The 57,671-nt window shown below is 38.1% G+C and carries 58 protein-coding genes and 1 pseudogene (1 of these 59 only partly in view); 29 read left to right on the plus strand and 30 right to left on the minus strand.

Going from position 1 to position 57,671, the window contains the following annotated elements; translation table 11 throughout:
- Nucleotides 1–71: 71 nt before the first annotated feature.
- The gene (locus F981_RS02755) at nucleotides 72–1,556 is read right to left on the minus strand and encodes an FAD-binding oxidoreductase (RefSeq protein ID WP_004718176.1); all 1,485 of its coding nucleotides are present in this window, start codon (nucleotides 1,554–1,556) and stop codon (nucleotides 72–74) included.
- 153 nt (nucleotides 1,557–1,709) lie between these two features.
- Between F981_RS02755 and F981_RS02760 the strand changes: the two genes are divergently transcribed.
- From F981_RS02760 to F981_RS02790, 8 genes and pseudogenes are all read left to right on the plus strand, one after another.
- Nucleotides 1,710–2,228 carry a 3'-5' exonuclease family protein gene (locus tag F981_RS02760; protein WP_004718178.1) on the plus strand — a complete coding sequence of 173 codons (519 nt, stop codon included), beginning with the start codon at nucleotides 1,710–1,712 and terminating at the stop codon, nucleotides 2,226–2,228.
- Nucleotides 2,229–2,468: 240 nt separating this feature from the next.
- Complete coding sequence (locus tag F981_RS23175) at nucleotides 2,469–2,861, plus strand: hypothetical protein (protein ID WP_004718180.1); 393 nt, start codon at nucleotides 2,469–2,471, stop codon at nucleotides 2,859–2,861.
- A 106-nt stretch (nucleotides 2,862–2,967) separates the two neighbouring features.
- Nucleotides 2,968–3,945 (plus strand): glycine--tRNA ligase subunit alpha, encoded by a 978-nt coding sequence (gene glyQ / locus F981_RS02770; protein ID WP_004718182.1) that lies wholly within the window; start codon nucleotides 2,968–2,970, stop codon nucleotides 3,943–3,945.
- Nucleotides 3,945–6,014, plus strand: a complete 2,070-nt coding sequence (gene glyS / locus F981_RS02775) for a glycine--tRNA ligase subunit beta (RefSeq protein ID WP_004718183.1) — start codon at nucleotides 3,945–3,947, stop codon at nucleotides 6,012–6,014. The genes glyQ and glyS overlap by 1 nt, the downstream gene beginning before the upstream one ends.
- Before the next feature lie 2 nt (nucleotides 6,015–6,016).
- Nucleotides 6,017–6,610, plus strand: coding sequence for a DUF6036 family nucleotidyltransferase (locus F981_RS02780; protein ID WP_004718185.1), 594 nt, complete (start codon nucleotides 6,017–6,019; stop codon nucleotides 6,608–6,610).
- Nucleotides 6,611–6,615: 5 nt separating this feature from the next.
- A complete protein-coding gene (locus F981_RS02785) occupies nucleotides 6,616–7,005 on the plus strand; it encodes a hypothetical protein (RefSeq protein ID WP_004718187.1) in 390 nt (129 codons plus the stop codon).
- A 59-nt stretch (nucleotides 7,006–7,064) separates the two neighbouring features.
- Nucleotides 7,065–7,157: pseudogene (locus tag F981_RS24410) on the plus strand (hypothetical protein); the annotation flags it as partial.
- Between the two features lie 171 nt (nucleotides 7,158–7,328).
- Nucleotides 7,329–7,712 (plus strand): hypothetical protein, encoded by a 384-nt coding sequence (locus F981_RS02790; protein ID WP_004718189.1) that lies wholly within the window; start codon nucleotides 7,329–7,331, stop codon nucleotides 7,710–7,712.
- 53 nt (nucleotides 7,713–7,765) lie between these two features.
- Here the strand turns inward: F981_RS02790 and F981_RS02795 are convergent, their stop codons facing one another.
- Nucleotides 7,766–8,158: a hypothetical protein gene (locus tag F981_RS02795; RefSeq protein ID WP_035371775.1), complete on the minus strand. Its 393-nt coding sequence runs from the start codon at nucleotides 8,156–8,158 to the stop codon at nucleotides 7,766–7,768.
- A gap of 313 nt (nucleotides 8,159–8,471) precedes the next feature.
- Between F981_RS02795 and F981_RS02800 the strand changes: the two genes are divergently transcribed.
- Nucleotides 8,472–9,185 carry a hypothetical protein gene (locus F981_RS02800; RefSeq protein WP_004718193.1) on the plus strand — a complete coding sequence of 238 codons (714 nt, stop codon included), beginning with the start codon at nucleotides 8,472–8,474 and terminating at the stop codon, nucleotides 9,183–9,185.
- A gap of 205 nt (nucleotides 9,186–9,390) precedes the next feature.
- Complete coding sequence (locus F981_RS02805) at nucleotides 9,391–10,038, plus strand: hypothetical protein (protein WP_004718194.1); 648 nt, start codon at nucleotides 9,391–9,393, stop codon at nucleotides 10,036–10,038.
- A 139-nt stretch (nucleotides 10,039–10,177) separates the two neighbouring features.
- Here F981_RS02805 and F981_RS02810 read toward each other — a convergent pair whose 3' ends face one another.
- The gene (locus F981_RS02810; protein WP_004718196.1) at nucleotides 10,178–11,134 is read right to left on the minus strand and encodes a 2-hydroxyacid dehydrogenase; all 957 of its coding nucleotides are present in this window, start codon (nucleotides 11,132–11,134) and stop codon (nucleotides 10,178–10,180) included.
- A 33-nt stretch (nucleotides 11,135–11,167) separates the two neighbouring features.
- Nucleotides 11,168–11,866 (minus strand): TetR/AcrR family transcriptional regulator, encoded by a 699-nt coding sequence (locus F981_RS02815; protein ID WP_004718199.1) that lies wholly within the window; start codon nucleotides 11,864–11,866, stop codon nucleotides 11,168–11,170.
- 82 nt (nucleotides 11,867–11,948) lie between these two features.
- On the opposite strand from F981_RS02815, the gene F981_RS24140 reads away from it, so the two are divergent.
- From F981_RS24140 to F981_RS02825, 3 genes are all read left to right on the plus strand, one after another.
- Nucleotides 11,949–12,560 (plus strand): fatty acid desaturase, encoded by a 612-nt coding sequence (locus F981_RS24140; protein WP_004718201.1) that lies wholly within the window; start codon nucleotides 11,949–11,951, stop codon nucleotides 12,558–12,560.
- The gene (locus F981_RS24145; protein WP_004718202.1) at nucleotides 12,502–13,050 is read left to right on the plus strand and encodes a fatty acid desaturase; all 549 of its coding nucleotides are present in this window, start codon (nucleotides 12,502–12,504) and stop codon (nucleotides 13,048–13,050) included. Before F981_RS24140 ends, F981_RS24145 begins: the two co-directional genes overlap by 59 nt.
- Before the next feature lie 127 nt (nucleotides 13,051–13,177).
- The gene (locus F981_RS02825) at nucleotides 13,178–13,621 is read left to right on the plus strand and encodes a hypothetical protein (RefSeq protein WP_004718204.1); all 444 of its coding nucleotides are present in this window, start codon (nucleotides 13,178–13,180) and stop codon (nucleotides 13,619–13,621) included.
- Between the two features lie 77 nt (nucleotides 13,622–13,698).
- On the opposite strand, the gene F981_RS02830 is transcribed toward F981_RS02825, so the two are convergent.
- On the minus strand, nucleotides 13,699–14,988 hold the full coding sequence (locus F981_RS02830) for a hypothetical protein (RefSeq protein ID WP_004718207.1): 1,290 nt from the start codon (nucleotides 14,986–14,988) through the stop codon (nucleotides 13,699–13,701).
- 89 nt (nucleotides 14,989–15,077) lie between these two features.
- On the opposite strand from F981_RS02830, the gene F981_RS02835 reads away from it, so the two are divergent.
- Both F981_RS02835 and F981_RS02840 read left to right on the plus strand, forming a co-directional pair.
- Nucleotides 15,078–15,854: a class I SAM-dependent methyltransferase gene (locus tag F981_RS02835; RefSeq protein WP_004718209.1), complete on the plus strand. Its 777-nt coding sequence runs from the start codon at nucleotides 15,078–15,080 to the stop codon at nucleotides 15,852–15,854.
- A 29-nt stretch (nucleotides 15,855–15,883) separates the two neighbouring features.
- The gene (locus F981_RS02840) at nucleotides 15,884–16,441 is read left to right on the plus strand and encodes a hypothetical protein (RefSeq protein ID WP_004718211.1); all 558 of its coding nucleotides are present in this window, start codon (nucleotides 15,884–15,886) and stop codon (nucleotides 16,439–16,441) included.
- Nucleotides 16,442–16,535: 94 nt separating this feature from the next.
- Here F981_RS02840 and F981_RS02845 read toward each other — a convergent pair whose 3' ends face one another.
- Together F981_RS02845 and F981_RS02850 are read right to left on the minus strand one after the other, a co-directional pair.
- Nucleotides 16,536–16,943, minus strand: coding sequence for a protease inhibitor I42 family protein (locus F981_RS02845; RefSeq protein ID WP_004718213.1), 408 nt, complete (start codon nucleotides 16,941–16,943; stop codon nucleotides 16,536–16,538).
- 79 nt (nucleotides 16,944–17,022) lie between these two features.
- Nucleotides 17,023–17,613 (minus strand): hypothetical protein, encoded by a 591-nt coding sequence (locus F981_RS02850; RefSeq protein ID WP_004718214.1) that lies wholly within the window; start codon nucleotides 17,611–17,613, stop codon nucleotides 17,023–17,025.
- A gap of 183 nt (nucleotides 17,614–17,796) precedes the next feature.
- Here F981_RS02850 and F981_RS02855 point away from each other — a divergent pair, with 183 nt between their 5' ends.
- Nucleotides 17,797–18,420: a class I SAM-dependent methyltransferase gene (locus F981_RS02855; protein ID WP_004718217.1), complete on the plus strand. Its 624-nt coding sequence runs from the start codon at nucleotides 17,797–17,799 to the stop codon at nucleotides 18,418–18,420.
- Between the two features lie 212 nt (nucleotides 18,421–18,632).
- Here F981_RS02855 and F981_RS02860 read toward each other — a convergent pair whose 3' ends face one another.
- Nucleotides 18,633–19,100, minus strand: coding sequence for a Holliday junction resolvase-like protein (locus F981_RS02860; RefSeq protein WP_004718219.1), 468 nt, complete (start codon nucleotides 19,098–19,100; stop codon nucleotides 18,633–18,635).
- Nucleotides 19,101–19,229: 129 nt separating this feature from the next.
- Between F981_RS02860 and F981_RS02865 the strand changes: the two genes are divergently transcribed.
- The 3 genes from F981_RS02865 to sodC all read left to right on the plus strand — a co-directional run bounded on the left by F981_RS02865 (nucleotide 19,230) and on the right by sodC (nucleotide 21,935).
- On the plus strand, nucleotides 19,230–19,874 hold the full coding sequence (locus F981_RS02865) for a ParA family protein (RefSeq protein WP_004718222.1): 645 nt from the start codon (nucleotides 19,230–19,232) through the stop codon (nucleotides 19,872–19,874).
- A gap of 100 nt (nucleotides 19,875–19,974) precedes the next feature.
- Nucleotides 19,975–21,093 carry an AI-2E family transporter gene (locus F981_RS02870; RefSeq protein ID WP_004718224.1) on the plus strand — a complete coding sequence of 373 codons (1,119 nt, stop codon included), beginning with the start codon at nucleotides 19,975–19,977 and terminating at the stop codon, nucleotides 21,091–21,093.
- Nucleotides 21,094–21,380: 287 nt separating this feature from the next.
- Nucleotides 21,381–21,935, plus strand: coding sequence for a superoxide dismutase family protein (sodC, locus tag F981_RS02875; RefSeq protein WP_004718225.1), 555 nt, complete (start codon nucleotides 21,381–21,383; stop codon nucleotides 21,933–21,935).
- 111 nt (nucleotides 21,936–22,046) lie between these two features.
- Here the strand turns inward: sodC and F981_RS02880 are convergent, their stop codons facing one another.
- A complete protein-coding gene (locus F981_RS02880) occupies nucleotides 22,047–23,270 on the minus strand; it encodes a DUF2252 family protein (RefSeq protein ID WP_004718227.1) in 1,224 nt (407 codons plus the stop codon).
- A gap of 184 nt (nucleotides 23,271–23,454) precedes the next feature.
- Between F981_RS02880 and yccS the strand changes: the two genes are divergently transcribed.
- The 3 genes from yccS to F981_RS02895 all read left to right on the plus strand — a co-directional run bounded on the left by yccS (nucleotide 23,455) and on the right by F981_RS02895 (nucleotide 26,640).
- Nucleotides 23,455–25,605 (plus strand): YccS family putative transporter, encoded by a 2,151-nt coding sequence (yccS, locus tag F981_RS02885; RefSeq protein ID WP_004718229.1) that lies wholly within the window; start codon nucleotides 23,455–23,457, stop codon nucleotides 25,603–25,605.
- Nucleotides 25,606–25,635: 30 nt separating this feature from the next.
- On the plus strand, nucleotides 25,636–26,190 hold the full coding sequence (locus F981_RS02890) for a hypothetical protein (protein WP_004718230.1): 555 nt from the start codon (nucleotides 25,636–25,638) through the stop codon (nucleotides 26,188–26,190).
- Nucleotides 26,191–26,352: 162 nt separating this feature from the next.
- Nucleotides 26,353–26,640: a DUF3817 domain-containing protein gene (locus F981_RS02895; protein ID WP_004718232.1), complete on the plus strand. Its 288-nt coding sequence runs from the start codon at nucleotides 26,353–26,355 to the stop codon at nucleotides 26,638–26,640.
- Between the two features lie 62 nt (nucleotides 26,641–26,702).
- On the opposite strand, the gene craA is transcribed toward F981_RS02895, so the two are convergent.
- Nucleotides 26,703–27,944, minus strand: coding sequence for a chloramphenicol efflux MFS transporter CraA (gene craA / locus F981_RS02900; protein WP_004718235.1), 1,242 nt, complete (start codon nucleotides 27,942–27,944; stop codon nucleotides 26,703–26,705).
- A gap of 344 nt (nucleotides 27,945–28,288) precedes the next feature.
- Here craA and F981_RS02905 point away from each other — a divergent pair, with 344 nt between their 5' ends.
- Nucleotides 28,289–28,681: a hypothetical protein gene (locus F981_RS02905; RefSeq protein WP_004718237.1), complete on the plus strand. Its 393-nt coding sequence runs from the start codon at nucleotides 28,289–28,291 to the stop codon at nucleotides 28,679–28,681.
- 34 nt (nucleotides 28,682–28,715) lie between these two features.
- Here the strand turns inward: F981_RS02905 and F981_RS02910 are convergent, their stop codons facing one another.
- The 5 genes from F981_RS02910 to F981_RS02930 all read right to left on the minus strand — a co-directional run bounded on the left by F981_RS02910 (nucleotide 28,716) and on the right by F981_RS02930 (nucleotide 33,952).
- Nucleotides 28,716–29,597: a pirin family protein gene (locus F981_RS02910; RefSeq protein ID WP_016539282.1), complete on the minus strand. Its 882-nt coding sequence runs from the start codon at nucleotides 29,595–29,597 to the stop codon at nucleotides 28,716–28,718.
- 31 nt (nucleotides 29,598–29,628) lie between these two features.
- On the minus strand, nucleotides 29,629–30,393 hold the full coding sequence (locus F981_RS02915) for a nucleotidyltransferase domain-containing protein (protein ID WP_004718241.1): 765 nt from the start codon (nucleotides 30,391–30,393) through the stop codon (nucleotides 29,629–29,631).
- A gap of 732 nt (nucleotides 30,394–31,125) precedes the next feature.
- Entirely contained in the window at nucleotides 31,126–31,497 is a 372-nt protein-coding gene (locus tag F981_RS02920; protein ID WP_004718243.1) for a hypothetical protein, read from the minus strand.
- A 77-nt stretch (nucleotides 31,498–31,574) separates the two neighbouring features.
- Nucleotides 31,575–32,390 carry a DMP19 family protein gene (locus tag F981_RS02925; protein WP_004718246.1) on the minus strand — a complete coding sequence of 272 codons (816 nt, stop codon included), beginning with the start codon at nucleotides 32,388–32,390 and terminating at the stop codon, nucleotides 31,575–31,577.
- Nucleotides 32,391–32,542: 152 nt separating this feature from the next.
- A complete protein-coding gene (locus tag F981_RS02930) occupies nucleotides 32,543–33,952 on the minus strand; it encodes an FAD-binding oxidoreductase (RefSeq protein WP_004718247.1) in 1,410 nt (469 codons plus the stop codon).
- Nucleotides 33,953–34,324: 372 nt separating this feature from the next.
- Here F981_RS02930 and serA point away from each other — a divergent pair, with 372 nt between their 5' ends.
- Together serA and F981_RS02940 are read left to right on the plus strand one after the other, a co-directional pair.
- Nucleotides 34,325–35,557, plus strand: coding sequence for a phosphoglycerate dehydrogenase (serA, locus tag F981_RS02935; protein ID WP_004718250.1), 1,233 nt, complete (start codon nucleotides 34,325–34,327; stop codon nucleotides 35,555–35,557).
- A 274-nt stretch (nucleotides 35,558–35,831) separates the two neighbouring features.
- Complete coding sequence (locus tag F981_RS02940) at nucleotides 35,832–36,704, plus strand: EamA family transporter (protein WP_004718253.1); 873 nt, start codon at nucleotides 35,832–35,834, stop codon at nucleotides 36,702–36,704.
- Nucleotides 36,705–36,744: 40 nt separating this feature from the next.
- On the opposite strand, the gene F981_RS02945 is transcribed toward F981_RS02940, so the two are convergent.
- From F981_RS02945 to F981_RS02955, 3 genes are all read right to left on the minus strand, one after another.
- The gene (locus F981_RS02945; RefSeq protein ID WP_004718256.1) at nucleotides 36,745–38,781 is read right to left on the minus strand and encodes a PKD domain-containing protein; all 2,037 of its coding nucleotides are present in this window, start codon (nucleotides 38,779–38,781) and stop codon (nucleotides 36,745–36,747) included.
- A gap of 399 nt (nucleotides 38,782–39,180) precedes the next feature.
- A complete protein-coding gene (locus F981_RS02950; protein ID WP_004718259.1) occupies nucleotides 39,181–39,900 on the minus strand; it encodes a metallophosphoesterase in 720 nt (239 codons plus the stop codon).
- A gap of 14 nt (nucleotides 39,901–39,914) precedes the next feature.
- Nucleotides 39,915–41,351, minus strand: a complete 1,437-nt coding sequence (locus F981_RS02955) for a tetratricopeptide repeat protein (RefSeq protein ID WP_004718261.1) — start codon at nucleotides 41,349–41,351, stop codon at nucleotides 39,915–39,917.
- Nucleotides 41,352–41,521: 170 nt separating this feature from the next.
- On the opposite strand from F981_RS02955, the gene F981_RS02960 reads away from it, so the two are divergent.
- A complete protein-coding gene (locus tag F981_RS02960; RefSeq protein WP_004718263.1) occupies nucleotides 41,522–42,391 on the plus strand; it encodes an EamA family transporter in 870 nt (289 codons plus the stop codon).
- A gap of 233 nt (nucleotides 42,392–42,624) precedes the next feature.
- On the opposite strand, the gene F981_RS02965 is transcribed toward F981_RS02960, so the two are convergent.
- From F981_RS02965 to truB, 3 genes are all read right to left on the minus strand, one after another.
- Nucleotides 42,625–43,086: a hemerythrin domain-containing protein gene (locus F981_RS02965; RefSeq protein WP_004718265.1), complete on the minus strand. Its 462-nt coding sequence runs from the start codon at nucleotides 43,084–43,086 to the stop codon at nucleotides 42,625–42,627.
- Nucleotides 43,087–43,250: 164 nt separating this feature from the next.
- Nucleotides 43,251–44,018, minus strand: coding sequence for a sulfite exporter TauE/SafE family protein (locus F981_RS02970; RefSeq protein WP_004718268.1), 768 nt, complete (start codon nucleotides 44,016–44,018; stop codon nucleotides 43,251–43,253).
- Nucleotides 44,019–44,149: 131 nt separating this feature from the next.
- Nucleotides 44,150–45,055 carry a tRNA pseudouridine(55) synthase TruB gene (truB, locus tag F981_RS02975; protein WP_004718269.1) on the minus strand — a complete coding sequence of 302 codons (906 nt, stop codon included), beginning with the start codon at nucleotides 45,053–45,055 and terminating at the stop codon, nucleotides 44,150–44,152.
- Between the two features lie 138 nt (nucleotides 45,056–45,193).
- On the opposite strand from truB, the gene F981_RS02980 reads away from it, so the two are divergent.
- The 3 genes from F981_RS02980 to F981_RS02990 all read left to right on the plus strand — a co-directional run bounded on the left by F981_RS02980 (nucleotide 45,194) and on the right by F981_RS02990 (nucleotide 48,825).
- The gene (locus F981_RS02980) at nucleotides 45,194–46,228 is read left to right on the plus strand and encodes a lipase secretion chaperone (protein ID WP_004718272.1); all 1,035 of its coding nucleotides are present in this window, start codon (nucleotides 45,194–45,196) and stop codon (nucleotides 46,226–46,228) included.
- Between the two features lie 389 nt (nucleotides 46,229–46,617).
- On the plus strand, nucleotides 46,618–47,592 hold the full coding sequence (locus F981_RS02985) for an esterase/lipase family protein (RefSeq protein ID WP_004718274.1): 975 nt from the start codon (nucleotides 46,618–46,620) through the stop codon (nucleotides 47,590–47,592).
- Between the two features lie 264 nt (nucleotides 47,593–47,856).
- Complete coding sequence (locus F981_RS02990) at nucleotides 47,857–48,825, plus strand: lipase family alpha/beta hydrolase (RefSeq protein WP_004718275.1); 969 nt, start codon at nucleotides 47,857–47,859, stop codon at nucleotides 48,823–48,825.
- A gap of 63 nt (nucleotides 48,826–48,888) precedes the next feature.
- Here the strand turns inward: F981_RS02990 and rplS are convergent, their stop codons facing one another.
- The 9 genes from rplS to F981_RS03035 all read right to left on the minus strand — a co-directional run.
- Nucleotides 48,889–49,260, minus strand: a complete 372-nt coding sequence (gene rplS, locus F981_RS02995; protein WP_004718278.1) for a 50S ribosomal protein L19 — start codon at nucleotides 49,258–49,260, stop codon at nucleotides 48,889–48,891.
- A 272-nt stretch (nucleotides 49,261–49,532) separates the two neighbouring features.
- Nucleotides 49,533–50,273: a tRNA (guanosine(37)-N1)-methyltransferase TrmD gene (trmD, locus tag F981_RS03000; RefSeq protein WP_004718279.1), complete on the minus strand. Its 741-nt coding sequence runs from the start codon at nucleotides 50,271–50,273 to the stop codon at nucleotides 49,533–49,535.
- 42 nt (nucleotides 50,274–50,315) lie between these two features.
- Complete coding sequence (gene rimM, locus F981_RS03005; protein WP_004718282.1) at nucleotides 50,316–50,864, minus strand: ribosome maturation factor RimM; 549 nt, start codon at nucleotides 50,862–50,864, stop codon at nucleotides 50,316–50,318.
- A gap of 27 nt (nucleotides 50,865–50,891) precedes the next feature.
- Nucleotides 50,892–51,149 carry a 30S ribosomal protein S16 gene (gene rpsP, locus F981_RS03010; protein WP_004718284.1) on the minus strand — a complete coding sequence of 86 codons (258 nt, stop codon included), beginning with the start codon at nucleotides 51,147–51,149 and terminating at the stop codon, nucleotides 50,892–50,894.
- 145 nt (nucleotides 51,150–51,294) lie between these two features.
- A complete protein-coding gene (locus F981_RS03015; protein WP_004718285.1) occupies nucleotides 51,295–51,741 on the minus strand; it encodes a type IV pilin protein in 447 nt (148 codons plus the stop codon).
- Complete coding sequence (locus F981_RS03020) at nucleotides 51,735–52,208, minus strand: prepilin-type N-terminal cleavage/methylation domain-containing protein (protein WP_004718286.1); 474 nt, start codon at nucleotides 52,206–52,208, stop codon at nucleotides 51,735–51,737. Before F981_RS03020 ends, F981_RS03015 begins: the two co-directional genes overlap by 7 nt.
- A gap of 10 nt (nucleotides 52,209–52,218) precedes the next feature.
- Nucleotides 52,219–55,983: a pilus assembly protein gene (locus tag F981_RS03025; RefSeq protein WP_004718288.1), complete on the minus strand. Its 3,765-nt coding sequence runs from the start codon at nucleotides 55,981–55,983 to the stop codon at nucleotides 52,219–52,221.
- 17 nt (nucleotides 55,984–56,000) lie between these two features.
- Nucleotides 56,001–56,771, minus strand: a complete 771-nt coding sequence (locus tag F981_RS03030; RefSeq protein WP_004718290.1) for a pilus assembly PilX family protein — start codon at nucleotides 56,769–56,771, stop codon at nucleotides 56,001–56,003.
- Nucleotides 56,772–57,671, minus strand: partial view of a PilW family protein gene (locus F981_RS03035; RefSeq protein WP_004718292.1) — the 3' portion only. The gene runs 72 nt beyond the window's last position; only the last 900 of its 972 coding nucleotides appear in the window; its start codon lies beyond the right edge, outside the window; the stop codon is at nucleotides 56,772–56,774. It lies immediately after the preceding gene.

Consider the following 57,671-nt stretch of genomic DNA (forward strand, 5'->3'; position numbering starts at 1 on the left):
TTTTTATGCAATTTCTGTATTTGCAGGGTGCTGTTATTGGGTTTTGTTAAAAGTATTCTCCAGACCATCATTCACGACTCACGATAATATAGATAAAACTGATTACTAAAAATCTCCTCTGGATCATATTTTTTCTTCAAACTAAAAAAGGCGTCCGTTTGCGGATAGGCTAAACGCATCTTGTCGCGACTCACATGTAAACGATAAGGCAAATAAAATGTGCCTTGGTTTTTAAGTGTAATATCAACCAATTGCTGAGTCAGTTGTTGCATATCCTGCTCTTGTTGTGCGGTCTTCTTTTGATTAAACAGAAACACCAAGCCAAAAACATCCTCTCGGGCATAATTCATAAATGCATCATGATCATGTTCAACTTCACGAATCGTGATATTGAGTAGATCCACTTTTTTCGTTTTTAAAACAGGCTTGAGATCTTGAATAAACTGAGCCAAGTACTGCTTTGGAATAAAATATTCATGCAATAGATCGGTTGAATGGATATCTTTATTTTCAATCAAGGCGGCATCCTCACTGAGAATTTCATTGCGACTAAACGTCGCATAAGGTGATACTGAATTCAGGCTACTTTCTAGATCCCAACGTAGCCGTTTACCATATTCACTATCGACAGAACCACGAAACACAATCCGCTTAGTCTCAGCGTTTTTACTTTGTTGTTGTGACAAGGCTAAGGGTTTTTTATCGATTTTTTCAAAATAGTTTAAGGTTGCCTGCTGTAAAAAATGCTTATCTGAAATACGTAAACGACCATAAGCAAATTGTACATCTGGATTATTGCTGACAATCTTTTGGTACGCGTTTACATAGTCTTCAGGTAATACTGAAATTGATTGAAATGTTAAAGCAACATTATCTACAACTTTTAATTTTACATCGAGAATAATGCCAAATAATCCATAGCCACCAATCACCAATTTAAACAGTTCAGGATGTTCTGTACGGCTACATTTTACAATCTCTCCCTGTGCATTCATCAAGGTAAATGACTCAACACTGGATGAGATCGGGGGTGAATTCTTTTGCCAACCATGCCCATTGACACTGATCGAACCGCCAATCGAGAAATTACTAAAAGATTGCATCACTGCAATTGATTTACCATAGCGGTCTAAATACTGAAGGGCCTCTTCCCATGTTGCACCCGAGCCAATCGTGAGAATATTGCTCTTCTCATCAAAGCTCATATGGTTATAGGGCAGCATATTCAGTGCAATACCATCAGGGTAAATAGTATGCCCACCCATACTGTGCTTAGCCCCCGCAATCGAGACTTTTAGATGATGTTCAGCTGCATATTTAAGTAAAGTTTTAAGTTGTTGTTGAATCGCTTCGGGTGTACTTTCTACATCGACAATTTTATGCACTTTTGTCAAATTAAGATGACTGGCATCATCCCGATAACCTGTAGGAATATGCTCAATTCCCTGTTGCTCATTGATTTTTGTTTTAAAAAGATGAATTGCAGGAATAGAAATAACTGCCAATAGAATAAGGAGAAGGCTTAGCCAAAGTTTGTTTTTCTGTATTTTTTGCATAAGGGATGATTTAAAAATGTTTTAAATTTATTCAATAATTTATAAGCTATAAATATTAAAAAAGCAAAATACCGATAAAGTTTGTCAGCGATCAGAATCATCATTTATAATGACTTCCACCATAAAAACAATATCTTAAAATAAGGAGAATATATGGCTTATATTATGGTGGACATCGAAGCAGATGGTCCAATTCCCGGTGATTACTCAATGATTGCGCTAGGTGCAGTGTTGGTCGAAGATCATTTACATCAACAATTCTACGGTTTACTTAAACCAATTTCCGAGAATTATATCCCTCAAGCTCTCGCAGTTTCAGGCTTTAGTCGTGAAGATACCCTAAGCTTTAACAATCCTGAGCATGTTATGAAAGACTTTGCCAAGTGGGTGAGCAAAGTCAGTAATGATCGCCCTATTTTTATTAGCGATAATAATGGTTTTGACTGGATGTTTGTCTGTTGTTACTTTCATCATTTTACTGGCAGTAATCCCTTTGGATTTAGTTCACAAAATTTAGGCAGTTTTTATAAAGGACTGGTCAAAGATAGCTTTCAAAGTTTTAAGCATTTACGTAAAACAGCACATACCCATAACCCTGTTGACGATGCCAAAGGCAATGCTGAGGCTTTATTGGCAATGAAAAAGGATTATGGATTGAAGATTAAGTTTTGATTGATCTTTTCTAATTTTGCTACAGCCCAATAATGATCTTGTGCATTTTATCATCCTCTAAATTCGCCCCTATGATTTCTAAATAATTCATTTACTTAACATTGAATGAATCGTTGTGACATCGTCATGATGAACTTCCGACATTCAACTTTTGAAGTGCCCTCTACCTTTACAAAGTTCATGAATATAAATTTTTTATGTTAATATCAAACATATAATTTAACTTATTTAATTTTACCAATGAACAAAATAATCCATTTCATCATTTTAACTTCTTCTTTTTTCCTTGCTGCATGCAGTACATCAAATGAACCTGTAATTTTAGAAACAAAGCAAATTGCAATGACGGGCGAACCATCAAGCACACTTGAACTTACGCTGATTAAAAAAGATAAAATCTGCATCTTAAAAGCAAAAACCACTTCTAAAAATATACCAACAATAGAAAAAGATTGGGCTTTTTTTAGGGATGATCTCATTTTAATATCTGAAAATTCAAGCTCGGAACCCGTAATCAATAGTGATGCTCCAGATGCAAAAATTGAAGAGTACATTGAGGAAATGAAAATAAGAAAAGAGGCCAAAGAAATAAAAAGCTTTATCTCAAAAGAAAATCTGAAAAAATGTACATAAGTTGATCTGCGATAAGAATCAATATTTATAGACTAACCTTTGCCACACCTCCCCAAAATCCTTATACTTAGAACCAATTTTTTCTAATACTTATAGTGGATGCTGCATGAGTCGCGCCATATCGCATATTGATACATTCCAAGGCTTAATTCTTGCCTTACAAAACTACTGGGCTGAACAAGGTTGTGTGGTGTTACAACCTTACGATATGGAAATGGGCGCAGGGACATTTCACACTGCAACATTCTTACGTGCGCTTGGGCCAGAAACATGGAACGCAGCATACGTTCAACCCTCACGTCGTCCTAAAGACGGTCGTTATGGTGAAAACCCAAACCGTTTACAACACTACTATCAATTCCAAGTGGTGCTTAAACCGAACCCTGACAATATCCAACAACTGTATCTAGACTCTTTAGAAGCGATTGGTATTGACACGCTTACACATGACATTCGTTTTGTAGAAGACAACTGGGAATCTCCAACATTGGGCGCTTGGGGCTTAGGTTGGGAAGTGTGGTTAAACGGTATGGAAGTGACTCAGTTTACTTACTTCCAACAAGTCGGTGGGGTTGAATGCTACCCAGTCACAGGTGAAATCACTTACGGTCTTGAACGTCTGGCAATGTACTTGCAAGGTGTCGATTCAGTTTATGATTTGGTTTGGACCAAAGGTCAATTTGGTACAGTCACCTACGGTGATGTGTTCCATCAAAATGAAGTAGAGCAATCAACTTATAACTTTGAATATGCCAACGTTGAAAAAATGTTTGAACTCTTCGATTTTTATGAAGCTGAAGCAACCCGTTTAATGGAAGCGGAACTCCCACTTCCAGCATATGAGCAAGTCATCAAAGCATCACACAGCTTTAACTTACTCGATGCACGTGGTGCTATTTCTGTCACTGAGCGTCAACGTTATATTTTACGTGTGCGTACTTTGGCACGCTCTATTGCACAAAGCTATGTGGCTGCTCGTGCCAAACTCGGTTTCCCAATGGCTGAACCGCATTTACGTGACGAAGTGCTTGCACAGTTAAAGGCACAAGTTGAAGCAGAAGCAAAAGCTGAGGAGAATAAATAATGTCTAAACATACAGTTTTATTCGAACTTGGCTGTGAAGAATTACCGCCTAAAAGCTTAAAGACCTTACGTGATGCATTACAAGCTGAAACGGTTAAAGGTTTAAAAGACGCAGGTTTGGCATTTGATTCAATTGAAGCTTATGCAGCACCACGTCGTTTGGCATTAAAAATTGTCAATGTTGATGGTGCACAAGCAGACACTCAAAAGCGTTTTGATGGTCCTGCCCTACAAGCTGCTTATGATGCAGAAGGCAAACCAACCAAAGCCTTAGAAGGCTTTATGCGTGGTCAAGGCATTACTGCGGATCAAGTATCAACTTTCCAAGCAGGTAAAGTTGAAAAAGTTTGTTATTTAAAAGATGTGAAAGGTCAAAGTCTTGACGCTTTACTTCCACAAATTTTACAAACAGCATTGGATAATTTACCCATCGCAAAACGTATGCGCTCTGCGGCAAGCCGTACTGAATTTGTTCGTCCAGTGAAATGGGTCGTCTTGTTAAAAGACAATGATGTGATTGATGCAACGATTCAGGATCATAAAGCGGGCAATCTGACCTATGGTCACCGTTTCCATGCCCCTGAAGCGATTTCATTAACAAACTCAGATGATTATTTGCCGAAATTAAAAGCAGCACATGTCGTAGCTTCTTTTGAAGAGCGTCAAGCAATCATTGACCAACAAGTTAAAGCTTTGGCTGATGAAGTCAATGCGATTGCCATCGTTCCTGCTGACCTACGTGATGAAGTGACTGCATTGGTTGAATGGCCTGTTGCGCTACGTGCAAGCTTTGAAGAACGTTTCCTTGCTGTACCTCAAGAAGCTTTGATTACCACGATGCAAGACAACCAGAAGTATTTCTGTTTGGTCAATGCAGCACATAAATTACAGCCTTATTTCATTACTGTTTCCAATATTGAGTCTAAAGATCCAACTCAAATCATTGAAGGCAATGAAAAAGTTGTACGTCCTCGTTTGTCTGATGCAGAGTTTTTCTTCTTACAAGATCAAAAGCAACCACTTGCTTCTCGTAAAGAAAAATTAGCCAATATGGTCTTCCAAGCACAATTGGGCACACTTTGGAACAAGTCTGAACGTATTGCAAAATTGGCTGTGGCGTTATCTGCAATCACAGGTGCAAATTCTGTAGATGCTGAAAAAGCTGCACTGCTTGCAAAATGTGACTTAACTTCAGAGTTAGTTGGAGAATTCCCTGAACTTCAAGGGATCGCGGGAACTTATTACGCACGTATTGAAGGCGAAAACGACGAAGTTGCTGAAGCTTTAGGTGAACAATATTTACCTAAGTTCGCTGGTGATGTTCTACCAAAAACAAAAACAGGTACAACCATTGCCCTTGCTGATCGTTTAGATACCCTCACAGGTATTTTCGGGATTGGTCAAGCACCGACAGGTTCGAAAGATCCATTTGCTTTACGTCGTTCTGCGATTGGTATCTTACGTTTGGTGACTGAAAATAATCTTGATGTTTCGATTGAAGAACTGATCAATCTTGCTTTGGCTGCTTATGGCGATGTATTGAAAGATCATGCGAAGACTTTAGCCGATGCTGTCGCATTCCTTGAAGGTCGTTACCGTGCTAAGTACGAAGACCAAGGTGTTGCCGTTGATGTGATTCAGGCTGTTCAAGCACTTTCTCCAAAATCTCCACTTGATTTTGATAAGCGTGTGACGGCGGTAAATCATTTCCGTGACTTGCCAGAAGCTGCTGCTTTGGCTGCTGCCAATAAGCGTGTTGCCAATATCTTGGCAAAAGAAGCTGTACCTACAGGTGAGATTGTTGAAGCTAAATTGCTTGAAGATGCTGAAAAGGCGCTATATACCGAAATTCAAAATATCAAACCTGCAGTTCAACCACTTTTGGACGCGAAAGACTACACCACTGCGCTTTCTAAGTTGGCTGCGCTTCGTGCACCGATTGATGCATTCTTTGAGAATGTGATGGTCATGGCAGATGATGCAGAACTCAAAGCAAACCGTTTACGTTTACTTGCACAGTTACGTGACTTGTTTACAAGCGTTGCAGATATTTCGGTGTTACAGCACTAAGTATGACGATCTATAGTAATTCTCCAATTACTATCGCTATTCTCAAGCTCTTTCAAGAGCTTGAGAATTACATATCCAAAAATCATAAGAATCTACCTAATGGCGCTGTAAAAGCATTTATTTTTGGTGGTTGTGCATTTCATATTCATACCAATGCTCGTGGTAGCAATGATATAGATGCTGAAATTCAGGCAATCCAGCAATTAAAGAAACACGATATAGTTTTGTTTTTAGAAAATAATGACGTTGAATATTTAGATGATAATAATCTTGAAACTAATTTAGAGTTTGATCGTAGTTTTAACACCAGCCTTGCATCTGTCGACCCTGACTATCCTGAAAGAGCGATTCCTTTAGTTGCCAATAGCATTGTTGAAGTTTATTTAGTATCCGGTTTAGATTTAGCCATTTCAAAACTTGCTCGTTTATCTGATAGAGATATCGAAGACATCAAAAAATTATACCTTAATGGTAAGTTTTCTCTTGAAGCGTTTAAAAAATCAGCGAATAATGCTGAAATGTACTATGCGACTCCTGAACAATTACACTCGAATATTCAATATATCGTGTCAATCCTTTCGGAGTTAAGAGGTTAACTCATATGATGAATCAGGTAGAGTTTGAACATGCTTTGAATACGTTGTTAAAACAACCATTATCATCGGCAACATTTAGTGAAGTGAAACCAGTTGCTGAAGCTTTACTCTATTCAGAGCTTTTACCTTCTATAACAAATAATCTAAGTACACTTGAAACACGCCGTTTAGTTTTCTTACTTGAAAAATTTAGACGCTATTCGTGTTCTAGCGTGTCTCGTAGACAACAGTTAAAGTCTTTTTCAAATGATTTGTCTTTACAGACCACTCATCTTGACTCAAGCCACTTGGTTGATCCTTTAGCGCAAAGATTTGGTTTAGATGAAGATTTAAATCATTTAAAATCACAATTACTCACACTTCAAACACGCCATTATCATCAAGAGCATGGGTAAAAATCATTTGTTCTGTTGTCTTTTACGTTAGGCGACGAATACGTTCTTTGAGAATCAGGGATTCAGAGTTGGGAGCAAACCGTTTACGTTTACTTGCACAGTTACGTGACTTGTTTACAAGTGTTGCGGATATTTCGGTGTTACAGCACTAAGTAGAAACATAAATTATAACCCGCTTTCGAGCGGGTTTATTTTTAGTTTTTGCTTTCCAAAACGCATAAATAAATGAAAACATAACAATAAAAATTAACAATCTAAAACTAAATATTCCCAATACATTGTATAGACTCAATTGATCAAGTTAAGTTTAAGATCAAAAGCATATGAATTCTAAAATATTATTATCTGTACCTTTAATCGCGATCGCCCTCACCGCCTGCTCAACTACACCCACCAATCAAAACACTCCAACTGTTTTAGAACAACATAAAAACATCTCTGCTGAACCAAGCACAAAACATAACCTTGCCAAACTCATCAAACAAACAGACAACTGTGTCATCGAATTTACTGGCAACTTTGAAACGGGCAAAGCCACAGAACATTGGATTTTTAAAGGTGATCAGCTCATCTCTGCATTTTCAAATGTAGATGCTGAAGTCGAAAATAAACAAACCGTTTTTGACCCAAAAGATGCTGAAAATCTTAAAAACTTCAACTCACTTAAAAACAACTTTAAAGCATCAAATCTGGAAAAATGTAATTAATCTCAGCACTTCACTTTGATACGTCGTCGAAGCTAAAAGGGCTAAATGCAAAATTATTTCGCTCTTTTAGCCACATAAATCACGGGATAAATCCAAACAAGGACGCCAATGAGTCCAATCGCAGCAAATATGAAACTATTTGGGAGGTAATGATTAAACCAATAATAAATTGGATTTAAACCCAATTTAAACGAATTCATCATTGCGTAGAGTATCGCAATCATCAGCACATGAGGCAAAATCAAATGCCCAATAGATAGCTGATATTTCTTAAAATATTTTGCAAAATAAAAGCTTGGAATCAAATAAATTAAAAATACCACGCCCATAATGACCCAACCCATTATTTGATGGCTGGAAGACAGTTCATCTCCACAGCCGCAGGCAAAACTGGGTTTTAAACTCAATATAAAGGTGAGAAATATCAAGATTATTATATTTTTCATTATGATGATTAAACCAACAATTTAACCCAAAGCTTATGTCGTTTTTGTTTTAATAACAAGCTGGAAATTCTTACAGAAAATGCTTTTATCATCATTCTCATATTCTTATAAGCATCAGAATTTAAAAAGTAAAAACGCTCAATTCTCCCAAAAACATCTGGCCGTAACATTCATTCACAATTCTTACACTATTGTTAAAACTCTGTAGATAAGCTGTTGCTGTTTTATCTCAAAGGCTATTTTTATACATATTTCACATTATTATAGGCAACACTCAAACTTGAACTCATTCAGGTACAGGATAAAACTAATTATGAAAATGCTTAAAACAACAGTGATCGCCACAGCACTTCTTGCCAGCTCTCCTCTTTTTGCCAATACAGATGTAAGTGCAAATGCTTCTGCTGAAGTCGGAACCAATGGAGGTATTCTTAGCAACATTGGTCAAGGTATCCATAACACAGCAGATAAAGTAGGTAATGGTCTCGAAAAAGGTGTTGATAAAACCCGTGAAGTGTCTAAAGACGCTTGGGATGGCACTAAGAATACTGCTGCTAAAGTAGGCACAGGTCTCGAAAAAGGTGTCGATAAAACCCGTGATGTATCTAAAGATGCGTGGGATGGCACTAAAAATGTAGCTGATAAAGTCGGGACTGGTGTGGAAAAAGGTGTCGATAAGACCCGTGATGTATCTAAAGATGCATGGGACGGCACTAAACATGCTGCTGATAAAGTTGGGACTGGTGTGGAAACAGGCATAGACAAAGGTAAAGTTGCGACGAAAGGTGCGTGGGAAAATACCAAAAAACTAAGTTCTGAAGCGGGTCACAACACCAAAGAAGCAGCTGTTAAAGTAAAAGACAAAACCAAATCAGCGACAAGTAAAACTTGGCAGAAAACCAAGGATTTAGTTAAACCTAAACCAGCAAATACAGGTGCAAAAGTAAATTCACAAACCCATGTGAAAACACCAGTAGGTAGCACTAAAGTCGCCGTATCTACAGACGCTAAAGTTGCTACAAAATAATTTAGATTTAATGCCCATTAAAAAAAGCTCACTTAGGTGAGCTTTTCTTATACATCTACTAGTAATTTGGTATGCAATGTATACATATGTTTTCTTGCTGTAGGATTTTTCTTTCCATTTTACTTTTTATCTAAATAAAACAGTATGATAATCCCAATTAGCACTGAGCGAATCGCTACAATCATCATAAAGGGATCAAAACATCATGAAGATGATCAAAAGTCTATGTGTGATCACTGCAATACTTGCAACACCATCACTCTATGCGCAAACCAATACTCAAAATCAGCCATATGGTGATAATCCAAATATTTTTAAAGTGTTGGCACATAAGACCGGTGAAGCTGTACAGAATACCGCTGAAAAAGTAGGTGATGCGACCGAAAAAGGGATTCAAAAAATTAAACCGTCTTTGGATGAAACCATTGAAAATACCAAAAAATATACCACTGAAAAAGCCACTGAGGCTCGTGATAGTACTCGCCAAGGCATAGATACTGCGGTAAAAAAAGTTGAGCAAACCAAAGATCGAGTGATGGGTAAAACCAATTTAAATGTTCCGATTGAACAAGGCAGCTTAAGTCAATCTTCGACCACACCCAATACGACGAATACTGTAACTGCTGCAACTACAGCAAACGTTCAAAATACGCCGATCACCACACAACCTGTTCAACCCGCAGTTCAAAATCAATTACCCAACAATGGGCAAGAAGAACCTGAAATTAAAAAACAGTCATTACCAATCGAAAACCAAGAGCGTGATGTCAACACCAATAACACAGGTTCAAAAGATACCAACTCAAGCAATACGCAAAGTTCAACAGATGATGAGGTTGGTGTACCAAGATAAGCAGCTAAACACACTTAATCCGTCGATCTCCACACCTTGCGCTACCTATGCTCAAGGTGATAGCAGTAAAACGAATATAGCTATTTAACGGTGTTTTTTTAATTGCGCCTTTTTTCATTGTGCTTTTTCACTCGGCTCTTTAGCCATTCACCTGACGAATCACTTTCCCCTGCTTAAATGCCTCAACATTTTCAAGCATTTGATTCACAATACGTTGACGTGCATCTACACTACCCCACGCACTATGCGGTGTGATAATCAGGTTTGGAATATCTTGTGCAAGTAAAACATTACCTTGTGTCGGTGGTTCAACAGAAAGCACATCTGTTGCCGCACCTGCAATTTTGCCTTGTCTTAATGCATCGGCCAAAGCCTGTTCATTAACGATACCACCGCGGGCACAATTGATTAAAAATGCAGATTTTTTCATCTTATCAAAGGCTTGGCTATCAATTAAATCACGTGTTTCATCTGTTAGAGGACAATGCAGAGAAAGAAAATCGACTTGCGCAAGCAATTCGGCAAAAGGTATTCGATCCTTATGCGTTGGTCGATTGGGTAATGATGCGACCAAAATTTTCATCCCAAAAGCTTCTGCCAACTTGGCAACCGCTTGACCAAGCTCACCATAACCAATGATGCCAAGAGTTTTCCCAGATAATTCAACAATTGGAAAATCCAGTAAGCAGAAAATTGGCGATTTGTTCCATTCGCCTTGTTTAACTGCATGCTCATATTTGAGTAAAGATGTTGCTAATGCCAACATTAACGTCAGTGTATGCTGTGCAACTGCAGATGTGCCATAGCCCTGACAATTACACACCACAATACCTTTTGATCGTGCAAAATCTAAATCAATATTGTTGGTCCCCGTGGCCGAAATCAAAATTAATTTTAAATTTTTACATTGCTCCATCGCCTCAGCATTCACAATCACTTTGTTGCTGATCACCACGTCTACATGTTGAATGCGTGCTAGAACTTGCTCTGCTGTGGTCGATGGATAAAGTATTAAGTCATCAAAAGCTGCTTTTAGCTGACTAAAATCTAAATCCTGTTTATCTAAAGATTCATAATCTAAAAATACAGCTTTCATTGCTTTTCCTTAATGATAGAGAGCCAATTTTACTTACGAAGCAGATGCTTCTGAAAAACCAAAAGAATTATTCTTTAAAGCCAATAAGTATGCATTGGTCATACGGTACGCCTCTTGAATGATGGCTTCAGAAATATAGCTTTCGTTGTAATAACCATGCTTCATACAAGTAAAAACCAATTCCATCAAAATCGTCAATGTATCAGGCTCCTGTGGTACATACTCATCCACTTTAATCATTTCCAATGCTTTTCGGACACCATGACTGACTTTTTTTAATTCTATTTGGTATTCCAGATAAGCTTGTCGGGTAAAAGGTCCACTTAAAATCAACAAGCTCGCCGTTTCAGATTCATTAAAATATTTGGCTGTGGTACGAATCATACTCTCTGAGAGTAACTGTCCGTATACTTCTATGGGTGCATTTGGGTTTTCCATCAACACTCGAACAGCAGCTTGTCCGAGTTGTTTGACTAAATCGTTTAAATGCGTCAGTGCAATATGACGAAAAATATCGTATTTCGTCGGAAAGAACTGATAAATACTGGTCCGTGGAACACCAGATGCATTGGCAATTTCAGGAATCGAAATCTTTTCAATTCCAATGGATAACAGTAACTCTTGCGTGGTTGCCAGCATCTTATCCATTCTTTTTTGGGAACGTTCTTGTTTTGGTTGGCTCACCTTTTTCGTCATTTTTTTTAAAACTGACGTTGACGTTATTTTAATCATCAGATAATCTCTCATAAAACCCAACAAATGTTGGTTTTAAAAACTTCCTTGTAGTACTACAAAAATATAGAGGAAACCGGAGATGAATTTACCCCTTTCCGATGTACAAATGTCCATACAAAGCAAAACTAAACTTTTTGCTGATCCAGAAGATGAACAACGTAGCCACCGAATTCGTAAAACAATTTTGGAAGCTGGAAATCAATTACGCGAACGTCATCCTTGGCTGGTTCAGCACCAAGACCAAATTGGCCTAGCCATCCTTGTAACAGCTGTAACAGGGATTATTTTCAATATAACACAATACACTCGTGGGAAAATGCCTTGGTATGTGGCAATTCCGCTTTCTGCATTTTGGATGTCGCTCTTACATGAACTAGAGCATGATCTTATTCACCAAATGTATTACCGTAAAAATAAAAAAATCAATGATGCCATGTTGGCAGCCGTTTACGCCTTTCGCCCAAGTACCGTGAACCCATGGATACGTCGCGAGGTACATCTACATCATCACAAATCATCGGGTACCAAAACAGATTTAGAAGAACGCGGTATTAACAATGGTGATCAATGGGGCTTAAAACGTTTGCTGATGACTGGTGACAATATGTTGGCGATCTATACGCCCCATCACCATGATGAAAACCACCAAGCGTTTTATTCATGCTCAAAAGCATTTATCCCAAGCAGATAAACTCAAATTAAAAGCAAAACTTTCTGCGAGTTATGCACCCTTTGGACATATTCATTATGCCTTATGGCATGGTTTCTTATTGATCAATGCTGCCAAATTGGCAATGAAAGCCACAGGCATAGCACAACCTAAAAATAGCTTATGGAGACTTGCAGACAAAACCACAAAGTTTTATGCCGTAAGCATTGCAGCACCAAATTTTTTACGCACTTTAAGCCTGCATTTTACCAGTTCCAATATGCATTATTATGGCGATGTTGAAGATGGCAATATCGTTCAACAGTGTCAGGTCTGGACAGATTGGCGAATGAAACCTTTACAAGCCTTTTGTTTTAACTTTGCTGGTACACATACCATTCACCATTTTGTTGTACGTGATCCATTTTATATTCGTCAAGCCATTGCCCAAGACTGCTATCCAGTGATGCAAGAAAATGGGGTTCGTTTTAATGACTTTGGGACGTTTAAACGAGCGAATCGTAGATTCTAAAATTTATAATTTTTTATTTATAACTTTTGAGTTAATGGAGGCCTCTGGTATGGGGTCTTGTTTTATATTTTAAAACACCTGATTACGCCTTATAGTGAGTTAAACAATCAGCTAAAAAGACCGCACAATGAATAGGACAGCTTATCCGTCACTTATGCTCGCTCTGCTTTGTTTTGGCTTATATTCACCAGCCTATGCAAAAGCATATGTTTTACAATCGATTAATAACTTGGATGAAGCAGAGTTTAGAAGTTCTGAGGGAAATGAATTCAAACTGATTAAATTAAATCGAGGTTGTCGTATTCAAGCTCGATATTATTTGGAGATGGAAAATCGTGTGTTTAATTATACCTTCCTTCATCAACCACCCATGAAGCAAAAACTACTCCATGCCACGCAAAAAACCTTCCGTTATCACTATAGAGACGGTGAAGAAGGTTCTCTGGCAGCAGTGACTGATGTTTATCAACATTCTAGCGAAGTCTATAAAGTCAGTGATTTAGACGTTCAAAATGAATTTAAAAAATATACAGCTTTATTTCCAATCACCTATTTAAAGCAATGTAACTAAAGCTGTATCTATCTATTTAAATGGCTCAAATGTCAAATCGTTAGACACCAAATGGTGTTTCAGCTCAACCGCTGACTTTAAGCAACCTTAAAGTGGCAAAAGTCATTTAAGCTTTCATCATCAAAACTCACCAAACCTTGAATATCACAACTCATATAAAAGTTTTTATAGGTCAATACATAAAAGTCAGTGGTTTTTTTAATCACAATTGGATTCATATCCAAAGATAACGCTTCATCTTGCTTAAATAATTTGGTTACACGGCGATCATTCATACAGATCAAATAGGTCTGCTTTTTGATCTCGACTTGTGCCAAACCATTGTTTTCAACATGCAATGGAATAATGTATTTCCCATTCACATCAATTACTTGTTGATCATAGCTTTCTAGCTTTTGTGTAATCACGTTAAATACTAAAATATTGCCAAAACTGTCTTGTAGCTGCGTTTTATCTTCAAAAGCAAAATTGACTTGAATACCCAGTTTCTGCAAATCTTGCTCATCCACTCGCTTATTGGTCAATAAAATACGCGTAATGGTCTGCTTTAAACTGGCATCAAAGAAAGTACTATCCAGTTGGATATCTGTACCTTTTAGAATTTTACCCAAAGCTTCGTTATGTGTCCCCAATAAGTGAGCAATCACGCTTCGATAATAAAATTTGCTGTTTTTCTTTACTTCACGAATCTGCTTATAAAAATAAGTTTGATCGTATTCACGTTCAATAAAATCATGTAGTAACGCAGAGTTGGCTAAAACAGCAATCGCATCATGACCAGTATACGGTAAATGTAGCGTATGCAATTGAGGGATCAATGGCTTAATTTTTAAATAATGTTCTTTATCATTTTCAAAATAAGGATCATAAACAATGATATATTCACAGTCTGCAACGATGTCTTGTGCCTGAATACGCATATCCGCATTTAATTCCGCATCGTAGAAATCTGTATAACGCTTGTCCTCAACCTCTAAAGGGTCGATAGAATATTGCGGAACCATGGCAACAACACGATTCATTTTTAAAGCTTTGGCATATTTGATTGCCGCATAGCCACCCATCGAACCGCCATAACCCACGATATTTTTAAATTGTTTTAAAATGGGATCTAAGCGCTCTAACAATGCAGCCATGCTTGAGGCAGGAAACCAAGACTTCTGTTTTGGCATAATCCCGACCACGGCATAGTTATATTTCATCAAAGACTTTTCAGCATTGATGGAAAGTCCTTTGGCTCTAGAAATCAAGTCACCAAATGACAGGACTAAAGTGTCAGAATCGCCTTGTAAATAGATTGCTCTAATATGATCATCTTCAAAAATTATTTGCTTATCCATTCGCACACCGAGCACTAGCTCTATCATTAGCTGAAATTAAATAAATAGGCGCTTGCCTATTGATTGCTTCAAGTGTCATATTTTATAGAGTCTAGTCAGATAAAAAAGCGCAAAATATGACACATTCCCTACATCCTGCTGCTCAAAAAGGCTTCAGTACTGCTGCTGAACTTTATCAACAAGTCAGACCCAATTATCCACAAGACGTGGTCAAATGGTTAAAAGAAGATTTAGCTCTAGGCCCAGATTCAAGCGTTGTTGACTTAGGTGCAGGTACTGGAAAATTTCTCCCTTACGTCAAACAAGCAACGCCCAATATTATTGCTGTCGAGCCCGTCACAGAAATGTTGGAACAATTGAAAATAGTACATCCTGATGTACAAACGCTTCAAGCAAAGAGTGATCAAATTCCGTTAGAATCCGAAAGTATTGATGCTGTTTTGTGCGCCCAGTCATTTCACTGGTTTGCCAATATTGAAACCTTGAATGAAATTCACCACATTTTAAAACCTGAGGGTCATCTTGGTTTGGTCTGGAACCAGCGCGATGAGACGATAGACTGGGTTAAAGCATTGGCAGATCTGCTCGCGACGATCGAAGGAGACACACCACGTTACCATAGTGGGCAATGGAAATTGGCGTTTGAAAATCAATTTTTATTCCAACTTGAAACAGCCAAAGTCTTTTCACAAGTACAAACTGGAACCGTGGAAAACGTGGTCAGTAAGCGCTTATTATCCACCAGTTTTATTGCAGCAATGTCTGAAGAAGAGCAATTCAAACTAAAACACAAATTCGAACATATTGTCTTGGAATATACGGGTAAACATGCGCAAGATGAAATAGACTTCCCTTATGTCACCTATGTTTATAACTTTAGGAAACTGCGCTAATCGAAACGCTTTAATGAGGAATGTTTATCATGAATTTAATACTTCGCCCTTTACTCCTTTCAGGTTTACTTACATCCGTCGTTTTCATGGCAGCATGTTCTCCTAAAGATAGTCCACAGCAAAACAATTCATCTGAACCTAAAGATGCCTCTCAAGAGATCATGGATCAATTGAAAACCAAACCGATTAAAAGCTTTCCAAGTACACCAGACGATGCTCACGATATTGCATTACTTGAAGAATATGATCAGAAATTTACCGAAAATAATAATGCTTTAGAAGCTGACCTTAAAAAACGTGCAGCTGAAGATACGCTGACCTACGAAATTGATCAGCAACTCAAACGTGATAGCATTGAATCTGCGTTGAATATGCTTAAACAACTGGATCTAAAAACTGAACAAGGTCGCTATATTCAAGGTTTAATTTATCAATTTTGGGAGAATCAAGCCAAAATCTATGACGAGAATAAACTGTCTAAAGATGGTCAATCTAAAAACTCAGCTGATGATGTAAAAGGTATGGGGGGGATGTTCACAGCCAAAGATCAACTTGATCACTGGAAACAATTGACCGATAAAAAATAAAAAACTAATGCTTTAATCTTCTCTTGTACTAGATCAAATGGCACAAGAGAAGAAACGCTAATCATGTTTGAACCAGTACAATTAAATTGAAATCCTAAGAAACCCGAATACGACAACGCCATTGTTGATCTGGTTGTTTTGAAGATTCCCATGAACGAACATGCACCAATTCAATATAATCTTGTCCTGGTTTTTCAGCTTTAAAACGGAAAGTCTTGGTGCCACCGACACCCACTGCTCCCTCTTCATTATCATTTTGCAAATAGGTTTCTTCTGTTTTAAATATTTTAAGTGGTTGTAATAACTGCCATTGATAACCTGTGCTTGGATTTTCAGGTGCATTGAATACAAGCACTTCACCCACTTTCATATCCATCAAAGTTGGGCACTTTTGTTTCAATGTATACTCATGTGTTTTACCTTCCACTGTAGGACTTGAACTTTGACAAGCGACTAAGCCCAAACTGCAAACCAACAAAGTAAAACCCACTAAACCTTTCATTTATCACACTCTTTATGATTCAAACTGGCTAAAATTATAGCAAACCTTATCATCTTCTCTGATGCGGCTCAATTTGAATTTAGATATTTTGCTTTTCCAACCACTGAATAGAATTCACCCGAATCAGTTTACACGCCCCATCACCGACACCATTCCAATCCAAAGCAGATTTCCACACCAAATCTTTATCATTCACTTGAACCAAATCACCAGTTAAACGAACTAAATCACCACGCTTTACCTGTTTGATTTGTTGAGCAATTTCAGGATTAGCAGGAATAATATGCATATTACTGACCAATTGAGTTGCCAATTGAGCAGGAATTGGTGGTCGAGCCATTTTCCAATTTAAGAAACGATCATATTGATTGATCGAAATCTGGCGGGCAATTTCAGGCTCAGTAAATAAACCACGAGTTACTGCATAATCAATTGGAGAAAATTTTGCTTGCTCATCATCCTTATATTCTTTTGAACCGAGGATCCGAAACTCCCCATGAAAAGGTTCCAAAACAGAAATCTTCTGATGTTGATCGATTGGTGCTAAACCATTGGCAATATTAAATGCTGGATTGGCTTTTGAAACTTTAGAAGAATCAGTGGATTGAAAAGCATAGACCTGAAAAGCACTCAGTGCCATCAACGCTGCACAGACTAACTTTTTACTCATATCATGCTCCTCAAACCACACTTAAAAATTGTACAAAATCTATAATCCTAGTATTAATATAAAAACTTAAAATAAAAATCGAGTTTCGGTAACAAAATACAGAGATTTCGTCCTATTTTTGTCTTATATTCAAAGCAGGCTTTGGTTAGAATTTAGCTTATATCCATATAATTGCATACAATGATGATTTATAAATTTTACCAACAACGTATTTTCCCGCATTTGCTTAATCAGGTGATGCAAACACCAAGCATGATGGATGGACGTGCAGAATTACTTGGAAAAGTTCGAGGTGAAGTCTTAGAAATTGGTTTTGGCACAGGTTTAAACCTGCCATTTTACCAAGAGGTTGATCAAGTTTATGCGCTTGAGCCAAACCGAGATGTCTATCAACTTGCTCAAAAACGGGTATTTGATGCACCTTTTCATGTACAACACATTCAAGCCAGCGCAGAAAAGCTGCCTTTTGCAGATCATTCAGTCGAAAATATCGTCAGTACATGGACCATGTGTAGCATTGCCAATTTAGACAAAGCCATTCAAGAAATTTATCGCGTTTTAAAACCTCAAGGGACACTGCATCTAATTGAACACGTTCAATATCATGACAATAACACCTTAAAAAAACTGCAAGATCTTTTAACACCTATACAAAAAGTTATTGCTGATGGATGTCACTTAAACCGTAATATCGAACTTGAACTTTTAAACGCCAATTTTAAGTTTTCTGAAAAATATTATTTTGATGCTGAGGATCTGCCAAAAATTGGACGACGTATGTTTATGGCCAGAGCACACAAGCTTTAAGCTTGCGCCATTGAATAGATAAATTTAATAGAAAATTTGATAGAGAAATTTTAACCTCACTCAATCCCTGTTAAAAACAAGATCGTTTCACCTTTCACCCACAATTTAAAAACAGTGTCCTTTTCACTTGATCTAAAGCAAAGTCGAAAAGGACCTTGGTTTTTGATTTAGGCTAAAAATCTACACACTCGATGCAACAACACTTCAACCTTCTAATCTTCAAAATCAATCCGAATCGTTTCAAAGCGGACTCGTCCGTCTTGAATTGCTTGGGCAATCGCTTGTTGCCCTTTGGTCAAACGTGCCCCACCACTCTTAATATCAATCAACACCACTTCAATATCTTCAGCCAAACCTTCACCATCTCGAAAATCGGTATAGCCATCAAACACCACATAATCAATAGGATCACCTAAAAACTTGGCATCACTGGGTAAATAACGAAACTCAGGCATGATTGGTGCAAGTTGTTCCGCCATTTTGCCTTTCAGCACAGCACGACTGGTATTTACACTACGCTTTTGTGCGCTTGCTAAAGCCTGCTGATGCTCTAATTCCAACTCAGCAATATACTGCTCATACTCTGCTTTGATTTTGCCATTACGCGTACTTGATAACACGATTGTGGTTAAAACGATGCCAATACATGCACCAATTAACATCGCCATCCAGATGGACATGCTTTTTCCTTTAACTCGATATCTTGCACAATGTAAACAACTACTAAAGTTTTGTCATGTATAACCTATATGCTAAAAATTAATGCTAAAGTAAGGTGAAGGTTAGCTTACAGACTTAATTGATCAATCATGAAAACAATACTTGTTGCAAATTTAAAAGGCGGTTGTGGGAAAACGATTACGGCAATAACATTAGCGACGGCGCTTGCACAAAAAGGCTATAAAGTGGCCTTGGCTGATGCAGATGGACAAAAATCTGCACTGCAATGGTTAAAGCAACGTCCTGACACTGCAGCAACAATTCAAAGTCTGGATTGGCGTCATGAAAAATCAATTGGAGATGCACCTAAAAACTTAGATTATTTAGTGATTGATGCACCAGGTGCTTTAACTGGTGAACATGCTGAGCAATTGATTAGTGAATGCCATGCTGTAGTCACTCCGTTACAACCCTCTTTTTTTGATATCGACAGTACTCGACGTTTCCTTAAACACATCCAAGACATTAAAAAAATTCGTAAAGGTAAAGTTTCTGTATATCTGGTTGCCAATCGAATGAAAGCCAACAGCTCAAGCTCGAAAGATATTCAGCAATTCTTTGATAAAATCGAACAAAAACCTGTTGCATGGATATCTGAACGTACTGCCTATAGCCAATTGGCGATGCAAGGTCTAAATGTTTTTGATAAAACCCAAAAGAACTTTTTAACCATTCAAGAACAATGGCAACCCTTACTTGATGCTTTAATAGACGATCCAAGCGATTGGTTCTAAAACCAATTCAATAAAGATCAAATAAATTGTGCTTAAAATTTGCCACACTTTATTTTTCAGTTAATATTGAGTCAATCACTCACAATTTTTAGAGTAATTAGTGCAAGAATTCACTTCGAACTTACAACGTATCTTATTGTTTGGATTATTGTTCATCCTTATTTTTTTGGGTTACGATATTCTCAAATACTTCATTGTACCTGTGTTATGGGCATGTATTATCGCCTATATGACTTGGCCAATGTACAAACGCATCTTAAGAATGTTTGGTTCGAATCGACCAACCCTCAGTGCATCACTCATGATTACACTGGTGGTTTTGGTGGTTGGAATTCCACTGACTTTTGCTATTTTTATTTTACAACATGAAGGACGAAATCTTTATTTCGACCTACAACGCCAATTATCTTCAGGTCATTTGACTGTTCCAGACTTTATCCGTGAACTCCCCATTATTGGAAAAGAAGTCAGCCGTACCGTACGTGAAATTAATGCCGATCCTACCAGCCTTTCGCAAACCATTGGTCTGTGGATTCAAGGCCATATGAACTATGGTAAATTCGTCCTGAACGAAATTACCAAGAATTTGGTTAAGCTGGGTTTTGCAATCATGTCTTTATTCTTCTTCTATCGAGATGGTCAAACCATTTTGGAACAAGTCAGTAAAGCCTTACAAATGTTAATTGGCCCACGTATTCACCATTATCTTGACACCATTTCTGAAACAACCCGTGCTGTGGTTTATGGTGTTGGTTTAACTGCGGTTGCTCAAGCATTTCTTGCTGGTGTGAGTTATTTTGTTGCCGGTGTTCCAAATCCAATGGTACTCACCATTGTGACTTTCTTGATGGCACTGATTCCATTCGGCCCTCCTGTTGCTTATGGTGCAGTTTCATTATGGCTGTTTTCACAAGGTCAAACCATGGAAGCAATTGGTGTAATGGCTTGGGGTGTTTGTATTGTTAGTACTGCTGATAATGTGATTCGACCTTTGGTTATTTCAGGTGCAACCAAGATTCCGTTCTTGTTGATCATGTTTGGTGTACTTGGTGGATTAGCAAGTTTTGGACTGGTTGGACTGTTTATTGGCCCTGTCATTCTTGCAATTCTCTTGGCCATTTGGCGTGAGTGGTTACATGAAACCACTGAGCCAGAAATCCTAATGCCAGATGCCACGATGGCCTATGACATTGATGATGATCAGCCTACAAAACCTTAGCCCAATTCAGGCAAGTGACAATTAAAATTTCAATATTTGAAATCGTATATTCGCGAATAAGCTTTAATTGGCGAATATACCTTGTCTAACGATCTATATATCGCAGATATTCTGCGTAATTATTTTGCTGATTATTTTGTTTATTTATTTTTAGTCAGCATAATCAATGCCAATCAAATTTACTGTTAAATAAATTCATACAATCAGACATTTAATTCACATTGTTTATCAGGCCGTGCTTTGTTTGAATAGTGACTAATCATAATCAAATACTTTGGATGCGTTCGATGACATCTACTTTCTTTAAAACGTCTATACTTTGTACATGTATCGCACTTTTTACAGCGGCATGTAGTACAACAACGGTCAAACCTAAGCTTAAAACACCATTACAAACAGTGGATATGCATGCGGTCTCTGCACAAGGCATTGGTGCAAAAATTGGTACAGTAAGCTTGCAAGATTCTCCAAATGGTTTAACCATCAACACCCAACTTAGCCAATTACCTTCTGGTTATCATGGTTTCCATATTCATGAAAAAGGCTCATGTGCCCCTGCTGAAAAAGACGGAAAAATGGGCGCAGCTTTAGCTGCGGGTGGTCATTTCAATCCACAAAAAACTGGTCATGGCACTCCGAATGATGGGCATATGGGCGATTTACCTGTACTCAATGTAGATTCAAATGGTAATGCCAAAACAACCTTAATTGCACCACGTCTAAAACTGGCCGATATTCAAGGCTTAGCTATTATGATTCATGCGGGTGGCGATAATTATTCAGACCATCCAAAACCACTGGGTGGTGGTGGGGATCGTATTGCATGTGGTGTGATTCAATAATTTAAATCATTAGGGGCTGTAGGCCTTTCATAAATGGTTTATAGCCGTAAACATAGACGAATTGTCAACAGACCCAAATTGTGGATAAGTATGCGCTTATCCACATTGTCTTTATTTCAGATGCGAAAGCGCATAACGACGGCAATGTTCCAAATAACCTGCCTCATGTACACTCATCAATTCAACAATACTACGCCATAGCCAAAATGGCGCATCAATGGTTTTTGATTGATTGCGTTTTAGCTCTTTCACCCAAGCATTACGTACTGAATCATCCATCTGTCGAGCATGTGCACGACCAATGACAAAAGCCAAATAGAAAGCTAAGTCTTTGGCTTCAACTTCATTGACCCCTTCTATTTCGAGTTTTAAATCTTGTGGCAATAACTCTCGAATAAAAATCGAAGTATCTAAAAACTTACTTGCTCGCATCCGCTCCCCTAAAAATGGCGATAAATGTCTTGCGCCTTCAACAATTCTTGCCGCATTGTCTTTTGGCATCGGTGTATTTGAATAACGTGGTGCAAGTGCTGTTGTGGCTTCTTTCAAATCCATTAAACACAGGCCTTTCCCATCTCTGACAATATGATTCGATGAATCCATCAGTACGATATAGCGCAATAAGCCTAAAGAACTGCACCCTTTAACCCAATATGCTGAATCGATGACTTTCAATTGAGCAGATTGATCACGCTGACCAATCATTGTGACCAAGTCTTGAATATCGGGCTGATTAAAAACACGATGAATTTCGAGATGTTCTTTTTTCAATAAGGGCCAAAATTTCTTCCCCAAGGTTATTTCTGGCGTTAAACCTTCTAAACGCTCTCTTGCTAAATTTTTCCAGGTTCGCTTAAGTGCTTTTTGCATCGCACTATGCACAAGTACTGGTCGCTGTAATTTATCAATCCCTCGACCATTATGTGCTAGGGCATTCACATAACCTGCATACAACGCTTCAATCATCTGCGCGGTGACCACACCGGGTAAATCTGAACTACGCACAGCTGTGGCTAAGGATAATCCTAAACGGATAACATCATTGGCAGGATTACCAATCACTGTTTGATCCAAGTCACGAATTTCAATATCAATTTTACCCTCAGCATTGGCAACAGGGCCCAAATTCCCAGTATGGCAATCACCACAAATCCAAATCGCAGGCCCCTGTGGGATCGAACTTATTTCAGCTTGCTTCAACCAATCATAATATTTGGCCGTATTGCCACGTACATAGGCATGGATTGAACCTGCCATTTTTAAATTACGACGTTCTGTTAGTTCAGCATTGCGATAACGAGGTTGTTTTATTTCAGTGTTTTGCTGGTTTGACATTTTTGCTATTTTTAAGTATTTGATCGCTTATTCTGAGTTTTTTTAAGCATTTAAGTAAGGGTTAAACTGTATACAAAATGTTGAATATTACCGTTTATTTTTTACATTTCTACATGCAATAAATCGTGTCGCCTTTTCAGAAACGAGTAAAATATTGAAACGCCCAAGCCACTGAATTGACACTGTGAATAGTTATCAGCAAATCTTTCAAAATATAAAATCAAATTCAACTTTGATTTATTGCCTACAGATTTTGATTGTTTTAACTGGAACAACGCTTGGACTGTATTTTCTAGGTTATGAACAGCTCATTGTTCCAATTACGCTTGGTGCAATTGCCACAGCACTCACAGATTTTGATGACCGACTGAGTATTCGTTTAAGAAATCTTGGCTTGGTCTGTGTGTTGTTTTTTACTGTCAGTAGTATTTTAGATTTTTTACATCCCTATAAACTTTTATTTTTAATTTACTTATCTCTGTCCAGTGCAGCTTTTATCTTAATGGGTGCATTGGGGCAACGCTATGCCACCATTTCATTTGGTACCGTACTCTTGTCAATCTATACCATGTTTGGCTTAGGTGAATATACTGAGTGGTATCAACAGCCCAGTTATTTTGTCATGGGCACATTATGGTATGGCTTGACCTCTATCATTTTCTATCTACTGAAACCGACACAAGCTGTACAAGACAACTTATCCAATAGCTTCAATCTTCTTTCCGAGCTGTTGATGTCAAAAGCAAAACTGTTTGATCCTGATAATGTCGACAATGTTGAGCAACTTTTATATGATCTTTCTTTGCAAAACAGTCAGTTGGTACAAAACTTAAACCAAACAAAAGCCTCATTACTGACCCGATTAAAAGCCTCTCGTGCCAATAAAAACACCATTTACTGGCTTAATTTATATTTTCTGGCCCAAGATATTCATGAACAAGTTACTTCTAATTATTTGCACTATGAAAAGATTCACCAGAACTTTAGCCGCACAGATTTAATTTATCGTATTCAGAAGAATGTACGTTTGCAGGCGCGTAATTGCCAGCAACTTGCCGAGGCAATTTTAAAGCGCCAAATCTTTCAAACGCATACAGACAACAATATTGCTTTAGTCCATTTAGAAAACTCAATGCAGGAATGGATTCAACACAATCCACATAATTTAGAAGTAAAAAACTTACTGTTGGTATTAAACAATCTGAAAAATGTGCAAGATCAATTTGTTAACCTGAGTATTGAACAACGTAATTATCAACAAAGTTATAGCCAACATCGAGATAACCTCAATTTATTGGATGATGATATCCATGATCTACCAGACCTTTGGCTCAAGATTAAACAACATTTAACCCCAAATTCTGCATTATTTCGCCATGCCGTGCGTATCGCGTTTGTGTTTGCTGTGGGCTATGCCATTTCGCTACTACCCTTTGCCAAAAACGGCTATTGGATTTTACTCACCAGTTTATTTGTGTGCCAAATTAGTTATTTTGCCACCAAAAGTCGTTTAAAACTGCGCACGCTAGGGACTGTATTAGGGGTACTTTTGGGTATTCCCATTTTATACTTTGTCCCCAGTATTGAAGGGCAATTACTCCTTACCATTATTTTTGGGGTGTACTTTTTCTACTTACGCTCAAAGAAATATGCCATGGCGACTTTAATGGCAACGCTAATGGTCTTGTTGATCTTTAATTTAAAAGGCGCAGGCTATGCCATTATTTTACCGCGCATTATCGACACCCTCTTGGGGTGTTTAATCGCATGGTTTGCGGTCAGTTTTATTTGGCCAGACTGGAACTTCCGTGATATTTCCAACAATATCCGTAAAAGCAGTAAGGCAACCTTAGACTATTTCGATGCGGTTGTTGAACAATATCAACAAGGCCGTACCAACAGTATTGATTATCGTAAAGCACGTCGAGCGGCACATAATGCACAGATTGAATTATCCACGATGATTTCCAGCTTAAGTGCTGAACCCAATCCAAATCCGGATTTAATTCACAATGCCTTTAGATACTTGGTCTATAGCCATAGCCAGCTCAGTTATGTTTCAGCTTTAGGTAGCCATCGTGAACATGTACATGATCAGCAGATTTTAGATTTGATGTTATGGTGCAAACATACCTTAACTGATGTTTTGCTTAACCAAACCGCTGTAAATGAAGCCTTAATTGAAACAAAGCTCACAGAAATTCAGCACATCAGTGATCAAGAAAATTTGTCAGATAATTTACTTTTGGTGCTTAAACAAATCAGTTTATTATTGGAAACCTTACCTGAGTTGTTAAAACTAAAAACAACCTTACTTCGATTAGAAATTAAATAGCAAGAATGACCAGACATTTAGAGGCTTCACATGAAACTTAAACATTGCCTAGCGTTTTTATTCTCTGCATTGACTATCGGTGCTGCGCCCAATGCTTTTGCAGATTCTCAATTTAATCAAGACTTAGAGCAATTTTTAGAATGTAAAAAGACGCTGAAAAATTATTATGACTTAGGTTTTGAATTTGAGGATGATCTGAAAAAGAATGGCTGGATTAAACAAGGTGAAGAATATACCTATGTAAGCAAAGTCCCCATAACAGTATTCGGTCAATCTACAGATCAAATTAGTTTGGTTTCTGGTGGAATGTTGGCTGTTTTAAAACATGCGAATACCAAAGACCTCGCTAAAAAGTTTCAAATCACGCAAAACCCGTTCTTTAAAGATATGCCGTATTTTTCAGGAGAGAAAGTTGTAAAAACAGATCTTGAGACCAAAGAAACCGAAAAATCTTTGCGTAAACTGACTTTGGCTGAATCGAATCCCGTTATAGATGAAGGTGAACATAAAACCTATATCGGGTGTGTTTATATTACTGAATTTGAACAGCAACAGCAGGACGCTGCAATCAAAGCTTTACAATAATCGATCTTAAATATTGGACTATATCTGGTCTGGAGACTAAAAGCTTATTCTCCAGAACGATCTTCCATCTATTTAAATCAATCGATTTTATTTACTATTTTTTTCAAATCGTTTAGATAATTCGGTTAGACTCAAGCTTCATTCTCATTTGACTAAGTGACCATGAATATCAAATCTTTACGTATTGTTGGTTTTCTTGAAGGTATTTCCTTTCTCCTTCTTCTCTTTATTGCGATGCCTTTGAAATATATTTGGGGTATGCCTCTTTATGTGAAATATATTGGCATGGGACATGGTGTGTTATTTCTTGCTTTTCTTGCAGTGTTATTGATTGTCTGTGGAAAACAGAAGTGGTCCATTCACATGTTTATTTTAGGTTTAATTGCTTCAATTTTACCTTTTGGGCCTTTTGTTTTTGATCATAAATTAAAAGCATTACAACAGCCTTAACCTGTTTATTTAAGAAGCAAAGCTCCCTCCCCTTTTACAAGGAGAGGGAAACTCAAGTGAGCTTAAAACTCACCATTTACTTTACGTTGCTGCATAATTGTTTTTAATAATCCACGTGGAATAGTGAACCACAAAGCAATTAACGCAAAACATGACAACGCATAAGCCCAGAGATGAAAATGCTCATACAGAATTCGAATCAGTTCAATCACAAAGAAGAAAGTGAACATCATCAACACTGAAACAGCAGCAGCGACAGTACCTTTAGAGACTTCAGATGACATTAACGCAAAACGATAAAGCACTGAAAAACTAATTCCTTCACCAAAGCTGACTAAGGTCATGCCTAAAATAACGCAATGAAGAAAATATTCGCGCCAAATGATCCCGACCACTACAATTGCGGTACCTAAAAGCATCAAAGGTAAACCAATCAAAACTGTTTTACCCAGTGGCAAACGATCAATCACTTTAATCAGCACAATATTACCTAGAATCAACCCACCCAATACAGGGAATTGCGCCAGACCATATTGCATACTACTGAGTCCCAGTTCTTCAACCAACATCACTGGAGACAATGCGATCCATAGCATCAAAGGCATCGCCACCATCGGCAAGCCGAGGGTCATGCCCATGAACGTCTTATTTTTCAAGACTTGCATATAATCATCCCAAATATAACTCAACGGTTTTTTGGGAATACTGCTTGTACGTGCTGGCATCTTGGCTTTTAGACCAAACCAACTCAGAAAAGCTAAAAAGGCAATCGCAATAAATCCCCAGTGCCATGACACATGATCGATGAGAAATGCGCCGACAACAGGGCCAATCAAAGGGGCAAGCAAAGAAATATTTGCCATCAGTGCCATAACTTTAATGGCGTCACGCTCTTCAAAGGTTTCTTGAATCGCAGCATAACCCACTGCTGCAATCACAGATAAACCAAAACCTTGCAAGAATCTTAAAACAAGAAAACTTTCAATATTGTGGGTGAGTAAAATTAATAAACAGGTGATGACAAAGAATGCAACACCTGACAATAAAACTTTCTTACGTCCTAATCGGTCAGACAAAGGTCCGAGTATCCCTGCAACGCATGCCCCGCCGAGGAGATAAAATGACATAGATGATGGTGCCCATGCACTGCTCACACCAAATTCTTTGGTGATTGCGAGCATCGCAGGCTGAACCAAATCATTACCGATATAAACTGAAAATTCAAATAACACCAACGCCAATGGAAACATAAGCGTAGCGCGACTCAAACTTGTAGTTTGTTCTTTTTGCACTAAATTTTGCATTATTTTCTACATATCTTTATTGGCTTGCATCGCTCACACTACTTTTTAAAGATAAGCGTTCGCCCAATGACAAGCACTGAAATATAAATATTAAATTGTGGAATTTACGTTGAATAAAGGCAGTTCAACACCGTATTCACAAGGTGTCTAATTCAATAGGTAAAGTAATTGCTGAAACTATATTTGTGAGATTTATAACTTGACCCGATTTATGAGAAAGCTCATAGAGGTACACACAGGGTTAAGTTTTACTAGTCTAACACAGACAAATTTTCAGTGAAAGTTGAACATTTATTATTCTTAAGCTACTCTAAATGCTGTATAAGCGGATATAAATAATTTAAATGAAAAATAAAAACCCAATATCGCTGATCATTATTGGCGTGATTTTATTGTTGGTGGGTGGAGGACTTTATTTTATTAGTTCTGCACCTAAAATTAGCGCTGAAGATCAGGCGCGATGTGAACAATTGGTTCAAAATAAATATGCTGAAAACTCAAGCACTATCATAGGAAGCTGTAAAACAGATACAGGCTTTGTGGCATTGATGGATAGTCAAGCCAATGCGACCGCCTCGGCTGAAGATACGGCGAAAGCAATTAGCTCAGCCAACCATAAAGAATTGGGCTTGGGTATATTTGGCAAGTTCCTAATGGGATTATGTGTGGGTATCGGGATTGCATTGCTAATCAAAGGCTTGATTGCACTCAAAAACAAACCTCAATCGATAAATTAATTATCAAAGCAAATTGCAATTCTCACAGTTTGCTTTATTCATCATCGCGCACTGTTGATTTGATAAATGTGCCACGTTTAATATCGTCATATGCTTCAAGAATTTCAGTATAGTTGTTCATGACGAATGGTCCATGCCCATTGATTGGCTCTTGAAGCGGTTTGCCTGTAAGCAGCAACAATTTACACTGTTGTAATGCCGTTATTTCAAAGTCTTGTTCCAAGCTCGACATCACAGCAAGCCCTTGCTCTTCAAATATCTCATCTTCAGCTTGAAACTGTGCCTTACCCGTTCGTAAATAGACCAGTGTGGTTTCTCCTGCGCCTGCGGGCAATCTGACCTTATGCCCTGCTTGGATTTCAATATCCAAAACTTGAAGTGGTGAATGCGTTTTTGCTGGCCCGTGTTGCCCTTGGTAGTCTCCAGCAATCACTCGTACCGTTCCAGCACTATTCGGGAGTTCAATCACTGGAATATTGGCTTTTCGCAAGCTTTGGTAACGTGGTGGATTCATTTTATCTTTGGCAGGTAAATTTACCCACAGTTGCACCATTTCAAAATAACCACCCGTTTTTGAAAATGCCTCACTAAAGACCTCTTTGTGTTCCACACCTGAAGCTGCGGTCATCCATTGCACATCACCCGCTGAAACAATACCACCACCACCCGATGAATCACGGTGTTCTAATTCACCAGCAAAAATCAGGGTAACCGTTTCAAAACCACGATGAGGATGCTCACTCACCCCTTTGCGTAAATTGGTCGGTTTTAAAACACCAGGTCCTAAATGATCCAATAACAGAAAGGGAGAGACGGTATTGCCTAATTCATAGTGTGAAAAGACAGAAAGTACAGGATAAAAATCCCCTATCGCAAAGCGGGTGTCATTACGATGAATAAAGGCAAGGGTTTTCATAGTGTCACTATTCTCTGATTGAGTAAAAGCATTAGCCATAAAAATGTTGTTTTAAATTAAAGCTATATTCGGTGAGATATTGCTTTAATTTTTCAATATCATTGGTCGGTTCAATCGCTCTTAGATTTAAGGCCTCAATTTTATTTTCTAACAGTTTTAAGATTTGCGCTTGTTCCGCAACAGGCAATTGCGCTTTTTCTTTCTGCTGTTTTTTGATTTCCAAATAATCTTCTGCCCAATGCCGTAAGGGATCATGAGCGTCGATTTGATCAAACAATTGCGTAATCAGGAGTTCAGGCATAATTTGCTGTGTTGCTAGTTCTGCTGACATCAGACCACGAATAGAATAAAACACTTTTTTATAGGTAAAGTTATCTGCGGTTTGCATGACATGCATACCGCCTTTAGCCAGCGACAAGTAATGATAATACAGCGCTTTATAGTCTATTCGTTCAAGTAAGCCATCTCTAAATTTCTCCCATTCAGGAAATTGATTAAAATAGACAATATGTGCACGTACCCACTCTAAAACAGTCGGATTACTTTTTGCCAAAAGCCCAAACATTTTATTTAAGTCGAATGAAACGAAGTCAAAGTCGCCATCCATGATCTCGATTAAATCACGGTGTTGGCGATAATCGTAATATTGTGCTTTGGAGGGTAGATGAAAACCACGCACATCGTAATCGCTGTCTGGACTTGCCATGCCCCATAAACGACTACCGCTTTCGATATAAAACAGTGGATGTTCATCTCGGTTTTGGAATAAGTGTTGAATTTCTTGTTGGATGTTCATTGTGTTCACATTTTGGGTAAATCTATAAGTTTTATATCATTAATTTCAGTGCTTTTTAAATTTTCTTTGAATCCAAGCTTTTCTTCCCTTTGTTTTTAATTCAAAACCTTTATCAATATTCGCTTTAATTCATCATGATACTGACCAGCATAATTTGCTTTATATTGGATATATAGCCAAACCACCTAATTACTCATACAAGTGATTTACATCAAGCCATTGATCATAAATAAAGCTTATTTTTTTATGAACTTTTAGAAACTGTTGGTTATCAATTCATTTTTTTGTACTTTTGAATCATAGATGGTTGTTCTATCGTGTGGCGACATGGATGTCGCCGTTGGGCGGGGGTACAGGACGTACCCCTCGCCCAACTGAAGATTTTTGTCATCTTTTCATCTCTGAAAAGTGAGGCATCGCCTACGCAATGGTATTTAAACTTTGAATGTAAGGTGTGGCATTGCAAGCTTTTTTATAATTAAACAATTTATTTTTCCATTCAATTGATTTAATTAGAAATATCAATCAAGAGAAGTTATATTCTTGTGTATGAGTTTTTGACAGGTTGACTATATTCAACTTCTTATATCAGTCAAAAATACGAAAGATCAAAACCATTACCCACAATTAAAATATTCATTTATTGTTATTTCCCAAATAAAAAACGTACCAAGTCTGATACGTTTTTATCCAGTATTTCTATCTATTTTTCAAGCATAAATCAAAAAATCATCAAGGACATTTTGCCTTTTGGAATGTCTTGGTATTTTTACCACGGTAACACTGATATTCCTTCTGCATATCTATACGTTTCCACTGACCATCAATATTTTTAAAGCTATACACACTACGAATTGAGCGCACCGAATCATCCATAAAACCTGTTTCAGTCAACTTCACTTCTGCAACAGTAGGTGATTCCACACTATTAAAATACTGACGCAACTCAACAGTCGCGAGATCCTTACGCAAATCAGGACGTTCCTTTAAAACCTGACTTAATGGTGTCTCTGAACCACCTACTTTATTCATTAAATTTTGTGTTGTTGCACAGCCAGACAAAGCCACTAAACAAAATACTGAAATTAAACTCAAACGATTCATTCTGATCACCCTAAAACTAAAAGCATAGCCTAATGATGCTATGCTTTTTAAACGTACACTATTTAAAAACTGTGTCTTTATGACTCATCTGCGATATGGCTAACATCGAGCGCTATGATTTGTTGATCATTTTCATCAAACATCAAGGCTTGATCACCTAGATCCAGCATATAAAAATGCCCTGCATCAGTTAGAAAATGCCAAGCAACGATCTCTTGCCCATTATACTCATGTGATGGATCACCAATGGTAATACGATCTAGTTCCTGACCTGCTTGCAGGCATAAAGCTTGAATAATTTTAAAATAACGTGGGCTGTTTTCAGCTGCTTGCTGTTTACGTTGTTCTAAATTTGGAATTTTGGCTGCAACTTGCTCTACAATCGCTAAGATCTGATCTTCATCAACAACCTGTAGCTTTTGATGTTGCTTTAACCATCGACTATTTATTTCAATCAAATCTTCACTATCATTCAATGCATAAAACTGGTCATCAAAAGCATTGAGAATATCTCGTTGCTCATTTTCACCAAAGTATTCACCCTCTAAGAACTGTTCTAATTGCTCATCCGAAAACTGATCAATTAAATCCGCACTTTGCTCAAAGAGAGCAGAATGCTCAGTTGCATTCATGGCTTTTAATCCTTCACGAACATGTTTCACCATGAACGCATCCCAACCCGTGTTATAAACGAATTGTGAAAAACCACCATTATTGACTTGAGCAAGATAGTAATCGACAAAATAACTGTATAAAGCCTCTGCGGATACTTCATCATATTCGACATAATGTTCAAATAAGCCATTTAAGCTATCAATATTGGACATAATCACATCATAGTGATCATCACTGTCTAAACTTTGTTTAGAAATTAAAATGTTATCAATGAGCATAGTTTTCAGTTTCTTATCAATATTTAAGCGCAACCAACATAACAAATTTTCAGCAATAAATGGCGACCAGCATGTAACTTTATTTTATCTTTTGTTCGGCAATAAAAAAGCGCTTCTCTCGAAGCGCTTGTACAAACGAGCTATTTAAATCATTACAGATCAAATAACTTGCCTGGGTTCATGATGCCATTTGGATCGAACACTTTCTTCAAGGCTTTCATATATTCAATTTCTTCAGCAGTCCGTGTGTAATCCAGATAAGGCTTTTTGGTCATGCCTACGCCATGCTCTGCAGAAATTGAACCGTCATATTTCTTCACAGTTTCAAACACATACTTATTTACCACCTGACATTTGGCAAAGAATTCATCTTTAGATAAATTCACAGGTTTTAAAATATTTAAGTGTAGGTTTCCATCACCAATATGGCCGAACCAGCAGATTTCGAAATCAGGATAATTTTCAGCAACAATTGTATCAATTTCCTTAATAAAAGCGGGAACATGTGTAATCAATACTGAAATATCATTTTTATACGGAGTAAATGGGGCAATCGTTTCAGAAATGTCTTCACGTAAACGCCATAAGCTTTGAACTTGTTCAAGATTTTGGCTCATCACTCCATCAAGCACCCAGCCTTGTTCCATGCAATGCTCGAAAATTTCCATCGCAGCATCCATAATCGGTTCATACGGCGCTTCAAATTCAAGTAAAACGTAGAATGGGCATTCAGTTTCAAATGGACGTTGTACATGACCACGATCCAAAACTTTTTGCATTGCCAGTTCACCAAAGAACTCAAAGGCAGTTAAATCAATTTTGCTTTGGAATGCATGTAATACAGGCATGATTGCATCAAAATCAGGAACACCCAATACCATCACTTGTAGATCATGCGGTTGGCGTTCAAGTTTAATTTCGGCTTCAGTCACTAAGCCTAAAGTCCCTTCACCACCGATGAATAAATGTTGCATTGCATAACCTGTAGCATTTTTAATCATGCCTTTGTTTAAACGCAATACATCACCTTTACCTGTCACCACTGTCAGACCAAGTACCCAATTACGAGTCATCCCGTATTTGATCACTTTAATTCCGCCTGCATTGGTTCCAATGTTGCCACCCAATTGTGATGAACCCGCAGAAGCAAAATCAACCGGATAATACATCCCCTGTTCTTCTGCATAGTTCTGCAACTGTTCAGTCACTACACCCGCTTGAATACGTACCATACGGTCAGCTGGATAAAATTCTAAAATTTGGTTCATTTTGTCGAAGCTCACGACAATTTCACCATTGGCAGCAACAGCACCTGCCGATAAACCTGTACGGCCACCCGATGGGGTAATCGCAACATTAAACTGATTGGCCAATTGAACAATTGCTTGCACTTGCTCTGTGCTCGATGGGAAAACGATGACCGATGGCTGAGGATCAAAATGCTTAGTATGGTCTTTGCCCCAATTTTCTAAGCTGTCAGCATCGGTTTTAATTCGGTTTTCACCGACGATTTGCGTCAATTGGGTCAATAATTCAGGTGCTATCGTTACTGGAGCATTCATCGTTTTGCGGACCTAGCAAGAAGTAAATAAGAGGTTGTGCTATACAACATTCGAGATTTTAAATCAGTCTGTGAAAAATTTTCAGCATTTTTTATAGCTGAAATCGGCAGCTTTACTGATTTTAGCAGTATTTTACCTAGATGACTGCTGAGGATAAAGCACAGATTTGATTCACATTATCCACACTTTGTGTATAAAGTATGCTTCAAGCATTATAAAAATCAATGCATTAGCATTTCATTTAATTTTTGAATAATGCTTATCAGAAATCGTAGATAAAATATCCACTGTACTGTCACAATCGAAATATCTATAGAACAAGGTCTATGGTATCATATTGCGACTAAATTTGGCCTTTGTAGCGGAGCCGTAATGAGCCAACATCTTTCACTACCTAAAGATAAAATTCGTTTCTTGTTGTTAGAGGGCGTTCATCAAAACGCAATCGACACGTTAAATGCTGCCGGATATACCAATATCGATTACCGTAAAACTGCGCTTGAGGGTGAAGCGTTGAAAGAAGCGGTTAAAGATGCACACTTCATTGGTATTCGTTCCCGTACACAATTAACTGAAGAAGTCTTTGCAGCTGCGAATAAATTGATCGCAGTGGGTTGTTTCTGTATCGGAACAAACCAAGTGAATTTAAATGCAGCCATGATTCGTGGTATTCCTGTATTTAACGCACCATACTCAAATACTCGTTCAGTTGCTGAATTGGTTCTTGCAGAATCAATTCTTTTACTTCGTGGTGTGCCTGCTAAATCTGCTTCAACTCACCGCGGTGGTTGGAACAAGTCTGCGGTAGGTTCATTTGAAACGCGTGGTAAAACTTTAGGTATCGTGGGTTATGGCTCTATTGGTTCTCAACTTTCAGTTTTAGCTGAAAGCATGGGTATGCACGTCATTTATTATGATGCTGTGACTAAGCTTCCTATGGGTAATGCACGTCAAGTAGGTTCTTTAGATGAACTACTTGCAAATGCAGATGTTGTTACACTGCATGTACCCGATGTTCCTTCAACTCGTAACTTCTTTGCAAAAGCTCAATTTGCAAAAATGAAAGAAGGTTCAATCTTCATCAATGCTGCACGTGGTACATGTGTTGTTATTGAAGATTTGGCAGATGCGATTAAATCTGGTCATATTGCTGGTGCAGCTGTTGACGTATTCCCGAAAGAACCTAAAGCCAATGGTGAAGAATTTGTTTCTCCACTTCGTGGCCTAGACAATGTGATTTTAACACCTCACGTTGGTGGTTCAACCATGGAAGCGCAAGCCAACATCGGTCTAGAAGTTGCTGAAAAATTTGTTGCTTATTCGGATAAAGGTATGACTTTATCTGCAGTAAACTTCCCTGAAATCGCACTTCCATTGACTGAAGGTAAACACCGTTTACTACACATCCATAAAAACGTGCCAGGCGTGTTATCTAAAATTAACAACCTGTTCGCTGAGCATGGCATCAACATTTCTGGTCAGTCATTAATGACTAAAGGTGATGTTGGTTACTTGGTGATGGATGTAGACGCAACTGCATCTCAAGAAGCGCTTGATACACTTCATGAAGTTGAAGGCACAATCCGCGTTCGCGTATTGTTCTAAGACGATTTAAGCTAAAAAACCACAGGTATTTGCCTGTGGTTTTTTTTATGGGATTTATAAATCTGTCACTTCTTTCCGATAGCATTTTTTTAAGTTAAATTATTTGATTAGTAAACTATTTAGCATCTTCTCTCACCCTACTCTACAAAGACAGTGTACTATCTAAAGCGCAATAAGCTTTGCAAATTACATGAGCATTTCATCTAAATTGTTTTATATAAAAAGCCTGTTGCGGAGATTTTCCTCCAAGCCCTTACTCTAAATTTCAGAAACAATGCCAAATTTAAAAAATGCACCACACCTGCAAGCTTTAGTTCTATTGTTCATTGCCATGATCAGTATGCAAAGCAGTGGCGCATTAGCAAAAACATTATTTGATCAATTTCCAGTCCTTACCATTTCCGCTATGCGTTTATTGCTCGGCTCATTGATTTTGGCCGTGATTTTTAAAATTTGGCAGGTCAATTTTAAACAGGTGAAATGGTCATCCATCATCAGTTATGGTATTGCCCTTGCAGGAATGAATGCTTTATTTTACTTATCAATTCATCGTATTCCACTCGGCATTGCCGTAGCGTTTGAATTTATTGGACCGCTCAGTGTGGCCCTGTTTCACGCACGGCAAAAATTCGATTTTATCTGGGTTGGGCTTGCAGTACTTGGGCTGGTTTTACTGTTTCCATTTGATCAGGCAAAGCAAAGCCTTGATCCTATTGGTATTGCCTTTGCCTTAGCTGCTGGCGCTTGCTGGGCGCTGTATATTATTGCAGGTCAACGACCTTCAGGGGTTTCTGGAAACCATACCGTATGCTTGGGGATGTTTGTGGGCATGTTGTGCTTAATGCCAATTGCCTTATTTTCTGGGATGCCGCTACAGGTTTTTGAACCTTCAAATTTAATTTATTTTATTGCGTTGGCGATCTTAGCAAGTGCCTTGCCGTTTTCATTGGAAATGATTGCTTTAAGAAATTTATCTGCTTTAAGTTTTGGCACACTAATGAGTCTTGAGCCTGCAATTGCTGCATTCTCAGGGTTTATTTTCTTAAGTGAACAATTGTTATGGACACAATGGTTAGCGTTGGCCACTATCATTAGTGCATCAATTGGCTGCACCGTAACCACACAAAAAGCACGGCATAAAGGATAAAACCACCTCGAAAGGTGGTTTCAATTCACTCATCTAAAACCTACCAATCAGGTGCATCCATAATTAGTTTTATCATGCTATTCGGATCTGGCTCTAGTTCAAGACCAATTCGTTCAACCAAGTCACCATTACTGTCTTCTATATTTGCATAAATACTTAAATAAGTAATAGGGCCTTTTCCAGCTGAATCAAAACCTGAATATTTACTTGGTAATTGAATCTGCGTCGGTTTTCCATAGATTGCATTATAAGTTAAGATCTCATTGCTACCATCTATGTTATATACCGTGATTTCTATATTGCATGACTTTCCAATTAATTCAGGAACAACTTCCCAATTCCCATTGGGCTCAGTGGTCCCATTTAAAGGATCCTCAATCAAACTGGTACAGACAATCGGGAAACTCAAGCCTTGATTGCTGACATAAACAACTTCACGATCTGCCAAGATAATATTAACATTACCTGTTAAACCTGAAGTTTGCTGGCCTTTATAACGCACCCATTGATTACTCTCAAAAATTAAAGCCGTTTGTGCAGACCAATCCAACTGCCCGTCTGGGTCTTTTATACCTGTGAGGAAACGACCGCCATCTTGCGATATTGAAAAATCCAACTGGTCATTTATTTTGCCAAAACATGCCACAAACGTCCCATTGGGTAGTGCACATTTTACAAAATGATCTGTGGCTGATTTTCCAAGATCAATAATCACATTACCTGAGGTTGTCGAAGTTTTTTCACCCAGCATCGTGCCTGTTAGATCTTTTGCAGTCCAATAAATTGAACCACTCGAAGGCATATTCACCACCGTCAACCCTTCTTTAGGAATACTGTTGGATTTGGTTAAGGATGAACCATCATTTAAGCTGATTTTTGCAGTCACATTGCATGGAATCCCCTCACCATTGGATTGGCACTGCACAAAGACTGAACCTGCATTTTCAAATTTCAAATCCCAGTTCCATGTTGAAAAATGCTTCACTGTTGCATGTACAGCAAGGCCTGTAGATGATTGGTTTGACGTCGTCACCTGCCCAATACCCTCTTCAATCCATAAGCCACTCGCTTCATCAAAATACCACATTGGAATTTGTGTACCTATTTTCATCTGTTGATTATTGATACTCTTTATAGGCAGGTTCATTTGAAGGTCTGCTGTCTTACCAGCTGCAAGTTGTAATTCCTGACCACCTGCATCTTTAAATGTGGCTGTAATCATTCCCGCACTGATCAGATCCACGATGTTGCCTTGCGCATCCCGTGCTACACCATTGGCAGGCATTGCATTTAAATCACGATTGGTAATATCCCATGGAGTAAATTCAACAGTCACTGCGCCTGTGGCTAGGCTGCCATCTGCTTTTACAAAAGCATTGGCGGGGATGCTAATGCGTGCACCCAAATTTAAGGATTGAATCACTTGAGCGTCAGAGAACTCAGACACAGGAACAATTTGTTTAATGGCCAATAAATTTGCTGAGATTGCTTTTAAATTGGCAATATCATAAACAATTGACTGCGTGATAAAGCCTTGTTTTTCAAATTTAGCCACCACTTTTTGTGTGTTTTGAGGAAGTATTAGATTCAAAGTCGCATGACCATTTTGATCTGTTTTAACACTTTGCCCCTGTATTGTAATATTTGTATTTGGAATCGAAGCGCCATCAACCGTTTGAGCTGAGACTAAAATCTCACGGTTTATCGTTGTTGCTCCCTGTTTTACTTCTATTTTCTGTGTTGTTGAGTCGGTCCGACCTGCTAGGTCTGTTATCGTCAGGCTCACGGTATATTGACCAACTTTGGTATAACTATGTTCAACTGTAGCACCTGTTCCGCTTGAACCATCTCCAAAGTTCCAAGCATAGCTAGCAATTGCACTGGCTTCTTTTGTTTGGTCAACCGTACTTTTCGTTCCATCAAATTTGACAACTTCACCGATACTTGGCGCTGTTGGACTATATTCAAATTTGGCTGTAAGACCCTGTTCAAATTTTGTTGAAGAGTTACAAGCCAACAAAAGTAAGCTTACCCATGCAAAAAGAAACCATTTTATATAATTTTTCGATCTCATCATTCTGATCACCTTATTGTTATTTAATTCGCGATATCCATCACGATAACTTATATTACTGTGAATTAATTATTAATAATAGCTGTTTTATTTTAAAAATATTTTAATATTTTGCTCAATCTAACCGAGTTGATGCTTACTGTATCGAATCAAGTAATGGCAAAAAATTTGATTGAATATCGATAAATGAAAGAATGACCTTGATTAGAAATAAATATTTTTCTTTACAATTCAAAATCTTATACTTATGTATTTAATAATTAATGCTTTTATATGTATGTATTTTTTAATTAAAGACTTATTTTTTCCACTACACAGATAAAATTTAAGTAATAGCCATATAAAATTCACTGCAATGAATAGCCTGAACTCTTAAAAATATTTAAACAATAATAAGCAAAATTATGACTTCAGGACAAACACTTGTTTTTCTATCGGGCGGTGATGATCTATTTCAACAAGGCTTAACTCACTTCCAAAACAAGCGCCCGTATCTAGAAAATAGCAATTATGCTTCTTGGTGACAAAATCAACCACGGTATGACCTAGAAAAACCTGCTCCACACCGACAACTGTTGAATAACGCATAAAGCGTTTATTTTTAATTCGTCCTCTGCCCCATAACGCCAATTCGCGACTTTTAGATCGTGTCGCAACTTTAAACGCATCCCAATCATTTAGATCTATATCGGCATGCACAAAGCCATACTTCTTATTTTGATAAATGACTTCTAACAATATCGGTAAAGTGTTTAATTGATCGATGACTTGTTGCTGCTGATCTGGACTTAATGCATAAAACCATTTTCCACCATGATGCGCATGCATATCTTTCATCATCGGATCGATCTGCGACAATAAACACATTTCTTCATGATTGCCTAAAACAGCTTTAAACCAAGGCTCTGCAAGCAGATGCAAACATTTCAAACTGTCAGGGCCACGATCAACAAGATCCCCTACAGCAATCAATAGATCCTTTTCAAAGTTAAATTGAACACGTTCAAGCTGTTGCATCAACAGATCATAACAACCATGTATATCACCTACCACAAACAAGCGACCTGTCTCATGGGTATAGGTCGCTACATGCGCGAGCTTGTGTTGCGATAATTCAGACATAGACTGATCTTTGATTAAAACTCAATTGAAGCTGCTTCAATATGCTGGTTTTCTTTGGCTAAATCTAAATATTTGCTGGCAGTTTTTTTATTTTTACGCACCCCGATCCCATCTTTATAAATTTTAAATAATTCAAAATAAGAGTCGATATCACCATGATCGGCAGCTTGTTTAAACAAATCTGCACTTTGGGTTAAATCAGCCTCTACACACTTACCTTCCTGATACATTTGTGCCAATAAGAAGAAGGCACGTGGAACTTTCAACTCTTTGGCTTTGTTTAACCAGAATAATGCCCCATCCGCATTGTTTTGACGTTGCTCAAAAATTGACATACACAGCATGGCCTGAACATGGCCTTTCTCTGCAGCTGAATTTAATAATGGGAGGTGATGTTCATGTTCTAAAGGCAGTAACATCGACAATTCAAACTGGGCATCTGGATGGTTTTGCATTGCAGCACGTTCTAACCAAGAAATACCCTGATCAAGATTCTTCTCAGTTCCCATACCATAGCGTAAACACTGTGCTAAAGAATATTGAGCTGGAACATTACCTGAAACAGCAGCATGCGATAATAGATCAAAAGCGAGTGCTGCATATTCTTTCTGCTTTTGCTCAGTTTTGGCATTTTCCGAATTTTTTAACAGTGTCACTGCAGCTAAATAAGCAGATTCGATATGTCCATTTTTTGCAGCTTTAAGTAAAAACTCTTGCACAACTGCCGCATCCGCTTTAACACTTTGTTGTTCAATAAGTGCGCGAACATAGCAGCCAAATGGATCATTATGTTCTTGCGCGATATCGGCATATTTTAAAGCAGCATCAAGATTGTTCTGTTTTAAATAACTAAACGCCAATAAAGCACAGGAAAAATGGTCTTTTTCAGCAATTTTTAACAATTCATTTTGTACTTTGATCGAATCAAACCCTGAAAACTCTACAAAAAACTTCAGGCTGTTTTGATGCTGGTTTTTTAAATAATTATTTAAAAGTAATAAGTACGCAGACTGTGGATCTTGTGACAATTGTTGTTGTGCATAAACAAAAATTGCTTCTGGATGATTTAGTTGAACTGCTTGTTGCAAATGCATTAGGGCTTGTGCTTTTGTCAATTGATCTGTTGCATTGTTCAAGCCAAGATAAGCAAGTTCTAAATGAGCCAATGCATGATTAAGCTTTGCTGCATGTTGAAAAAAAAGAAGAGCTGACTGCACACTTTGATTTACATAACGGCCTAAAACATGCCACTGTCCTAACAAAGTACTGGCAGGTGCAAAATTCTGATTAGAGGCATTGACCAACAAATCAACACGCGCTTGAGCATCTTGCTCATTTTGGGCAAGACCTTGTTGTTCTAATTTAAGTACATCAATATACCAAGTTTCTGCTTGTGAAAGTTCTGTCGCATTTAAGCCTAAATTTTCAGTTTTATTGGTGTTTCCTGACATCTTTTATTCCTAACACATGTGCCATTGCAAGCATAATCATTTCCCATCTTACAGAGGACTCGGCTGAATCTCAAAGGGAAATGTTGAATCAATATTCATCTATTTGCGAAATACTCAAATAAATCCGAGAAAGTGCTAAAATCTGTGCAATATTTTTCTTCACCTTAGATATGCCAAACTCTCAACTCACTGCTGTGCTCTTCATGGTTTTATCTATGGTGGCTTATCAGATCAGTGCCTCATTTGCGAAACAGTTATTTGAGGTTTTAGATCCGATTACCGTCGTGACCTTAAGATTATGTTTTGCGTCTATTTTAATTATTTTAATGTTCCGTTCATGGAAAATTATCAAGCGTTTACCTTATCTAAGATGGAATGAGCTACTTTATTATAGTGGTTCAGTCTGTTTGATGAATGTGCTGTTCTATGCCTCTTTAGGCAAATTGCCTCAAGGTATTGCTGTTGGACTAGAATTTTTAGGCCCTCTGACTTTAGCACTACTCTCGATTAAACAAAAAACTGACTATATTTGGGTGTTTCTTGCCATCATTGGTATTGCATTGATGGTGCCTTGGCAAGATGCGACCGCACATAATTTTTCCTATCTTGGTGCTGCTTTTGCTTTGGGTGCGGGTGTCTGTTGGGCAAGTTATATTTATTTTGGGCAAAAAGTTGTACGACAAAATATTGGTATGCATGCACTAAGTATTGCAATCGTCTTGTCTGCCTTGGTTATGCTGCCAATCAGTGCTGTACATAATCCAGATGCCTTGCTGCAAACACAGTACTGGGGCAAAGCTTTGCTGATTGCACTTTTAGCAACCGCTATTCCGTATGCCTTAGATCTGCTTGCTTTAAAACAATTAAGCAAAATGAGCTATGGTACTTTATCGAGTCTATCTCCTGCACTCGCCGCAATTTCAGGTATGGTTTTACTGAATGAACATATTACTGCTTGGCAAACCGTTGCTTTAATCTGCATTATGATTGCCTCAGTAGGGGTAACATTTAGAGCGGCGAAAAACTCAAATGCTTACTAAAACATTCTCAATACTGACCCACTGCCAGTCATATAGAATCCCGACCATATTTACGCGATCTTAAGGAAGTGAAGAAGATCAGCGTAAATATATGATGGATGAGAGACATCTCATTAACTTAAAAAAAGTAAATATCGTTCAGCAATCTGCTCATCATTCTCGGGGTACTTTATAGCTTCAATTTTATTCAGTTTGCCTTCTTAGACAAGTCAACTAAATACCAGCCAACAGACTTAGCCAACCAAGCGGATAAGGTCTTTTGCTTTATACTTTTTATATTCGGATAAATACTTCTTCGCTAAGATTAATTTTTGATTTTCATCTAAGATCTTTAGCGCTTTCTGAAAAAAATGATGCTCTTCTTGTTGAATATGATGCGCGATGATTTCAGATAATCGTTTCGCTAAAACCAGCCAGCGAGAGTGACTAAAATCTGTTTGTTCTAGCGATTGTAATACTTCATCCATCTCATGATGTTCAGCAAGTGCCAAACGGGTAATATTTAAACCTGAATCCGTCATCATTAACGGAATATAAAAATAGCGATCTTCTGCAACAGCATGGGCAAATAATTCATTTTTCAATAAATTAAAAATTTTCCTTCGTTCAGGACTATCGCCTGAGGTATGTGTTAATTGTTCTGACAAATCCTTCTGAATGATATGGCTTTCTCTCAAAGCCTCAAATATATTCATCTAAATCCCTCTTTTTATAATCCTATTTGATATTTACCTTCCATTGCTTCGGTTTGTGATTTTTCGATCAAGAAACCAACAATCTTAGAAGACAAATCAAAAAAAAGCCTTACAAAATTTAAGCTTTTTTGTATCAAAAAAAATTAACGAGAGAATCTAGCAAATTACGCGACAAACATTTGATAGGCCAAGCGACAAATCAAAATGCTGACCAAAATCAAAAATAGAATACGAATAAAACCACTGCCATATTTCAGTGCCATTTTCACACCAACCAATGAACCACACACATTGGCAACAGCCATCAGCAGGCCCAATTGAAATAACACATGTCCAGTAGGAATAAAGAAACTCAATGCGGCAAAGTTGGTCATGAAATTGCCAATTTTGGAAAGCGCAGATGCGTGCAAGAAGTCAACTTTCAGATAACGAATAAAATAAAAGATGAAAAAACTACCTGTACCTGGCCCAAATATCCCATCATAAAAGCCGATCAATAAACCACCAACACCCGCAATCAATAACATTTTACGCGTGATTTCTTGTTGAAAATGGACTTGTCCAAATTGCTTCTTAAAAAATGTATAGATTGCGATCACAATCAGCATAAATAATACAAATGGCCGCAAAATTTCTTGGGGGATCAGTGAGACACAAGCAGCACCACCAAATGAGCTAATAAATGCAGTGATTCCAATCACTGCCAACAGCTTCCACTGAATTTTGACTTGTTTTAAATATGAAAAAGCAGCCGAAGCTGTTCCACAAATCGAAGCCAGTTTATTGGTTCCAAAAACTGTGGCGGTAGGATAATGCGGTAAAGCACCCATCAATGCAGGAATTTGAATCAACCCACCACCTCCAACAGCTGCATCAATTGCCCCTGCACAAAAGGCAAAGAATACTAAACTGAGGATGATATCAAATTCCATAACATTCACTTATCTTTTAAATGCGTCTATTAAAAAGGCGCTGAGAGACTTAACCTTGCTTTGGCTTAATCCTGCTTTAGCTTAATCAGGCTTAGATTTAAACTGAGTTATTTTCTAACAATGAAACGAAATTAAAGGTTTAGCACCCGTTTAGGCACTAAACGCTTTTTATCGGTAATTTCAGCCAAGCCTAAACATTTATCACCATCAAAAACCAAGACTTCAGCTTCGGCAACATGCTCAATATTACTTTCCATACCACGGCTAAAATATTCCGCACGTCCTTCAGGTACCTGAACTTTAGGAAAATGATCAATTGGTGCATAGACAGGCAGCAACAAAGCTTCACGTGCTTGCTCAGTCAAGCTTTCCAAATGTTCAATGGTATATTCCGGAATCAAATCAAAATGACCAGTTTGAGTTCGATTTAAGTATGTTAAATGCCCGTAAGTTCCCAATGCTTTAGCAATGTCTTCACCCAAAACTCGAATATACGTTCCTTTAGAGCAGGTAATATCTAAGGTCAGGCTGTACTGATTAAAAGCAATCAGTTCAATGGCAAAAATATGAATTGGCCGTGCATCACGTTCAATCTCAATTCCCTGACGCGCCAACTCATATAAAGGACGGCCTTGTTTTTTTAAGGCTGAATACATTGGCGGAACTTGTTGAATATCTCCGGTAAATTGCGCCAAAACCTGTTGAATACTGTCTTCACTTAATTCAGGTACGGCCTTTTCAAGTAAAACCTCGCCTTCAACATCACCCGTGGTCGTGCTATGCCCGAGTTGAACAGTCGTTTGGTAACGCTTGGTCGAATCTAACAGATAGTGTGAAAATTTAGTCGCTTCACCTAAACAGATCGGTAAAAGTCCAGATGCTAAAGGATCAAGTGCCCCTGTATGCCCTGCTTTTTGAGCGCGATACAACCACCGCACTTTTTGTAGCGCCGCATTTGAACTTATGCCTAAAGGCTTATTCAATAAAAAAACACCACTGATATGGCGACGCAGTATTTTCTGAGCTTTTGAAGACATATTGGTCTGGATACGGAGAATAATGCGCTATTTTAGCAAAAACCATTCGTCTATTTTTACAAATTTTCTGTTTGAAATTTCGAATTCTGTGGCAAATTATTTTTTCAATAAAAAATCTAAAAATAGTAGGAATATTAGATGGATCTATCTAAAAAAATGATTGGGATCATCATTGGTAGTCTCTTGATCATTCTTATAGCCGTGATTTTTTGGCTAAAACCCAATACAGAATCGACTGAAACACCACCAGCTTCTGAAAAAGCACTCGAACAACAGATGGGGCAATTGGCCTCAACTCAGCTTCCAGCCTCCGAAGCACTGAGCTTTGCCAGCAAAAGCCAACAAGACACGCAAATTAATTGCCAAATCCGTGCTGATGCCTCCAATCGCTTAATTGTCAATGAACAAACCAAAGACTGTTTTGAATACTTCATCACTCAATATGGTGAAAAAAGCATTGAACAAATCAAAGCAGATTTTCTCAGCTATACCAAAATTAGCTATAAAGAGCCTGTGCTATCACAGTTAAATGATCTCTGGGCACGCTATATCGATTACAGAAGCAAATTAGGTGATTTACAAGCACCTACTGCAGATAAAGAAAGCGCAAAGTATTATCAGCAGATTTTAGTCAATACTAAAAATTTAAGAAAAAAATTCTTCTCAGATTATGAAATTCAAGGCTTATTTGGCACACAAGATACCTATGATCAATATACGGTAGACCGCCTAGAAATTATGGATAATCAAAAATTATCTGCGGCTGAAAAAGCACAAAAACTCAAAGAGCTTTTCGAGCAACTCCCCGAAGACTGGAAAGAGAATTTACAACAACTCAATCAACTTGAAGACTTAAGAAAGCTGACAGCAGAGATCAAGGCGCGTGGTGGTTCTGCACAAGAGATCCGTCAAATGCGCACCAATTTAGTGGGACCAGAGGCGACACAACGCTTAGAAACGCTTGATGTACAAAGAAACGATTGGAAAGGCAAAGTTAATCAATACCTTGCTGAGCGTGACAATATCCTCAAAAGTAATCTGAGTGATTCAGCCAAACAGCGTGCTGTAGAACAATTGAAATCACAACAATTTGCAAATCAACAAGAGCAACTCAGATTACAAACTTTTGAAACTGTGCATGATCAAGGAGGCAAATTACCCTTTGCAAATTAGCCATGGAATACATAGCACATCGCTAAAATGATGAAAAAAGCGAAAACAAAAATATTTAGATTATGCGTTTATAGCACGTTTTATGGCTTGAGTTTGCAAGCCAGACTCAAGGATCTCTGTACATTTATGACTCAGGGATACCTACAAGTCTGCTGATACAAAGTGGAAAATAATATTAACAACCATCTATAGGGAGGACGCACACAAACTAAAAACTTGCTCGGGATTGACACGATTTTAATGCAACTTGCACCTTTGGTTTAGAGCAATAACGATAATGATGGTATGCCAATCGCTTGAGATCATAAGGGTTGTAAGCAACTTTTAGCTTGCAACACAGACGTCATGTCAATCAACAATTCACTTAAAAACAACAAGAGTATTTTAATATGAAATTTAAAATCAATATTTTCGCCCTGAGTTTAATCATTGGATTAAGTTCGATGGCTGCATCTGCATCTGGCTTACAAACTGTAAATCCACGTTATGTCAGTTCAAACTATGCAAAAACCAAATATCCAATTGTATTTAATCATGGGATGTTCGGTTTCACACGTCTGGGGACTTCCTCCTTTGGCATAGATTATTTCTACCAGATCCTCCCTGATTTAGCTCGCAATGGCGCAAAAGTTTATGCGACACAAGTCTCCCCATTGGAGTCGACACAGGTTCGAGGTGAACAACTCTTACAGCAAGTCGATGAAGTCATCGCACTGACTGGCTCACCCAAAGTCAATCTGATTGGGCATAGTCATGGTGGCCCAACGATTCGCTATATTGAAATCGTTGCACCCACAAAAGTTGCTTCTTTAACTGCTGTTGCAGGGGCAATTAAAGGTTCTAAGATCGCGGATGATATTTTAAGTAATCGAGGTGCAAATACGCTGCTGACTATCTTTAGTCAACATATCTTAGCACCAGTGATTACGCTTCTCGAAGGTAATCCATCCCTCCCCCTCAGCCTAAATAACTCTTTACAAAGTGTGAGTGAAAAAGGGGCTGCTGAATTTAATGCAAAATATCCAAGTGCTGCGATTCCCAAAGACTGTGGCAATGGTCAAAAAGTAACAGCCAATGGTGTTTATCATTATTCTTGGACGGGTACAGCCCAATTCACCAACATTTTTGATGTTATGGATGGCGTCATTTCCACACTCGCACCTTTATCTTATAAAAATTTAGATAATGATGGCTTGATGAATCGTTGCAATACCCATTATGGGCAAGTGATTCGAGACAATTATCGTCAAACGCACTTGGATGAAATCAATCATGTTTTAGGGCTACGTGGAATATTTTTTGCACCAAACCCACTTGCTCAATATCGTCAGCATGCCAATCGTCTGAAATTACAAGGCTTGTAAATATTGCCGATGAGAGGCGATAAAATGTACTGTTCATTCAGTATATTTTATAGTTGAATAGTAAATGATTCTGGATTCAAATTTTGTACTAAACATTGTATTGAATTTCGAATTCCAGAATCTGATTTGATATAAGATTTAAAAAAACAAAGAAGTTAAAAGTTTGTGTTCCTGCAAACATGATCAGAATCGAGGCTTTACACTCAATACATTTAAAATTGAGGTATGTAAATCGCCCAATAATAAAATAGATGGAGTTTTAACATGAAATATGGACGTATTATCGCGAGTCTACTGCTGGCGAGTACATTATCAACCGCATATGCATCTAATAATGCGCAAAAAGTGACTGTCAGTAAAGTAAACTCGGACTATGCAAAAACCAAATATCCTGTGGTATTTGTGCACGGTATGGCTGGGTTTATTCGTGCTGGCGATGTTTTAGGATTAGACTACTGGTATCAAATTTTACCAGATTTGGCTCGCAACGGCGCCAATACATGGGCTACGCGAGTATCACCCTTTAATTCTACTGAAGTCCGTGGTGAGCAATTGGCTCAGCAAGTCGAAGAGATTCTGGCAATTACCGGCAGTCAAAAAGTCAATCTGATCGGCCATTCGCATGGTGGTCCTACCAGCCGCTATGTCGCAGGCATTATGCCTACCCAAGTTGCATCTGTAACCGCTGTTGGTTCACCACAAAAAGGCAGCCCTGTTGCAAACGTTATCTTAAGTATAGAAAGCACGCCGCTTCAAGGCCCATTGGTGAGTGTGGTCAATTTATTTTCAAAAGCAATTGTCTGGGCGCAAGGTCTTGACCCGAAAGAACTTCCCCATGATGCGTTAGCAGGTGGGAAAAGCCTCACCATTGAAGGTTCTGCGCTATTTAACAGTAAATTCCCGATGGGCGTTGGCACCACAGCTTGTGGTGAAGGGGCTTATCAAGAAAAAGGGATTCAATTCTATTCATTTACGGGCAATACAGCCGTCACAAATCTTCTCGACTTGGATTCGGCCCTACTTGGCACAAGTTTATTAATTAATGCTGGTCGTGATAATGATGGTTTAGTTCCACGGTGTAGTGCCAAATTTGGCAAAACGATTCGTGATGATTATCGTTGGAATCACTTAGATGAGGTCAATCAAATTTTAGGATTGCGTGCAATTTTTTCACCAGATCCAGTACAAGTCTATCGTGAACATACCAATCGCCTGAAACTACAAGGGCTTTAACTGTAGCAAGAAACAAAAAATGCGCCAAATGGCGCATTTTTTAGCTGTAAAGCGAAGTTAAAATTAACCTTGTTTACGCGCTGGTAATTTTTCACGAATACGTGCAGCTTTACCAGACAATTCACGTAGGTAATAAAGCTTAGCACGACGAACGTCACCACGACGTTTCACTTCGATTTTAGCAACGATTGGAGAGTGAGTTTGGAATACACGCTCAACACCAACACCGCTAGAAATTTTACGTACTGTGAACGCAGAGTTCAAGCCACGGTTTTTCTTCGCAATAACTACGCCTTCAAAAGCCTGAAGACGCTCACGATCACCTTCTTTTACTTTTACTTGAACGATAACTGTGTCACCAGGAGCAAAAGTTGGGAGGTCAGTTTTTAACTGTTGGTTTTCAATTGCTTGAACTAAAGGATGTTTACCACTCATTGTGGGAATCTCCGTTTTGCGGGACAGAAGAGGTCTGCACAACCGCTGGGGATAGAGGCTAAATCGCGTATCAACCCGTTTATCTTTCCCTTTATTGCTGATGTTATTCAGATCAATAAAGAGCCTAATATAAGTACTTAATCATAAGTATTTTCTTGAAGCCGACTTCTTATGGAACTTACATTCCGCAGGACAACAATGATGAATGTTGTATCCCTGAATAAGAAGCACAGCTTCTGACGTGCGTTGAAACAAACATAATCAATGCTTGCCTACCCTCGCTCATCTTTTAGCCATTTTTTTTGCTGCTTGGTCAACTCAACTTTTTCCACCAACTCAGGTCGGCGTTCTAAAGTGCGTTGATAGCGTTGCAAAAACCGCCATTTTTCAATATTGGCATGGTGCCCTGACTTAAGTACTTCAGGAACATCCAAACCTTCAAAATGATCTGGCTTGGTATATTGTGGGCAATCTAAAAGACCATCCACAAACGAGTCTTGCACTGCTGATTGTTCATCTGACATGGTATTCGGCAAACGTCGAATAATACTGTCCAATAAAACCATCGCAGGGAGCTCACCACCTGATAGTACGTAATCTCCTATTGACCATTCCTGATCAACATATTTTTGGATCAAACGCTCATCAACCCCCTCATAACGTCCACACAGCACAATTAATCCGTCATATTCAACAAATTGTTGTACTGCTGGTTCATTTAAGGTCTGCCCTTGTGGTGACATATACACCACAGGAACCTGAACTGCACCTGCTTGCTTTGCAAGCTCTTTGGCGTGGTGGATTGCTTTTGCCAAAGGCTCAGCCATCATCACCATACCTGGGCCACCACCAAATGGACGTTCATCCACTCGTTTGTAGTTACCCTCAGCAAATTCTCGCGGATTGATACAATGAACTTGTACAATGTCACGCTTTGCCGCTCGCCCGCTAATTCCGTACGCTGTAATCGCTTCAAACATTTCAGGAAAAAGCGTAATGACTGCAAAAAACATCGCAGCCTCCTCTATTTTCCTGCTGCGCCAATCCTTATCGGATTAGAAATCTACGCCCCAATTGACATAGATACGACCAGCTTCGAGATCAACGCGTTGTACCACATCTTTATGCCATGGAATCATTCGCTCTTCGCCATCGATGCTATCTGCTGTTGCACGAACAACCATGACATCATTGGCGCCTGTTTCAAACAATTCGTGGATTTGACCAAGATTTACTTCCTGTTCTTCTTCATTCAGACCTAATACGATTAGACCTTTTAAATCAGACCAGTAATACTCGTCCACGCCTGCTTGAGGCAGTTGCGATTTTGAAATCCAAACATTCGCGCCAACTAAGCTGTCTGCTGCAGTGCGATCACTCACACTTTTCAACGAAACAACCAAGCCTTTACCATGTGGTTTCCAACGTTTTACGTCTACAATTTGCCAACCTGCTTTGGTCTCAATGTACCAAGGAAGGTAGTCAAATATGTTGCTCATAGGTTCTGTATTGGAATAGACCCAGAGCCACCCATTTAATCCATATGCTGAACGTAGCTGTCCAATCTGAATACGATCTTCGGGCACATTCTGTGCTGGTGTCATGGGCTTACTGCCTAATTAAAGATTTAATTATGCAGTAGCTGCAGCTTTCTTAGCTTGAGCAGCTAAAGAAGCAACACGTTCAGACGGTTGAGCGCCTTGAGCAACCCAGTGAGCAAAACGGTCAGCATCTAAACGAAGTTTTTCTGCTTTACCTTGAGCTGTAGGGTTAAAGAAACCAATACGTTCGATGAAACGACCGTCACGCGCATTGCGGCTATCAGTTACGATTACTTGATAGAACGGACGTTTTTTAGCACCACCGCGTGCTAGACGAATTACAACCATGATAGAACCTTATAGTTTTTACGGATTATCCTTGTACCGACCATCGATACATTTCAAACCCCTTTCATAGAGGGCAATATTTTACGTTATCTTTGTCATGAAAGAAAGATCAAATTTCATTTATCCACAATTTTGAATTTAATTTTTATTTGCCGTCCCAGTTTGTGGTTGCTGAAGGGGTGCAAGTGGTACTTTTGGTCCAGCATTTTTGGCCTTGGTTATTTAGAACTATCGAACCATTTCCAGTTTGATTTGTATTTACAACAGGAGTTGCCGTTAATGTCCATGTACCTGCAGAAACATCTGCTAATGTTAATTTATATAGTTGCTTACCACTTGAGGGGTATTGTTCAACAATGCCCAATGTCGCTAAATCAACGGGATTACCGTCTTCTTTCTTCAAAAAAGTTGAGTTTAATGTTCTATATTTTTGTAATAAACCACCGATTCTAACCATTTCAGACTGCATATCAACACGATTTGCTTTTATTAAATAGTCTGTATAAATTGGATATGCGATTCTTGCTAACACCCCTAAAATTGCAACTACAATAAGGAGTTCAATCAAGCTAAAACCTTGTTCTTTTACCATGGTTGGCTTCCTGTCTTTGTCCCATCATTCCAAGGTTCACATTTAAAATTCACATCACTCGCTAAACGTGATTTACATTGCAACCCATTACTACTCATTAGAAAATAATTATTTTTAGCACTATAATTACGATTATTTGTATCTGTAGGTGGTGCTACTGAAATATACCAACCTATTCCTTGTACATCATCTGTTAAACTTTTTGAACTATCTTCCAAGTCTGAAATTTTCAGTGTATAGCCATCAGGTAACTCGGTAGCAGTCCCAGAGAAATTTCTATAATTAAAATTTCTAGATTTATATCTTTCTAATTGCTCAGAAAGTTTTAAGATTTCTTGTTGAACTTTTTTCTCGGTATTGGATTGAATCACATCCTTATAGCTTGGTATCGCTATAGCTGCCATTATTGCAATAATAATGACAACTATAATTAACTCAATAAGGGTAAATCCTTGTATTTTTTTCATGGATTCTTCCTTAACGTTCATACCAGCGCTGTGAAATAAACTTGGTTTTACTTGTATAATTTGTTAAAGGTTCAGTTGTAGGGAAATTTAAAACTAAACCACGACTCTTATCTTTACCACCAAAACTAATACCGATATTCCCTTTACCTAATGCAATTTCATTTGGGCGATTTTTGACAACTATTGTATTACCACTCAGCATAGTGCATTGCCCATAAGGTAAACAGAATTGATTTGCCTTACTTTCACCTCGAACACCACCATAACAATCAACGTCATCAATATCTATATTTGCGTTAAATATACTGACATATAAATCACTATCAATCGCAATATTATCATTGAGTACACGTTTTTTAGAGCCTAACGGATAGTACCACCCCCCCAAACTTAGACTTGTCGCTGTATTACCATCAGTATTTTTAACCAATTGTTTACTGCCGGTGGTCATTGAATTGATATCAACCGAATTTAACTCACTGTCCTTTAATACGGATAAATTCCGGCGAGTTACATCTTTATCATAGATGACATATAGCGCATCATTTTTATTAGCTTCTGACATTGGTGAACTCAAGTTACCAGAACCTATTGTTAATACCGCAAATAAACTTCCACCATTATTATGGATGGTAAATGTAGGTGTAGAATAAAATCTTGGTACATCAGACGCATTAGACTGATTTAAAATTCGAGTGATACGTTTCGCTAAATTAACGGTATTTCCTGCTTGTTTTGAGCTGTCCAAATCAACACGCCATAGCTGTCCACCTAAATCACCAAAATATAGATGATCTACTAGACCATCAGTATTACGATCAACTGCTTTTATCTGACTCACGACACTGCGTTTCATGTTACTAACGTTAGTCTCAGTCACCTTGTCTGCTGTAGCATTCGCGCCTGCCCACCATAAGACTGAACCAGTTTCAGCATCAAAAATGTACACTCCCGCACCTTTATCAATACTGCTTGATGTTGGTGTTCCTATATTTTCATAAATTGGATCATAGCCACCACCAACAATCATCACCAACTTACGTGAACCTTGCCAGTTTATCCAAGCTAGAGTAGGTTTAGACCAGCTTTGCCCCATATAACTCATTGGCGAATATGCAGTAGCATCATCCGGACTTATTCTAAATTTGATTTTTGGCTTTCCGCTTGTAGCCGTAACATCAGATAAATCTAGAGCATAATAACTTCGCCCCCCCATGCGTAAACCACCATATAACCATTGCTTACCACCACTCACAGTTACAACAGGTTCTGTCGCATTGGTACCAGACTTCGTCACATATTCAGTATACGCTGTCCAAGGACCATCAACCCCATACTCCAAGTTTCTTCCTTGATTTTCTTGATTTAAAAAACCTTTGCTTTGTTTCTCAATCATTTCATTAGGAGCAAATGTAAATACTTCTTTACCAGCATTACTATCTGTCGCACTATCGCCAGCACGAATGACATGCAATAATCCCTGAGTTGTTCCAAAAATAATTAAGTCATCACGATCTTTATAACTTAAATCACCTGTTTTAGCATCAAACTGTGTTGTTCCTTTTTGTGTAATTAATAAAGGCTTTGAATGCATCACAGCACCCATCTGCCTAAGTGTTGCGTTAGATTGTGTTAAAAAATTAACAAATGCTGTATTCGCAGAATCATTATTACTTGTTGTTAGGTTTGATGCCATTGCTGAGGTTACATTATAGCCAAACAATGCCGCGAGATAACCTCGCTTTGTATCTAGACTAAAATTATTCGCAGGATTATTGGCTTTTAAATCAGCACTACTCACTTGTAATAACGCTTTATCACTACCTATACTTGAAGCGACGCCAGCGTCACTTACTTTTCGATCTGTATAAATAACCCGTTCACTATTATTCACATTACCAAGTTTAAATTGACTTAAGGCACCACCAACCTTTACTTCAAGCTCTTTTTCAATATCAACATTATTTTCTTGAATGATTTTGGTAATCGTCTTTTTAATAGAAGTATCTGCCCAATAATCATTTGGATCATCAACACTAATACCTTTCGCGGCATCAAATACAATTTTATTATCGCGATCCTTAATTATATTATCCACAACTTGATACTTCTTAAGATTACCTACCCATGTTGTTACTTGAGCATCTGGTGCAGGATCAAATTGCGGGAAATACCCCCAAGGTTGGATGTTTTGTGTATCTAAATTATCTACAGGAATTGTAATTGAACCAGTAGTGACAGGTGGAATATACTTCTGAAGTTTCTTAAGAAAGGCATTGACACTTGCAACCACATCAGAATCATTACTACCAGAATACCATCCCCCCTCTCCAAGTGTTCCCCATTTTTGAGCATCTTGTACATCACTACCTGTACCACTATTAAAGTCTGAACCAAAGCCTACAACTGCAGTTTTTATTCTTACCCCAGCAGGGTTTAAATTAGGATCCAATAGTGCTTTCGTATATGCTCCGATACAGTCCCAACCATTTGGTCTACTCATTGTACCGTTAGTACTATAATTATTTAATAAACCTAATGTACTTGAATTACTACACGAAAAGGACCCTTTTTTTGACCCCAGAGTATTTTCCATGAAAGTCTGTAATGTACTTTTATTTTTATTATAATAATATTGAGGTTGACCATCCGTTAGGAAGTAAATTCCTTGAGTATTACATTGCTTTGTTTTTGTTACAGATGAAGGAGCTATATAGTTATTTCCATTCTGAATAGCTGTTAAACCATTGGAGTTACTAAACCCGCTACCAGTTAACCCTTTTGTAGACTGGCCCATCATATAAGCAGCAACTTCTGCAAATGCATATCCAGTGGGAGTACTATCATCTGCATTTAATAAATTTACTGCTCGTAACATCCTCTTACGATGAGTATCTTCTGCAGTACCTGTATAAACTTTATACTCGACTAAAGAAACTGTACCACTTTTTTTTCCGTTATAACGAGTATAAACCAAATTTTGATAATAACGAGTTGTCCAACAATAACTCCCATACCATTCAATACATTCACTTGTTGTTGCAGGATAAGTTGAATTGTTCTGAAGCAGAGTTCCATTACCATCATTAGTTGCCGTCCATGAATATGCGTAGTTAGTGCTTGTTGTATTAGAAGTAACTGTACCAAAATCAGTAGCTCGCTTTGTTGTAGAAACCCAACTATTATCTTTACAGGTATTGTCAGAATTCCATTCTATACACTCTTCAAATTGTTTAGCACCATTATCCTGTAGATTCGACGTAGAAATATTACCATCACTATACGAATATTGAGTTGTACTTAATGTTGACCAACCTCCCCATGTTCTATCTCTATATTCCCCTTTTACGGTAATTTTTGTGTAAGCTTGCTCAGCATTTCCTATTTTTGGCTGAATTTCCCTAAATACTTGTGCATTTGGAATATACGTTTTATCTCCTAAAGCACGAGCCTCTAACTTAATACGTCCATTAGATCCGGCAAATTCAGAGAGACCAACAACCAATTTATCAGGTAAAGCATCTGTATTAGCATCCCCTTGCAGGAGCTTTATCATCCCATTCTTTAAACTTTGAATTCTGTTTTCTCTATAGTTATTATTATTAGGGTTCATACTTCCAGATACATCAAGCATAAACATAATTGTTGTTTCAGAGGTTTGAGGTGCTTTATAGAGTTCCGTATCACTTGCATAGCTCGGTAAAGCAGAACAAACTAAGGATGTGATAAAAGCTGTTTGTATCGCAACAACTATTTTTTTATATTTAGTTTCCATGAGATATCCCCTTTACCTTAACTCTTAGTCGCATAACTAATCACAGCATAATCCATGACTTGTTGACTATATGGCACACCCAAATCAGAAAAACATTCTGCAACTGTTTTTTGTTCTGCGTACTTTGCAGACTTGTCATTCAAATGTGTCTTAAAACAATCATTAATTTGGCTTGAAAAACTAGACCATCCAGAACCACTACCACTAGCTGCACCTGGGATAATCGTAGTCACAATAATTTGAACAGGTTGTACCTGATCAAGTTGAACAGTAGAGGTATCTGTACCAGTTGGGAAATATTTAAATGGTACGTCCGTATTACTACTACTTTTTTTCACAGCAATCTGAGAAATCATAATATCTCGTCCACTGCTATAATCATTTTTTGTATATTGACAATAACCTGCAACGCCCAACTCGCTGTTATTTACATCTGTAGCACTGACAGGGTAAATAACACTTGCCTGTTGAATAGAAAATAATTTGGCTTGGGTTTTAGGTCTATAGCAGAAAACAAGCTCTTTATTTAAAAAACTATCTGACTTCACAATCCCAAATAAGCCTAATGAACTTAAATTTTTCTGTAAAGTTGCTGAATCCTTATTATCTTTCTCAAGTGCAAAGAACACAGCATCTGCGGTCTGCTGATTCAAACTTTGAATCTGACTATTCGTCGCAATGCTTAACCCTGTTAAACTCTGTTTCACCGCCAAAGTACCAATTAAAACCATTAAAATAAGTACAAATAGTACAGCGATAATCGTGACACCTCTTTGATGGACTCTCATTTATAAATCCTCCATGAGGCCATAGCCATTTCGTAATGCGACTGTCTGACTGATTACATCTCGAATGTATTTAGGATCTGTATCTGATGTACCTAGCGACACGACTTGATCCAAAATAGTAAAACTACTCGGTAATTTATCTTTTTCCGAAATAGAATCATAACCACGCACTAGAGCACCCAACTGAATCGACATAATTCGAGGTCTAGCAGCCCCAGCCTTAGTCAGTGAGTTTGTTGCTCCCATATACTGGTCAATCGTTATATAGCTAAATTCATCTGTATTATTTTGCTTAATCCCAAGTAATACATGAAAATAATCAACACGACGCATAATGATTTGGCTACGCTCACCCAAACCTGAAATATTTGTAGGTAAAGCATCCGTTTCTACTAACGTTTTATAACGACCAGCGTCACAAACTAAAGCCAAATTCCCTGCGGAGCCATCTTGTCGTAAAAAATATCGTTGTACAATAAATGTGCCTTTGTCTATATCGTCTTGTGAAATTGAATTACCCTCACAGTCGAAGCCATTTGGATCAAAGGCTTTATACTGAATGACCAATTGATCACTTTTTATATTTACATTTGACAATCCTACTTTAGCTTGGGTGAAATTCGTTAAATTTGCTGAATCACCAGAAATAAAATATGGAATATTTGCCGTTGCAACTTTCTTCTCATCCTCAGTTAAACCTGTGTAACTTTTTATTGTTGTAAATACGATTCCACTGTATTGATTACGATCATTAACAACCGCTAAATCTGCATCTAAATTAGCGAGTTTTATATCTTTTAGGATATAGTTTAAACCAAAATTTCCATTATCTTGTAATTCTGCTAAGTTCTTCTGAAGCCCATAATTAATACTGCCTGTCAAAAATAACTGCATAGCTGC

It is taken from the genome of Acinetobacter guillouiae CIP 63.46 (genome assembly GCF_000368145.1).
In the GTDB taxonomy this organism is placed as follows: domain Bacteria; phylum Pseudomonadota; class Gammaproteobacteria; order Pseudomonadales; family Moraxellaceae; genus Acinetobacter; species Acinetobacter guillouiae.

Coding starts and splice junctions, on each gene's coding strand:
- F981_RS02755 (WP_004718176.1), bottom strand. CDS start 1,556: ATGCAAAAAATACAGAAAAACAAACTTTGGCTAAGCCTTCTCCTTATT.
- F981_RS02760 (WP_004718178.1), top strand. CDS start 1,710: ATGGCTTATATTATGGTGGACATCGAAGCAGATGGTCCAATTCCCGGT.
- F981_RS23175 (WP_004718180.1), top strand. CDS start 2,469: ATGAACAAAATAATCCATTTCATCATTTTAACTTCTTCTTTTTTCCTT.
- glyQ (WP_004718182.1), top strand. CDS start 2,968: ATGAGTCGCGCCATATCGCATATTGATACATTCCAAGGCTTAATTCTT.
- glyS (WP_004718183.1), top strand. CDS start 3,945: ATGTCTAAACATACAGTTTTATTCGAACTTGGCTGTGAAGAATTACCG.
- F981_RS02780 (WP_004718185.1), top strand. CDS start 6,017: ATGACGATCTATAGTAATTCTCCAATTACTATCGCTATTCTCAAGCTC.
- F981_RS02785 (WP_004718187.1), top strand. CDS start 6,616: ATGATGAATCAGGTAGAGTTTGAACATGCTTTGAATACGTTGTTAAAA.
- F981_RS02790 (WP_004718189.1), top strand. CDS start 7,329: ATGAATTCTAAAATATTATTATCTGTACCTTTAATCGCGATCGCCCTC.
- F981_RS02795 (WP_035371775.1), bottom strand. CDS start 8,158: ATGAAAAATATAATAATCTTGATATTTCTCACCTTTATATTGAGTTTA.
- F981_RS02800 (WP_004718193.1), top strand. CDS start 8,472: ATGAAAATGCTTAAAACAACAGTGATCGCCACAGCACTTCTTGCCAGC.
- F981_RS02805 (WP_004718194.1), top strand. CDS start 9,391: ATGAAGATGATCAAAAGTCTATGTGTGATCACTGCAATACTTGCAACA.
- F981_RS02810 (WP_004718196.1), bottom strand. CDS start 11,134: ATGAAAGCTGTATTTTTAGATTATGAATCTTTAGATAAACAGGATTTA.
- F981_RS02815 (WP_004718199.1), bottom strand. CDS start 11,866: ATGATTAAAATAACGTCAACGTCAGTTTTAAAAAAAATGACGAAAAAG.
- F981_RS24140 (WP_004718201.1), top strand. CDS start 11,949: ATGAATTTACCCCTTTCCGATGTACAAATGTCCATACAAAGCAAAACT.
- F981_RS24145 (WP_004718202.1), top strand. CDS start 12,502: ATGATGAAAACCACCAAGCGTTTTATTCATGCTCAAAAGCATTTATCC.
- F981_RS02825 (WP_004718204.1), top strand. CDS start 13,178: ATGAATAGGACAGCTTATCCGTCACTTATGCTCGCTCTGCTTTGTTTT.
- F981_RS02830 (WP_004718207.1), bottom strand. CDS start 14,988: ATGATAGAGCTAGTGCTCGGTGTGCGAATGGATAAGCAAATAATTTTT.
- F981_RS02835 (WP_004718209.1), top strand. CDS start 15,078: ATGACACATTCCCTACATCCTGCTGCTCAAAAAGGCTTCAGTACTGCT.
- F981_RS02840 (WP_004718211.1), top strand. CDS start 15,884: ATGAATTTAATACTTCGCCCTTTACTCCTTTCAGGTTTACTTACATCC.
- F981_RS02845 (WP_004718213.1), bottom strand. CDS start 16,943: ATGAAAGGTTTAGTGGGTTTTACTTTGTTGGTTTGCAGTTTGGGCTTA.
- F981_RS02850 (WP_004718214.1), bottom strand. CDS start 17,613: ATGAGTAAAAAGTTAGTCTGTGCAGCGTTGATGGCACTGAGTGCTTTT.
- F981_RS02855 (WP_004718217.1), top strand. CDS start 17,797: ATGATTTATAAATTTTACCAACAACGTATTTTCCCGCATTTGCTTAAT.
- F981_RS02860 (WP_004718219.1), bottom strand. CDS start 19,100: ATGTCCATCTGGATGGCGATGTTAATTGGTGCATGTATTGGCATCGTT.
- F981_RS02865 (WP_004718222.1), top strand. CDS start 19,230: ATGAAAACAATACTTGTTGCAAATTTAAAAGGCGGTTGTGGGAAAACG.
- sodC (WP_004718225.1), top strand. CDS start 21,381: ATGACATCTACTTTCTTTAAAACGTCTATACTTTGTACATGTATCGCA.
- F981_RS02880 (WP_004718227.1), bottom strand. CDS start 23,270: ATGTCAAACCAGCAAAACACTGAAATAAAACAACCTCGTTATCGCAAT.
- F981_RS02890 (WP_004718230.1), top strand. CDS start 25,636: ATGAAACTTAAACATTGCCTAGCGTTTTTATTCTCTGCATTGACTATC.
- F981_RS02895 (WP_004718232.1), top strand. CDS start 26,353: ATGAATATCAAATCTTTACGTATTGTTGGTTTTCTTGAAGGTATTTCC.
- craA (WP_004718235.1), bottom strand. CDS start 27,944: ATGCAAAATTTAGTGCAAAAAGAACAAACTACAAGTTTGAGTCGCGCT.
- F981_RS02905 (WP_004718237.1), top strand. CDS start 28,289: ATGAAAAATAAAAACCCAATATCGCTGATCATTATTGGCGTGATTTTA.
- F981_RS02910 (WP_016539282.1), bottom strand. CDS start 29,597: ATGAAAACCCTTGCCTTTATTCATCGTAATGACACCCGCTTTGCGATA.
- F981_RS02915 (WP_004718241.1), bottom strand. CDS start 30,393: ATGAACATCCAACAAGAAATTCAACACTTATTCCAAAACCGAGATGAA.
- F981_RS02920 (WP_004718243.1), bottom strand. CDS start 31,497: ATGAATCGTTTGAGTTTAATTTCAGTATTTTGTTTAGTGGCTTTGTCT.
- F981_RS02925 (WP_004718246.1), bottom strand. CDS start 32,390: ATGCTCATTGATAACATTTTAATTTCTAAACAAAGTTTAGACAGTGAT.
- F981_RS02930 (WP_004718247.1), bottom strand. CDS start 33,952: ATGAATGCTCCAGTAACGATAGCACCTGAATTATTGACCCAATTGACG.
- serA (WP_004718250.1), top strand. CDS start 34,325: ATGAGCCAACATCTTTCACTACCTAAAGATAAAATTCGTTTCTTGTTG.
- F981_RS02940 (WP_004718253.1), top strand. CDS start 35,832: ATGCCAAATTTAAAAAATGCACCACACCTGCAAGCTTTAGTTCTATTG.
- F981_RS02945 (WP_004718256.1), bottom strand. CDS start 38,781: ATGATGAGATCGAAAAATTATATAAAATGGTTTCTTTTTGCATGGGTA.
- F981_RS02950 (WP_004718259.1), bottom strand. CDS start 39,900: ATGTCTGAATTATCGCAACACAAGCTCGCGCATGTAGCGACCTATACC.
- F981_RS02955 (WP_004718261.1), bottom strand. CDS start 41,351: ATGTCAGGAAACACCAATAAAACTGAAAATTTAGGCTTAAATGCGACA.
- F981_RS02960 (WP_004718263.1), top strand. CDS start 41,522: ATGCCAAACTCTCAACTCACTGCTGTGCTCTTCATGGTTTTATCTATG.
- F981_RS02965 (WP_004718265.1), bottom strand. CDS start 43,086: ATGAATATATTTGAGGCTTTGAGAGAAAGCCATATCATTCAGAAGGAT.
- F981_RS02970 (WP_004718268.1), bottom strand. CDS start 44,018: ATGGAATTTGATATCATCCTCAGTTTAGTATTCTTTGCCTTTTGTGCA.
- truB (WP_004718269.1), bottom strand. CDS start 45,055: ATGTCTTCAAAAGCTCAGAAAATACTGCGTCGCCATATCAGTGGTGTT.
- F981_RS02980 (WP_004718272.1), top strand. CDS start 45,194: ATGGATCTATCTAAAAAAATGATTGGGATCATCATTGGTAGTCTCTTG.
- F981_RS02985 (WP_004718274.1), top strand. CDS start 46,618: ATGAAATTTAAAATCAATATTTTCGCCCTGAGTTTAATCATTGGATTA.
- F981_RS02990 (WP_004718275.1), top strand. CDS start 47,857: ATGAAATATGGACGTATTATCGCGAGTCTACTGCTGGCGAGTACATTA.
- rplS (WP_004718278.1), bottom strand. CDS start 49,260: ATGAGTGGTAAACATCCTTTAGTTCAAGCAATTGAAAACCAACAGTTA.
- trmD (WP_004718279.1), bottom strand. CDS start 50,273: ATGTTTTTTGCAGTCATTACGCTTTTTCCTGAAATGTTTGAAGCGATT.
- rimM (WP_004718282.1), bottom strand. CDS start 50,864: ATGACACCAGCACAGAATGTGCCCGAAGATCGTATTCAGATTGGACAG.
- rpsP (WP_004718284.1), bottom strand. CDS start 51,149: ATGGTTGTAATTCGTCTAGCACGCGGTGGTGCTAAAAAACGTCCGTTC.
- F981_RS03015 (WP_004718285.1), bottom strand. CDS start 51,741: ATGGTAAAAGAACAAGGTTTTAGCTTGATTGAACTCCTTATTGTAGTT.
- F981_RS03020 (WP_004718286.1), bottom strand. CDS start 52,208: ATGAAAAAAATACAAGGATTTACCCTTATTGAGTTAATTATAGTTGTC.
- F981_RS03025 (WP_004718288.1), bottom strand. CDS start 55,983: ATGGAAACTAAATATAAAAAAATAGTTGTTGCGATACAAACAGCTTTT.
- F981_RS03030 (WP_004718290.1), bottom strand. CDS start 56,771: ATGAGAGTCCATCAAAGAGGTGTCACGATTATCGCTGTACTATTTGTA.